This window comes from Vibrio sp. (assembly GCF_047973365.1).
Lineage (GTDB): Bacteria > Pseudomonadota > Gammaproteobacteria > Enterobacterales > Vibrionaceae > Vibrio.
Genome location: NZ_JBKEBW010000049.1, coordinates 1 through 54958 on the forward strand (window position 1 = coordinate 1; position 54958 = coordinate 54958).

At 41.0% G+C, this 54958-nt stretch carries 53 protein-coding genes; 35 read left to right on the forward strand and 18 right to left on the reverse strand.

Annotated features, from left to right (window positions below; translation table 11 throughout):
* Window positions 1-298: 298 nt before the first annotated feature.
* A complete protein-coding gene (locus tag ACK5MF_RS06720; protein WP_416920578.1) occupies window positions 299-1468 on the reverse strand; it encodes an iron-containing alcohol dehydrogenase in 1170 nt (389 codons plus the stop codon).
* Window positions 1469-2063: 595 nt separating this feature from the next.
* Here ACK5MF_RS06720 and ACK5MF_RS06725 point away from each other — a divergent pair.
* From ACK5MF_RS06725 to ACK5MF_RS06770, 10 genes are all read left to right on the forward strand, one after another.
* Window positions 2064-3479, forward strand: a complete 1416-nt coding sequence (locus tag ACK5MF_RS06725) for an undecaprenyl-phosphate glucose phosphotransferase (RefSeq protein WP_416920580.1) — start codon at window positions 2064-2066, stop codon at window positions 3477-3479.
* Window positions 3463-4758 (forward strand): capsular biosynthesis protein, encoded by a 1296-nt coding sequence (locus ACK5MF_RS06730; RefSeq protein WP_416920582.1) that lies wholly within the window; start codon window positions 3463-3465, stop codon window positions 4756-4758. Before ACK5MF_RS06725 ends, ACK5MF_RS06730 begins: the two co-directional genes overlap by 17 nt.
* Before the next feature lie 51 nt (window positions 4759-4809).
* Window positions 4810-5358 carry a polysaccharide biosynthesis/export family protein gene (locus ACK5MF_RS06735; RefSeq protein WP_416920677.1) on the forward strand — a complete coding sequence of 183 codons (549 nt, stop codon included), beginning with the start codon at window positions 4810-4812 and terminating at the stop codon, window positions 5356-5358.
* 34 nt (window positions 5359-5392) lie between these two features.
* A complete protein-coding gene (locus ACK5MF_RS06740) occupies window positions 5393-7543 on the forward strand; it encodes a GumC family protein (protein WP_416920584.1) in 2151 nt (716 codons plus the stop codon).
* Between the two features lie 4 nt (window positions 7544-7547).
* A complete protein-coding gene (locus tag ACK5MF_RS06745; RefSeq protein WP_416920586.1) occupies window positions 7548-8774 on the forward strand; it encodes a lipopolysaccharide biosynthesis protein in 1227 nt (408 codons plus the stop codon).
* Between the two features lie 128 nt (window positions 8775-8902).
* Complete coding sequence (locus ACK5MF_RS06750) at window positions 8903-10162, forward strand: capsular biosynthesis protein (RefSeq protein ID WP_416920588.1); 1260 nt, start codon at window positions 8903-8905, stop codon at window positions 10160-10162.
* Complete coding sequence (locus tag ACK5MF_RS06755) at window positions 10155-11153, forward strand: glycosyltransferase (protein ID WP_416920590.1); 999 nt, start codon at window positions 10155-10157, stop codon at window positions 11151-11153. Before ACK5MF_RS06750 ends, ACK5MF_RS06755 begins: the two co-directional genes overlap by 8 nt.
* Window positions 11150-12361, forward strand: coding sequence for a glycosyltransferase family 4 protein (locus ACK5MF_RS06760; RefSeq protein ID WP_416920592.1), 1212 nt, complete (start codon window positions 11150-11152; stop codon window positions 12359-12361). The genes ACK5MF_RS06755 and ACK5MF_RS06760 overlap by 4 nt, the downstream gene beginning before the upstream one ends.
* A gap of 1 nt (window position 12362) precedes the next feature.
* Window positions 12363-13472: a glycosyltransferase family 4 protein gene (locus ACK5MF_RS06765; protein ID WP_416920594.1), complete on the forward strand. Its 1110-nt coding sequence runs from the start codon at window positions 12363-12365 to the stop codon at window positions 13470-13472.
* A gap of 18 nt (window positions 13473-13490) precedes the next feature.
* Complete coding sequence (locus ACK5MF_RS06770; protein WP_416920596.1) at window positions 13491-13895, forward strand: hypothetical protein; 405 nt, start codon at window positions 13491-13493, stop codon at window positions 13893-13895.
* Between the two features lie 56 nt (window positions 13896-13951).
* Here the strand turns inward: ACK5MF_RS06770 and ACK5MF_RS06775 are convergent, their stop codons facing one another.
* The 3 genes from ACK5MF_RS06775 to ACK5MF_RS06785 form a co-directional block, all read right to left on the reverse strand.
* Window positions 13952-14212: a hypothetical protein gene (locus ACK5MF_RS06775; protein ID WP_416920598.1), complete on the reverse strand. Its 261-nt coding sequence runs from the start codon at window positions 14210-14212 to the stop codon at window positions 13952-13954.
* 417 nt (window positions 14213-14629) lie between these two features.
* The gene (locus ACK5MF_RS06780) at window positions 14630-15679 is read right to left on the reverse strand and encodes an STAS-like domain-containing protein (protein WP_416920600.1); all 1050 of its coding nucleotides are present in this window, start codon (window positions 15677-15679) and stop codon (window positions 14630-14632) included.
* Between the two features lie 408 nt (window positions 15680-16087).
* Window positions 16088-16405: a DUF496 family protein gene (locus tag ACK5MF_RS06785; protein WP_416920602.1), complete on the reverse strand. Its 318-nt coding sequence runs from the start codon at window positions 16403-16405 to the stop codon at window positions 16088-16090.
* 182 nt (window positions 16406-16587) lie between these two features.
* Here ACK5MF_RS06785 and ACK5MF_RS06790 point away from each other — a divergent pair, with 182 nt between their 5' ends.
* The 5 genes from ACK5MF_RS06790 (at window position 16588) to luxQ (ending at window position 21645) form a co-directional block, all read left to right on the forward strand.
* Window positions 16588-16791, forward strand: a complete 204-nt coding sequence (locus ACK5MF_RS06790; RefSeq protein ID WP_416920604.1) for a hypothetical protein — start codon at window positions 16588-16590, stop codon at window positions 16789-16791.
* Between the two features lie 66 nt (window positions 16792-16857).
* Window positions 16858-17511 carry a YceH family protein gene (locus tag ACK5MF_RS06795; protein WP_416920606.1) on the forward strand — a complete coding sequence of 218 codons (654 nt, stop codon included), beginning with the start codon at window positions 16858-16860 and terminating at the stop codon, window positions 17509-17511.
* Window positions 17508-17807: a GIY-YIG nuclease family protein gene (locus ACK5MF_RS06800; RefSeq protein ID WP_416920608.1), complete on the forward strand. Its 300-nt coding sequence runs from the start codon at window positions 17508-17510 to the stop codon at window positions 17805-17807. The genes ACK5MF_RS06795 and ACK5MF_RS06800 overlap by 4 nt, the downstream gene beginning before the upstream one ends.
* A gap of 184 nt (window positions 17808-17991) precedes the next feature.
* Entirely contained in the window at window positions 17992-19080 is a 1089-nt protein-coding gene (locus tag ACK5MF_RS06805) for an autoinducer 2-binding periplasmic protein LuxP (RefSeq protein ID WP_416920610.1), read from the forward strand.
* A gap of 12 nt (window positions 19081-19092) precedes the next feature.
* The gene (luxQ, locus tag ACK5MF_RS06810; protein WP_416920612.1) at window positions 19093-21645 is read left to right on the forward strand and encodes a quorum-sensing autoinducer 2 sensor kinase/phosphatase LuxQ; all 2553 of its coding nucleotides are present in this window, start codon (window positions 19093-19095) and stop codon (window positions 21643-21645) included.
* Between the two features lie 34 nt (window positions 21646-21679).
* Here luxQ and ACK5MF_RS06815 read toward each other — a convergent pair whose 3' ends face one another.
* Complete coding sequence (locus ACK5MF_RS06815) at window positions 21680-22348, reverse strand: PilZ domain-containing protein (protein ID WP_416920614.1); 669 nt, start codon at window positions 22346-22348, stop codon at window positions 21680-21682.
* 139 nt (window positions 22349-22487) lie between these two features.
* Window positions 22488-23012 carry a hypothetical protein gene (locus ACK5MF_RS06820; RefSeq protein ID WP_416920616.1) on the reverse strand — a complete coding sequence of 175 codons (525 nt, stop codon included), beginning with the start codon at window positions 23010-23012 and terminating at the stop codon, window positions 22488-22490.
* 214 nt (window positions 23013-23226) lie between these two features.
* Here ACK5MF_RS06820 and modA point away from each other — a divergent pair, with 214 nt between their 5' ends.
* The 3 genes from modA to modC are packed head-to-tail and all read left to right on the forward strand — an operon-like array spanning window position 23227 to window position 25791.
* On the forward strand, window positions 23227-24000 hold the full coding sequence (gene modA, locus ACK5MF_RS06825; protein ID WP_416920618.1) for a molybdate ABC transporter substrate-binding protein: 774 nt from the start codon (window positions 23227-23229) through the stop codon (window positions 23998-24000).
* A complete protein-coding gene (gene modB, locus ACK5MF_RS06830) occupies window positions 23981-24682 on the forward strand; it encodes a molybdate ABC transporter permease subunit (protein WP_416920620.1) in 702 nt (233 codons plus the stop codon). The genes modA and modB overlap by 20 nt, the downstream gene beginning before the upstream one ends.
* The gene (gene modC, locus ACK5MF_RS06835; protein WP_416920622.1) at window positions 24679-25791 is read left to right on the forward strand and encodes a molybdenum ABC transporter ATP-binding protein ModC; all 1113 of its coding nucleotides are present in this window, start codon (window positions 24679-24681) and stop codon (window positions 25789-25791) included. The genes modB and modC overlap by 4 nt, the downstream gene beginning before the upstream one ends.
* Before the next feature lie 38 nt (window positions 25792-25829).
* On the opposite strand, the gene ACK5MF_RS06840 is transcribed toward modC, so the two are convergent.
* The 3 genes from ACK5MF_RS06840 to yccS all read right to left on the reverse strand — a co-directional run bounded on the left by ACK5MF_RS06840 (window position 25830) and on the right by yccS (window position 28739).
* A complete protein-coding gene (locus tag ACK5MF_RS06840) occupies window positions 25830-26117 on the reverse strand; it encodes a hypothetical protein (RefSeq protein ID WP_416920624.1) in 288 nt (95 codons plus the stop codon).
* A gap of 76 nt (window positions 26118-26193) precedes the next feature.
* Window positions 26194-26355, reverse strand: coding sequence for a hypothetical protein (locus ACK5MF_RS06845; protein ID WP_416920625.1), 162 nt, complete (start codon window positions 26353-26355; stop codon window positions 26194-26196).
* 218 nt (window positions 26356-26573) lie between these two features.
* Window positions 26574-28739, reverse strand: coding sequence for a YccS family putative transporter (gene yccS / locus ACK5MF_RS06850; protein ID WP_416920627.1), 2166 nt, complete (start codon window positions 28737-28739; stop codon window positions 26574-26576).
* A gap of 183 nt (window positions 28740-28922) precedes the next feature.
* Between yccS and helD the strand changes: the two genes are divergently transcribed.
* Together helD and pncA are read left to right on the forward strand one after the other, a co-directional pair.
* Window positions 28923-31019, forward strand: coding sequence for a DNA helicase IV (gene helD / locus ACK5MF_RS06855; protein ID WP_416920629.1), 2097 nt, complete (start codon window positions 28923-28925; stop codon window positions 31017-31019).
* Between the two features lie 11 nt (window positions 31020-31030).
* Window positions 31031-31648: a bifunctional nicotinamidase/pyrazinamidase gene (gene pncA, locus ACK5MF_RS06860; RefSeq protein WP_416920631.1), complete on the forward strand. Its 618-nt coding sequence runs from the start codon at window positions 31031-31033 to the stop codon at window positions 31646-31648.
* Between the two features lie 85 nt (window positions 31649-31733).
* Here pncA and ACK5MF_RS06865 read toward each other — a convergent pair whose 3' ends face one another.
* The 3 genes from ACK5MF_RS06865 to ACK5MF_RS06875 all read right to left on the reverse strand — a co-directional run bounded on the left by ACK5MF_RS06865 (window position 31734) and on the right by ACK5MF_RS06875 (window position 34524).
* Window positions 31734-32189 (reverse strand): methylglyoxal synthase, encoded by a 456-nt coding sequence (locus ACK5MF_RS06865; RefSeq protein WP_416920633.1) that lies wholly within the window; start codon window positions 32187-32189, stop codon window positions 31734-31736.
* A 282-nt stretch (window positions 32190-32471) separates the two neighbouring features.
* A complete protein-coding gene (gene glgC / locus ACK5MF_RS06870) occupies window positions 32472-33722 on the reverse strand; it encodes a glucose-1-phosphate adenylyltransferase (protein WP_416920635.1) in 1251 nt (416 codons plus the stop codon).
* 232 nt (window positions 33723-33954) lie between these two features.
* On the reverse strand, window positions 33955-34524 hold the full coding sequence (locus tag ACK5MF_RS06875) for a hypothetical protein (protein ID WP_416920637.1): 570 nt from the start codon (window positions 34522-34524) through the stop codon (window positions 33955-33957).
* Window positions 34525-34689: 165 nt separating this feature from the next.
* On the opposite strand from ACK5MF_RS06875, the gene ACK5MF_RS06880 reads away from it, so the two are divergent.
* Together ACK5MF_RS06880 and ACK5MF_RS06885 are read left to right on the forward strand one after the other, a co-directional pair.
* A complete protein-coding gene (locus ACK5MF_RS06880; RefSeq protein WP_416920639.1) occupies window positions 34690-35358 on the forward strand; it encodes a hypothetical protein in 669 nt (222 codons plus the stop codon).
* A 60-nt stretch (window positions 35359-35418) separates the two neighbouring features.
* The gene (locus tag ACK5MF_RS06885; protein WP_416920641.1) at window positions 35419-35799 is read left to right on the forward strand and encodes an STAS/SEC14 domain-containing protein; all 381 of its coding nucleotides are present in this window, start codon (window positions 35419-35421) and stop codon (window positions 35797-35799) included.
* A 64-nt stretch (window positions 35800-35863) separates the two neighbouring features.
* On the opposite strand, the gene ACK5MF_RS06890 is transcribed toward ACK5MF_RS06885, so the two are convergent.
* Window positions 35864-36499 carry a hypothetical protein gene (locus tag ACK5MF_RS06890; protein ID WP_416920643.1) on the reverse strand — a complete coding sequence of 212 codons (636 nt, stop codon included), beginning with the start codon at window positions 36497-36499 and terminating at the stop codon, window positions 35864-35866.
* A 230-nt stretch (window positions 36500-36729) separates the two neighbouring features.
* On the opposite strand from ACK5MF_RS06890, the gene ACK5MF_RS06895 reads away from it, so the two are divergent.
* The 3 genes from ACK5MF_RS06895 to ACK5MF_RS06905 all read left to right on the forward strand — a co-directional run bounded on the left by ACK5MF_RS06895 (window position 36730) and on the right by ACK5MF_RS06905 (window position 38241).
* Window positions 36730-36978, forward strand: a complete 249-nt coding sequence (locus tag ACK5MF_RS06895; RefSeq protein ID WP_416920679.1) for a DUF2164 domain-containing protein — start codon at window positions 36730-36732, stop codon at window positions 36976-36978.
* 157 nt (window positions 36979-37135) lie between these two features.
* The gene (locus ACK5MF_RS06900) at window positions 37136-37672 is read left to right on the forward strand and encodes a cytochrome b (protein ID WP_416920645.1); all 537 of its coding nucleotides are present in this window, start codon (window positions 37136-37138) and stop codon (window positions 37670-37672) included.
* On the forward strand, window positions 37672-38241 hold the full coding sequence (locus ACK5MF_RS06905; RefSeq protein WP_416920647.1) for a YceI family protein: 570 nt from the start codon (window positions 37672-37674) through the stop codon (window positions 38239-38241). Before ACK5MF_RS06900 ends, ACK5MF_RS06905 begins: the two co-directional genes overlap by 1 nt.
* Window positions 38242-38365: 124 nt before the next feature.
* Here the strand turns inward: ACK5MF_RS06905 and ACK5MF_RS06910 are convergent, their stop codons facing one another.
* Entirely contained in the window at window positions 38366-39997 is a 1632-nt protein-coding gene (locus ACK5MF_RS06910) for an ATP-dependent endonuclease (RefSeq protein ID WP_416920649.1), read from the reverse strand.
* A gap of 284 nt (window positions 39998-40281) precedes the next feature.
* On the opposite strand from ACK5MF_RS06910, the gene ACK5MF_RS06915 reads away from it, so the two are divergent.
* On the forward strand, window positions 40282-42039 hold the full coding sequence (locus ACK5MF_RS06915) for a bifunctional metallophosphatase/5'-nucleotidase (RefSeq protein ID WP_416920651.1): 1758 nt from the start codon (window positions 40282-40284) through the stop codon (window positions 42037-42039).
* A 663-nt stretch (window positions 42040-42702) separates the two neighbouring features.
* Complete coding sequence (locus ACK5MF_RS06920) at window positions 42703-42894, forward strand: hypothetical protein (protein WP_416920653.1); 192 nt, start codon at window positions 42703-42705, stop codon at window positions 42892-42894.
* A 132-nt stretch (window positions 42895-43026) separates the two neighbouring features.
* Here ACK5MF_RS06920 and ACK5MF_RS06925 read toward each other — a convergent pair whose 3' ends face one another.
* Entirely contained in the window at window positions 43027-43593 is a 567-nt protein-coding gene (locus ACK5MF_RS06925) for a PhnA domain-containing protein (protein ID WP_416920655.1), read from the reverse strand.
* A gap of 257 nt (window positions 43594-43850) precedes the next feature.
* On the opposite strand from ACK5MF_RS06925, the gene ACK5MF_RS06930 reads away from it, so the two are divergent.
* From ACK5MF_RS06930 to ACK5MF_RS06945, 4 genes are all read left to right on the forward strand, one after another.
* The gene (locus tag ACK5MF_RS06930) at window positions 43851-44303 is read left to right on the forward strand and encodes a hotdog fold thioesterase (protein ID WP_416920656.1); all 453 of its coding nucleotides are present in this window, start codon (window positions 43851-43853) and stop codon (window positions 44301-44303) included.
* Complete coding sequence (locus ACK5MF_RS06935; protein WP_416920658.1) at window positions 44304-44537, forward strand: DUF3389 domain-containing protein; 234 nt, start codon at window positions 44304-44306, stop codon at window positions 44535-44537.
* Between the two features lie 80 nt (window positions 44538-44617).
* Window positions 44618-46327: an SgrR family transcriptional regulator gene (locus ACK5MF_RS06940; protein WP_416920660.1), complete on the forward strand. Its 1710-nt coding sequence runs from the start codon at window positions 44618-44620 to the stop codon at window positions 46325-46327.
* 457 nt (window positions 46328-46784) lie between these two features.
* The gene (locus tag ACK5MF_RS06945; RefSeq protein ID WP_416920662.1) at window positions 46785-47672 is read left to right on the forward strand and encodes a LysR family transcriptional regulator; all 888 of its coding nucleotides are present in this window, start codon (window positions 46785-46787) and stop codon (window positions 47670-47672) included.
* A gap of 52 nt (window positions 47673-47724) precedes the next feature.
* On the opposite strand, the gene ACK5MF_RS06950 is transcribed toward ACK5MF_RS06945, so the two are convergent.
* Window positions 47725-50409, reverse strand: coding sequence for a GNAT family N-acetyltransferase (locus ACK5MF_RS06950; protein ID WP_416920664.1), 2685 nt, complete (start codon window positions 50407-50409; stop codon window positions 47725-47727).
* 217 nt (window positions 50410-50626) lie between these two features.
* Here ACK5MF_RS06950 and ACK5MF_RS06955 point away from each other — a divergent pair, with 217 nt between their 5' ends.
* Both ACK5MF_RS06955 and ACK5MF_RS06960 read left to right on the forward strand, forming a co-directional pair.
* Entirely contained in the window at window positions 50627-51214 is a 588-nt protein-coding gene (locus ACK5MF_RS06955; RefSeq protein WP_416920666.1) for an SPOR domain-containing protein, read from the forward strand.
* 149 nt (window positions 51215-51363) lie between these two features.
* Window positions 51364-52368: a D-alanine--D-alanine ligase gene (locus ACK5MF_RS06960; protein ID WP_416920668.1), complete on the forward strand. Its 1005-nt coding sequence runs from the start codon at window positions 51364-51366 to the stop codon at window positions 52366-52368.
* Here ACK5MF_RS06960 and ACK5MF_RS06965 read toward each other — a convergent pair.
* The gene (locus ACK5MF_RS06965; RefSeq protein WP_416920670.1) at window positions 52352-53311 is read right to left on the reverse strand and encodes a tyrosine-type recombinase/integrase; all 960 of its coding nucleotides are present in this window, start codon (window positions 53309-53311) and stop codon (window positions 52352-52354) included. The genes ACK5MF_RS06960 and ACK5MF_RS06965 overlap by 17 nt on opposite strands.
* Before the next feature lie 101 nt (window positions 53312-53412).
* On the opposite strand from ACK5MF_RS06965, the gene ACK5MF_RS06970 reads away from it, so the two are divergent.
* Window positions 53413-53787, forward strand: coding sequence for a DUF3319 domain-containing protein (locus tag ACK5MF_RS06970; RefSeq protein ID WP_416920672.1), 375 nt, complete (start codon window positions 53413-53415; stop codon window positions 53785-53787).
* A 1-nt stretch (window position 53788) separates the two neighbouring features.
* Complete coding sequence (gene yciH, locus ACK5MF_RS06975) at window positions 53789-54100, forward strand: stress response translation initiation inhibitor YciH (RefSeq protein ID WP_416920673.1); 312 nt, start codon at window positions 53789-53791, stop codon at window positions 54098-54100.
* Between the two features lie 476 nt (window positions 54101-54576).
* Here the strand turns inward: yciH and ACK5MF_RS06980 are convergent.
* Window positions 54577-54958: Tn3 family transposase (locus ACK5MF_RS06980; RefSeq protein WP_416920675.1), on the reverse strand; the 382-nt coding region annotated here is incomplete at its 5' end.

Consider the following 54958-nt stretch of genomic DNA (forward strand, 5'->3'; position numbering starts at 1 on the left):
TCCCACCCTCAATCACAGTATTGGTCTGACTAAGTATTGGGCTTTGCGCTATTTTGGACGCTTACCCACCAGTACCGCCGAAACAGATTACGGTTAGTTGTGTACATCTAACTTCCTATGGCTTCCTTCAGACCCCACCGTTAGCCCGTGACGCCCTTGCCATTCGGATTGTCTTCCCCTTAGTCAGGGTGACTCCACTTTCTTTCAAGTGGACGGGTTTGCCAGCTTTGCTGGGCAAACAAAAAAACGCCAGCATTGCTAGCGTTTCTCGTCTATGAACCCTGAACAAAGAGGAGTGTTAGTAACACTCTTCAAGAATGCTCAGCACTTCTTCTGTCGTCAGTTTTTTGTAGCCATTACCCAGAATAACAGTAGATTCTGCAATTTTTGGCAGCATCTCTTTGGTTGCGCCAAATTCTTCAAGTGAGGTGACGATACCACATTCTTTAGTGAACGCTTCCAGTGCATCAATCCCTTCAAGCGCGATCTGCTCTTTGGTTTTGCCTTGTGCTGAGACACCCCAAACCTGAGTCGCGTAACGTACAAACTTATCCAAACCAAATTTGTAGATTAGGCGGTAGTAAGGCAGAGAAACAGCCGCTAGCCCCATACCGTGTGCACAGTCGGTATAAGCACCTAACTGGTGCTCAATCATATGAACTTGCCAGTCTTGAGTCTTAGAAAGACCGGTTACGGTGTTGAGTGCCAAGGTCGCGTTCCACATGATGTTACTGCGTGCTTCGTAATCTTGGGGATTTTTAAGCGCAACGCGTAGATTATCGATTGAAGACTTCAGTAAACTTTCAATGACGTAATCAGTCGTATTGGCACCTTGATCAGAAAAATACTGTTCCATCAAGTGTGACATGGTATCGAATACGCCACTTACCATTTGGTACTCTGATACAGTGAAGGTGTATTCTGGGTTTAAAATAGAAAACTTAGGATAAGCGATAGGTGGGAACACACGACCCGCTTTGGTTTTGCTCTCTTCGTGAGTGATAACAGAGCCACCATTCATTTCTGATCCGGTACCAACCATGGTCAGAATAGAGGCGACAGGTACCACTTGATTAGAAACGTCTTGCCATTCCAACCAGTATTTTTGGAATGGGTCTTGGTCCGTACAGTATGCTGCGACGGAGATACCTTTGGCGCAGTCAACCACTGAGCCACCACCGACTGCCAGAATGAGGTCAACGTTGTGCTCACGCACAAGCTCAGCACCTTCCATCATTTTGCTGTAAGTTGGGTTTGGCATCACGCCAGAAAGCTCAACCACTTTTTTACCTGCTGCAGTTAGGCTAGCGATGACTTTATCGTAAAGACCGTTTGATTTAATCGCATTACGACCATAGACCAACATTACAGTGTCACCATATTTTGCTAGTTCACTGTCCAGTTTAGCGAGTGAGTCTTTACCGAAGTGAATGGTAGTTGGGTTGTAGTAGGAAAAATCGAGTTGCATTGTCACACCCTTGTTGAGAGTTGCAGTTAGCGTTCTGAATAGCATTGATGCTAACCGTATTATACACCCGCATAAAATGCAGATGACGTTCAATATAGGAGATATTTTAGTAACACAATATGGAAAAGAGAATGCAAAATCTTCTTTCAGTATTGCCTATTCTTCCAAAATGGCATGTTTAAAAGAGATAGATGTCTAGCATACTGGTGGATCATTAGCACGATTTTGCAAGCAAACAGGTTGTTTCTTTTTGATGTCTCAAAAATGAGTCAAATTTAAATTATCATTTATCATTTATCAGTATCAAATATAAGAAAAAACCTACTTATGTCGGCGTGGTAATGTGAGTCTAAAATAGGGATAATCTCTGCAACCGATTGAATGCTCGGTAAAATATATCTATAGTGATATGCAACCTGTGGCAAATTTGTTTTTGCCATGCTTGTAGCGGCAATTTAGCCGCGTTTAATCATACTTCTTCTAGAATTACATAGAGTTGATGCTGTGACATTTATATCTTTAAAACAAAGAGATGACCACACGAGTTAGGTCTAGGATAGAACCATAGAATTTTGATCTTTAAGGCGGTAGGGATATGACACCAAGAAAAGTATTGAAGTTGGCGGACGATGGCTACGCAACACTGTTAAAAATGGTCGATTTCCTGCTTATCAACCTGATGTTGACGAGTATTATCGAATCTCTTGGTGATCATGAAACGGCGATTGATATTTTAGCTGCATTTATCTTTTCAGTTATTTTCCTGTTGGTTGGTGAGTACTGCAAACTCTATAGCTACCGTACTTTACGACGTATTCGAGCTTCGTTTTTTCGCTTGCTTGCAACCTTAACGATTTCAGTACTAGTGATGGAAGTTGTAAAGTACTTTTTCAAGAATGTTGATGGCGTCACTATCACCAATTTAAATCCTACCGTTTTCATTTCTTGGTATCTGCTTGCTTATGGTGTTTTGCTTGCAGCTCGTCTTATTCCTATTGCGTCTGTTCGAATCTTCCGTCAAAAAATGAACCAAAAACAGCGTATTGCTATCATCGGTATGACACCGGCAGGCATTGCGATTTCTCGTTCACTCCTGAACGAATACCACCTAAATGATATTGATGTTGCTTACTATGACGACCGCGGCGAACAGCGTTTTGGGTATCTCACTAAAATCCCTTATAACGGCAAGGTTGATGGTCTGTTGGAAAAGGCGCGCAAAGGAGAAATTGACGAGGTATATGTTGCCTTACCTATGGTGGCAAAAGATCGAATCCGTCATTACCTTGAGCAACTTTCTGACAGTACCGTAGATACTTATTTGGTTCCTGATTTATATACCTACAACATCAGTATTTCGAAAGTTAAATCAGTGAATGGTGTACAAACATTCAGTGTCTTTGGTTCTCCATTTGATGGCGTTGGTGCGGTAATTAAACGGGTAGAAGACATTATTATCGGTTCAATCATTACTCTGATGATCTCTCCCGTGTTACTGGCTGTCGCTATTGGCGTGAAGATGAGTTCTCCTGGCCCGGTACTTTTCAAACAAGATCGCTATGGCTTAGGTGGTAAAAAAATCAAAGTTTGGAAGTTCCGTTCGATGAAAGTGATGGAAAACAGTGAAGTAGTAACGCAAGCAACTAAAAATGACCCACGAGTTACCAAATTCGGTTCCTTCATTCGCAGAACATCTTTAGACGAGCTACCTCAATTTATTAATGTGCTGCAAGGTTCTATGTCTATTGTTGGCCCTCGCCCGCATGCGGTTGCTCATAATGAAGAGTATAGAAAGATAGTCGACAACTACATGATTCGACACAAAATCAAACCTGGAATTACCGGCTGGGCGCAGATCAATGGTTATCGTGGCGAGACGGAAACGGTCGATAAGATGGAAAAGCGTATCCAGTTCGATATTCAATACATGCAGAACTGGACATTATGGCTTGATTTCAAAATTATCTTTTTGACGATTTTCAAAGGTTTTGTGAGTGAAACTGCATACTAGGCTGCTGTGTGTTGCTGCTCTGTTGGTTCCTGTCGCCGTTCAGGCAGATCTGAAAGCAAAATCTCATATTGGTATTGCTGGTATTGATTTTCAAAGCAGTGTTGATACCGCGTATGGGGTTGGTGACAACGTAACTTATCAAATTGATGATGAGGATAAAATTGAATCAAATTATTGGACAGTTTCACCAGAGCTGAAAGCGATAGGTCAGCGAGGCGAAGATCAATATCTTCTTATGTATAAGGGAAGTTACAACCGCTATGACGATTCGCATGAAGATGATTCAGACAGTCATTTCATGATGTTTGATGGCTATTGGCGTTACGGCTTAAAGCATGGTTTGAAATGGAACATTCAGCAGGGGTATGGCGCAGAAGAAAGAGGGCTTGGTTTAACCGAAGGTTTTAATCAATCACAGATGGAACAATATGGCTTCGGTGATTCAGGCTTAAAGTATTCGCAGTTCAATACCAGTCTCCGCTACAGCTACGGCGCGCCGAAAGGGCGAGGAAAGCTGGATGTGATGCTGCAAACTAAGTCTTTTGATTATGAAGATAAAGCCCATATTCGAACAGCGGATCGCGCCTTCTATCAATATGTGCTGGAACAACAGTGGCAAGAAACGACAGGTTTAGTAGAGCTATTCGATCAATACAGTGATGACAGTCGATTTCGATACAGTTTGATCACTAACCGTCGTCACTATGAGGCGAACAAGAAAAAAAATAGCAACGAATACTATCTTTTGTTTGGTATTAAGAGTGTGAGAAGCGGTAAAACCACCCTTGAGGCAGATATCGCTGCTTTGTACAAAGCGTTTCCTGAAAACACCGCTTCAGAAAGTTTTTTAGGTGCAAACTGGAACGCTTCGATGGAGTGGAAGCCCTATAGACATGACATATGGACATTACACACTTCACAACGGGTGAAAGATCCAAGACAAGAGGGTGGCTACATTCTTGATGGCATATACGGCATGTCTTGGCAGCATTATTGGTGGGTAGATAGGTTTTCTACCACACTAAGTTATGAATATGAGACGGAAGATTATCGTATGGAGGACAGTAATCGATTTGATAAAACTCAAACAGCGAAATTTGCTGTGGGTTATGACTTCAGACCGTCGATACGTTTTGAAATGAACTATCAGTGGAAACAGTTCAGTTCAAATGAAGATATAGATGTACTTCACATCGGTGAATTTGATCAGTACTCGATTATAAGGCGATTAGGTTACGACCAATCTTATGTCGAGTTGCAGTTAAGGGTGCAAATATAGATGCGTACATGGTTGGTATTTTTTCTCACCTTCGTTATGTCATTACCGATAATGGCAGAGCAAGCGGTGCAAGATAATTCAAAAGTTCATGATGAGCAGCCGTCATCGACTCAGCAGACTAATTCCCAAGCACAGCAAAACTTGGATGATTACCTATTAGGCACAGGCGATAGAATCGAAATTATCGTTTACGGTGAGCCTGATATGTCGATGAAATTCAAAGTCAGCAAATCTGGTGTGGTGAACTTTCCGTATATCGGTGAAGTGGTGATTGCAGGACGCCCACCAAGTGCAATTGAAACTGAAATTGAAGATCGCTTGAGAGGGGATTATCTGTTGAACCCTTCAGTTACCATTAATATGGAAGCGTTTCGTCTGTTTTATATCTTTGGTGAAGTGACATCACCAAATGGTTATGAGTTCCAACCGAGATTAACAGTGGAGCAAGCCATTGCGATTGCTGGCGGTTTTACCGATCGCGCTGACCGAGACGACATCAGTATTCGTTCTGGGGCCACCAATGAAGTTATTGAAGACGTCGAGCTGACACACCCTGTCCAGCCTGGCGATACCGTAATTGTAGAGCAGAGTTTTTTCTAATATGGCAGTTGGTATGATAGAAAGTGGTCAAAAGATGGAAAGTAGTATTGATTTTGCGCCATTCCTAAAAACATTAAAGAAAAACTGGTGGAAAATACTGCTGTTCACTGTGGTGGTGACAGGTGGTTGTTTTCCGCTTATCTCTGGTATGACGTCGAAGTATGTTTCTACTGCCACGGTACTTTTAAAAGCGCAGGAAGATAACGCGACACCTATCGAAAATGTTGATGGTTACGATTCAACTCGCTCTCCTTATTACATTACTCAGTTCAATTTGATGCAGTCTCGTGTGGTGTTAGAGAAGGCTATCCGGGATTTAAAACTTAATGAAAATCCTCGATATAACGGTGGCGTGACTGTTAACGATAGCATAAGAGAATTACCAATGACCGAAGCTGATTTAATGAAAGCGACGGTGCAAAATATTCGTAAAAACCTCTCTATATCAGAAGTGCGCTTAACTCAGCTTGTTAATGTCTCTTATGAAGCTGATGATGCAGAAGAAGCTGCTCGTATTGCCGACGGCATTGCTCAAGCGTTCATTGATTATTCCGTAGATAAAAAAATTGAGAAAGTGAAAGCTGCTCAGCAATGGAATGAGCAGCAGATGGAAGATCTACGCCAACAAGTGGCGAAAAAGAAAAAGGAGATGGAGCTGTTTCTTAACAAAGAGGGCTTAATCACCTTTCAAGGCATTGATGGCTTTGAAACTCAGCAACTCAGTATCATGACTGAACGCTTAGCCAATGCGACTGAACGCCGTATGTTGGCGCAATCTCAATACGAGTTAGTGGTGCAAAGCATTGATGCTCCATTAGATGATCTAGCTGCTATTCCTGAAATCTCCAACCACCCGCAATTACAGGACTTACGTATTGCGATGATTCAAGCAAAGCGAACGCTGTTCGATCTGCAAAACCGTTATGGTCCCAAACACAACAAAATCCTCGAAGCCGAAGCGCAAATTAAAGCGATTGAATTGCAATTTCGCCGATTGTTAGTTGAGTTAAAACTAGGTCTGTACAAAGAGTATCAAGCGCAACTAGCGAAAGAAAACCGTTACAAAGCTCTGCTCAATGAGCAGAAAAATGGTTTCAAAGCAATGGTTGCCAAGCGTGATGCTTATGAGAGTATGCAGACCGATTTACAGAAAACGGAAGATCTCTATAAAGACATGTTCTTACGCAGTAAAGAGCAGGAGCTTTCTTCCAGTTATCGTGAACCCGATGCGATTCTGTATGACCCAGCAGCGGTAGCAAGAACGCCAGCGAAACCCAATAAAGTACTGTTGCTGGCTATGGTCTTTATTATGTCTTTTGCTGTGTCTACACTTTACGTCATTATCCGGGCGGCTATGGATCAGAAGATTTATAACCTGACCCATGTGTTGAAAAAATTAGGTTTGAAGCCATTGGCAGACTTGCCTGAAATGGATCAGACAGAAGACAGAAGTGAATTGGTGAATCTAATCAGAAGCAATCCATTTGCGATGGAGTCTTTCCACGGCATCAAGACGGCGATTCAGTTGGCATCACCAGTTGCATATACAATAGGTGTTGCATCAAGCACTAACAAAGAAGGGGCAACGCTCGTCTCGCAATTATTGGCAGACAGCTTAAGCCGCAGCCATAAAACATTACTGTTGGATCTCGATTTTCGCAGTAATACAGGTTTATCGTTATCATCATCACTAACGCCAGAATTTTTAGCAGAATCTGCCCCAGAAATGGAAGTAAATGAACTGCGAGGCGCGGCTCAGTGGAACCGTGCGCCTTCTGGAATGAGTGATAAAGAACTTATCATTACGCTTAATGACAAGCTGGATTTTCTTCCGCGCGGAACCCTTGAACAGTCACCATTAGTCTATTTTGCCAGCGATCAGTTCGTGCAAATGATGCAAGAGTTGCCTGATCTTTACCAGCGAGTCGTTGTGAATTTGCCTAGTTTGACAGATAACAAAGATACCCAATTAGCGGCGAAAACTATGGATGGCGTTATCGTGGTGATGCAAGCCGCGTTGCGTTCGGTTCCGGAAATTCGTCAAGATATTCAGAAATTGAATCAACCGGATATCACAACTATTGGTGCGGTATTGAACCGAGTTCAGGCTGACAATCTTCAAAGCGAAGAGAGCAAGCAGTTTATTGCTCAAGGTAGTTTTTCAGCACTTTTAGCTAAGGGCTAATGCCATGGGGTTAATCAAAAGTATTTCGACTATTGCCAGCTCTTCGATGCTTACCCAAGTGATTGGGGCATCGTCCATTTGGTTTGTATCAAACCGATATGGTATGGATGAGGTCGGGATCTATGCCATGGTATACAGCATTGTGTTGATTGGCGCACAGATCTGTACTTTTGCATCACAGCTTTTGATTCCTAAACAGCAAGATCAACATTTAGCGCAAAATGTTGTGTTCTGTATTATCCAAACAACGGTTCTGGCCGTTCCATTTACAGGGGTGACTGTTTGGTTGTTTGATAAGCCTTTTGCGCTCTATTATTTGCTTACGTTAGCTCATGCCTGGATTTTGGTTTCAGAGAACCTGTTACTACGTGATGAAAAGATGACGCTATTGGCATTTCAACGCCTATTAGCTTCTGCTTTGGTATTGGTGTGTGTGTTAATTACCCCCACAGCTGAGCTCCTCTATTGGAGTTGGGCAATGACACTGATTGCTATTGTCTTTTTATGGTTGCTCTATTCGATACCATTTCGTCGCATGGCTTGGAAACAATGGTCGTGGTCGGCTAATCGCGAGTTCTTTAAGCATAATAAGCAGCACATTATCAGTATCGGTAGCGCTGAAGTTCTGGCAATGGCAAACAGTAATTTGCCGACGGTGCTAATCAATTACTGGTTTTCTGCGGTTACGGCGGGTTATTTCGCCATCGTTAGTCGTTTCTGTCTATCGCCAGTGGTGATTATTGGCAATGCGGTCCGCAATTCCATTTTCTCTAAATGGTCGCTTGATTTTCGTAACCAACGTTTTAACTTTCCTGAGTTTATTAAAGTTCGCAAACTTCTTTTCGCCCTAGGGCTCATCGCAACCGCAGGTGTGTTTATCTTTTATCCGTTAGTGATGGAATTTGCTGCGGCGAGAAACTGGATTACCCATGAGTGGGTCGAGTCGATTCCGACGTCACGTTACATGTTGCCATACTTATTCCCAGCCCTTGCGATTTGTCCTCTAACGGTTATCGAGCTAGTATTTGGCTCTCCTAAGTATTTCTTACGTATTCAAATTGAACAACTGGCCGTTGTTATTGCTGCATTTGTTATTTTACCGTATTTCTACAACGACTATGCGTATTCTGTAATAACGTACTCTGTTCTTTCAGCCGTACGTTATGCATTCATTTATTTGAAAGTGAATCAAAGAGCCCGTTCGATGCGAGATGGAATGGAGGCAAAGTGAACCTCAGTCTAAATAGCGGACTTTATCTTCAAGTCGTCACATTAACTACTCTAATACTCTGTGGAACGGTTCAATATTTCACAGGGATAGGAGCTGTGCTTTGGTTGCCGTTTCTAATGATGTGCTTAATGGTTCTGTTTCTGATCATGCAGACCCGTTACAGCGTGTTTTACCTGGACCATCAAGAACGAGTCGTGTTGGTGCTGTTTATTAGCTTGTTTGCCCTAGCAATCGTTTCAACGCTATTGCAAAGTGGTATTAAGGTAACGATTGTCGGAATGAAAAACGAGTTAGCAATTTCTCTCCTCATGTTTTGCTTGCTGCTCGGATTTGTCCGCGAATCTCAAATATATCGAATTACCAAAACACTCTACTGGGTTTTCTATATTCAGTTTCCCGTTATCTTGTATCAAATTCTTATTGTGCTGCCTAAACGCGTTGCGTTTCGTGGTGAATATGAAAAATGGGATGCAGTAGTTGGCACATTTGGCGGTGATCCTATGAAAGGTGGGAATACCGCTGTGATGGGGCTTTTCTGTTTGCTGATTATGCTGCTCAAGCTTTCAGAATATAAACATGGTCTCGCATCGAAGTTGAATACCGGATTGCACATCATTGCAGCGTTTTTCCTCTGCGTATTAGGGGAAGTAAAATTCGTCATATTGATCTCACCATTTCTGCTTGTGTTTGTCTGGTTTTCTCCAAGCTATCTTACTGGAATGAAACGTCTGGATCTGAAAACTGCGCTGATGATCATCGGTGGTCTGTTTGGGCTGATCTCGCTAGCCATCATGATACTGGCTGCGTCTTACTCCTCTGCTTTTGCTGTAAACTCAGACAAAGGTGCGTTGGACATATTTATCGACTCTCTTTCCTATGTGTTTGACGCCAATTACATTATGGAAGACACGGGCGAGTTAGGCCGGATGACAACAATATTTTTCTGGGGAGAGCACAGTGACTTATGGGGATTACCCAGCCAGTTGTTTGGCTACGGACTGAATGCTACTAACCGAGGCAGCACAGTTGCTCCTGGATTTCTTAACATCATATTTAATGTGCTCTTGGATTCCACCTCACTGAGCATGCTGCTTTGGGAAATAGGTTTAGTAGGCACCTTATTATTTTTCGGAGCCATAGGCTACGCGCTTCATATTGTTATGCCAAAACCACACATTCCAAGAGAGCAGATAACGGCAGAAGATGTACGTCTGCTTTCTTTCCAACCAGCGTTTATTGCATTTGGTATGGCAGGCTTGTTGAGTCTTCCATACAGTCAAACTCTGATGATAGTACCTATGCTTCAGTTTCTGTTCTATTTTTCAATAGGTGCAGCATTAGTTATCCGGAAGTCAGTTTTAACCATAAGTGAGCCTTCCTATGGGTGAAGAAATCAAAATTAGTGTCATTATCAAAACGTATAATGAACAGGCTGGGATCGCCAAGACCATTACCAGTATCCGCGAGAATTTATCTGATTATTCGCATGAGATTATTGTCGCAGACAGTCTGTCTTCTGACGATACTCAGTCCATCGCGTTAGAATACGGTGCTATCGTTGCTACCTTAGTGAATGGTGATGATCGCTGTTGCGGTGTCGGACATCAATTAGGTTATCTGCACGCTAAAGGTGAGTTTCTGCTGCTGATGGATGGTGATATGGAGCTCGCGCCAGGTTTTATAGAGCAGGGTATCGCTTATCTGGATACACATAGAGATTGTGCTGGTGTTGCAGGTATGGTTGAGATGGATGATGCACAAAGCTACGAGTTTAAATCTCGCAAGCAGCGTTTGCATAAGATCTACCCTGTAGGAGATACTTCTCACTTAGGTGGCGGTGGTTTATATCGACGCTCAGCGATTGAACAAATAGGTTACTTAACTAACCGCAATCTTCATGCCTATGAAGAGGCGGAACTTGGCATGCGCTTAAAACATGCCGGGTATAAACTACACCGTTTGGCTATCCCATACTTTTCTCATACTTCTTATGACATGTCTTCCATCGAATTGATGAAATATCGTTGGAGAACTGGCTATTTGTTTGCCTCTGGCGAATTATTAAAAAGTGCTTGGGGAAAGCCACATTTTAAAGACGCATTAAAAGTGGTAAAAAACGAAGTCATCTTTACTCTTTATTTGCTGATTCTGGCTATCTCTATCCTCACATTCCATACCAAGGTTATTGCAGTCGTTTTGTTGCCATTAATCGCTTTTTTTACGCTAAAAGCGTTAAAAAACCGCTCGCTAAAAGATGCATTACAAAGTGTGATCAATTTAAGTGTGTTTTCTGCTGGACTTATTCGTGGTTTAAGTTGCCGTTTAAACGATCCTAACCAAGCACCAGATAACCGAGTCATTAAAGGAGAAGAACAATGAAAATATTGTTAGTAAATAAATTCTTCTTTATGAAAGGTGGCGCTGAAACGGTGTTCTTTCAAGAGCGGGAAATGTTAGAGCGTTCTGGTGCCACTATCATCGATTTCTCTATGAGCCATGAAAAAAACATTACGTCAGCCTACAGTGACTATTTCGTCTCAAACGTCGATTATCACGACGGCAAACAGAGCTTAATGGATAGCGTTAGAACCGCCATTAACTTTATCCATAACAGCGAGGCTTGCGAAAAGCTAAAAACCTTGATTACCAAAGAACGGCCTGAAATTGTCCATTTTCACAATATTTATCATCAGCTTACACCGTCGATAATCAAGGTCGCAAAGTCTTTGGGCTGCAAAACAGTACTGACCGTGCATGACACGAAAATCGCCTGTCCTAGCTACACTATGTATCGTGACGGTCATACCTGTGAAGCATGTTTGCAAGGTTCGGTATGGAACGCATTTAAATATCGTTGTCAGGAAGGTTCGCTCTTTAAGAGTGCGTTATTGTCTCTAGAAGCGACATATCAAGCTGTTGCCAAAAATTATCAAGCCGTAGACGTCATTGTTTCTCCAAGCGAATTTTTGGCAAACATTATTCGGCAAAAATTGCCATGTAACCGTATTGATGTTGTTGTCAATGGTATTGACGAGCATGTTGACAGAAATGGCGTGAGAGACGAGCGTTACTTTCTTTACTTAGGGCGTTTAAGTGTCGAGAAAGGTGTTGCGACTTTGGCCGAAGCATATCAACGTTCTGAGCAACTGATACCTTTGAAAGTGGTTGGTGATGGTCCTCTTTATAATGAGCTAGTTTCTAATTACGACAACATTGATTTTCTCGGTTTCCAAAGTGGTGATTCGTTGCATCAGTTGATAAAAGAGTGCAGTGCGGTGATTGTGCCTTCTGAGTGTTACGAAAACTGTTCAATGTCGGTTATTGAAGCCATGGCTTACGGCAAGCCGATTATTGGTGCAAATATTGGTGGCATCCCAGAGCAGGTTAGAGAAGGCGTTGAAGGACGTTTATTTGAATCAGGCAACCCAGATTCTCTAGCAAAAGTGATGGACGATTTTGCAAAACACCCAGAGCAGGTTACAGAATTCGGACATCGTGCCCGTCAGCGTTTAGAAAACAAATATTCGTTAGCGCGCCATGAAAATACGTTAATGAACTTGTACCAAGAACTACTAAGTGAGAACTAAAATGACAATGAAGATCACTGTGTTGGGTACCCGTGGAATTCCTGATGTGCTTGGCGGTGTAGAAACGCACTGTCAACATCTGTATCCAGAAATCGTTAGGCAATCTGGTGCCGAAGTATGTGTTATTGCTCGTTCACCTTATGTCTCTTATCAACAATCTGAATACCAAGGTGTCAAAACCAAGGCTATTTGGGCGCCAAAGAAGAAGTCTCTTGAAGCTATTCTGCATTCCACATTAGCGGCATTTTCAACCCTGACCGATGGTTCAGACGTGGTTCATGTACATGCTATCGGCCCGGGTTTGGTTGTTCCTTTACTGCGTCTGATGGGTAAAAAAGTCATCTTTACCCATCATGGACCAGACTACGATCGTCAGAAATGGGGGCGATTTGCTAAGAAAATTCTGCAATTGGGTGAAAGGTTTGCTTCAAAGTGGGCGAACGAAGTGATCGTGATATCGGATGTGATCAATAATATTATTAAAGACAAGTACCAGCGTTATGATGCAAATTTGATATACAACGGTGTGCTTGAAGTACAGCCTTTAGATAGCGCTGTTATTGAAAAACATTTGGCGAATCATGAACTCAAATCTAAGGGCTACCTAGTGGCTGTTGGGCGATTTGTTGAAGAAAAAGGCTTTCACGATCTCATTGATGCTTATGCGAAATCAGGGTTAACAATACCGCTAGTATTGGTTGGAGATACCGATCATGAAACGGTTTATAGCTCGGAACTTAAGGCTAAAGCGCGCAATACCAAGGGGGTTAAAATGACCGGTTTTGTTAAAGGTGATGAGCTGAAAGTTCTCTTCTCGCAAGCTCGGTTGTTTGTAATGCCTTCTTATCATGAAGGACTACCGATTGCTTTGTTGGAAGCTATGTCCTTTTCGTTGCCAACGATAGTGAGCGATATTGCTGCAAATGCAGAAGTGGGCTTAAATAAGCAAAGTTATTTTCCGGTTGGTGATGTGGATGTGTTAGCCAGTAAACTTAAGAGCCTTCCTGAGCAAACGGAAGTGGATTACTCCACTTACTTGGAAAAGTATGACTGGAAGAAGATTGCCGCTCAAACTCTTAACGTTTATAAAAAAGCGGTACGTTTAAAGTAGCTAGCGGGTAATCAATTAGTGTCGTCTCACAATCGTTCAGACAGAGTCATTAAGCATTTTTATCACACATTAGATAGTGATATTGCAAAATCGTTAAACGATGAACAAAAGCACGCAATAGAGCATGCTGTAAAATCAATGGGGTTAGCAGCAAGACATTCCATCGATATACGAGAAACCGTATCATGGTTTGGTAAGCGCTTTTATTTCGTTTTTCTATGTGGCAGAGACCACCGTCGGCAAGTACGTGAACGTTCAAAACTTGTTCATGTTATTCTCACGCTGTTGGTACTAGTCGGCTTGGTATCAATCTTCCTGTTGGCAATGCTCGCTTTGTACTTAATTAAGTCTGCACTGGGTATTGATATTTTTAAAGGATTTTCATTCGGAATATGGGATTGGTTTAAAGAGCTATTTATATAAATTAAGCCCAAGTGAAGTATAACACTTGGGCTTTTTTATTCAGATGTATGCAAAAGTTAAGCTAGGTTTTGAATGCCTTCCGCTTCAGTTGCTTTTTTTTCTCGGTACATTGCCACTAAGTAATATACATTGACAACCGCGATGAAGGTGTTTGCAGCAACGACTGGTAAAGCACCAATAATTAAACCGTAACTTGCAAACAGCGCACAACCGATAAAGTTTAAAACACGAAGTTTTACGATGTCTTTCATAGTTAGAGAAATAGCAACCATGATTGACGCTGCGTAACCCATGATTTCAATAGTTTGCATATCCATTATATAGACCCTCTTTAAATGCCGGACTTGGTATCACCGGTACCAATCTTCTCGTCGTGAGATAAATGAGGGAGCTCCGTGCCTCGAATGGTCTAAGTTGATTAACGGACGCCAATATACCAAGAGTCAAAGTGTGATGAAAGCCTCAATATTGAGGAAATAGAAGGTTAGCGATTACGCAAACGTTTTACGTCCAAGCAGAAGTATAAAATTATTGTGTGTTCTGCAAAATTGAGAGCAAATGTATTTGCTAGGTAGAAGGCTCGAAGAATTTAAGTTGTGGGATGTGCAATTTGATACGCAAAAAATTAAGGTAGGGTTATATTTGAGCACAGCCCTTGGGGAACTGTACTCACGGTTATTTTAGATTGGGATTTTTAGAGAAGTGTCGAGCGCGATCGTTCGTTTTTGATCGTTTTATATTTCTGATTCAGCACGTTTTATCATATTCTCTACATCCACAGCAGCGTTTCTATAGCGAATGTGAATATCAGGATTCATATTTCTGTAGACTCTAAATATCTGATCTGCAAAGGCTTGACCAATCATTTTTACGTCTTCGAAATCGAATATGACATGTTTGAAATTTTCTATTCGAGCCAGTAGTCTCTTTGCTTGACTTCGAGACACTAACTGCTCTTGTCCAAATTGTGCTAATTTCACTGGGATCACCGTTTTATTAAAAGCGTAGTCATCATCTTCGCTAGCTGTATATTCAGTAAATACTTCTAGCTCCGTTCTGCTTGAATCTATAGAAATTCTCATACCAACCCAAGTTCCTAATAATTCTTCAACAAAATCGTGTTTCTCTTTTTCATTCAAATAATCATATGATTGATTATGGTGATGATCGAACCGTAGTCCTTTGGATTCAATGACAAAATCATCAAACATTCTCGAAGTAAAGAATATACCCTGACCAGAATGATTTTCAGGATCTGTTGTTAGTTTTCCTTTCGATAATTCCAAAATAGCTTGTCTTTCGTCAATTAAATGACAAAGTCTAGCGATTCTCTTAAAGATTCCTTCACCATCATCCATTACCATCAATGTTACCGAATTAGTATCTCGATGCATATTAACTATACATTCTCGACCTTCAGAATGATCTATTACATTGTTTACCATTTCGGTAAACCCATAAAACAATATGCCTTCAACATTACTAGGTAAATCGTCGGTTACCCAAGAGAAATACTTTCTATAAACTAAATCTTCTGCAACGTTACCGTCTAATTTAATGGATTGAACTTCATCGCGAATAGGGCCAATAGAATAAACACGGCTACGAGTTGTGCCACTTGATATAAGTTTTCTTTCATCAACTAGTGCTTTGATATGCCTATTCACAGCTTGACGAGTCATGCCAAATGATTCACCAATATGAGTCGCTGGATTCGTGTTACCATTTTTTACTTGTTGAAGAATCTGATTGCGAATGAATTCAGTTTTTTTATTGGTGCTCATCTGTTGTACCTAATTGTTATCTACTGCACTGACTGAATAGTAAACCTTTTAATCATTTTATCAAGACATTTGGAAACTTAATTTGTTGATTTTGGAAACTACATTGCAATTATTAGAAACAAAAGAATATTAAACCTCGATATTGCAAACAGTGAGTTACGCCCATTTTGCTCCAGATTACTTGCAAGATGCGGTCAGGTTTAACCTTCTTAATAAACTTATATAACTGTGTCTATTTCAGCAAAACCACCCAAAGAAAAAGATCCACATTTTGACTACTTTTACTGTAAATATTGATATTGCTGTATAAATAAACAGGTATTGTATGTGTTTATTTTACTATGTTTTCTCGTTTTACGGGTAATAAAAAACCCGCCAAATGACGGGTCTTAAACAAAGCGTGGCACCTTATTTCTTTGCTTGGTGTGCTTGTTTGTCTTGTTCTGTTAACTCGCGGATACGGCGGCTGATGTCGCGACGCTCTTTAGAGATCTCAGCGCTTTTGATGATATGGTCATCAACACGATCTTCGTAATCCGCTTTCATGTTTTTAACGATAGTCATGATTTCTTCTTGAGTCATCTCTGGTTTGATGTAATCAACCAAGTTTTCAAGCAGATCAACACGCTTACGGTTATCACGCACTTTCTTTTCGTTATCGATAAGTTCGCGCTTTAGTTTGTTTTTACGACGAGCTAAGCTCACAATTTCAAATACGCTGTTCATAGGTCCCTTTTCCTATTCGAATGCAACTAGCAGTGATTAAAGCACATCGTTGCTACGCATAACAGACTTAAGATCAAACCTTACAACAACTTGTCCAATTATTCATCAGTTGAAGCTGTACTTGATTGTACTTCACATCCCAAGCGCTATATGATGTGTTCAGTTAAACTCTAAGTATCGAAATGAACATGCAGCCCTCTGAAATTGTTGTTTCTCATCTCAACACAACGCAAGTTGAAGACAAGCATAACGTCAAACTTCGTCAAGCTTACCTTCGAGAACGAAAGGTTATGGAGCATATTGATATCGAACTCAATCGTTCAAAAATTATTATTATGGACGAGAATGGCAAGATTTTGAAATTTGCCATGGTTTTGGAACATTAAACGGTTTTATTAGGCGCTGTCATTTCATAGCTGTCATTTCATAACAAAAGGAAAAGGAAAATAAAAATGAACTTAGAACTGAGTCCTTTAGAAGCACGAGTTATCGGCTGTTTGATTGAAAAAGAAGTGACAACCCCAGACTACTATCCTCTCACCTTGAATAGTTTAACCGCAGCCGTGAACCAAAAGAGTAACCGTGAACCCGTGTTGTCGCTTAGCGATGCCGAAGTTCAAGATGTGGTTTCCGAGCTAATTTCTCGTCGGCTAGTAAGCGATGAAAGTGGATTCAACAGCCGTGCAAGCAAATTCCAACACAGATTTTGTAATACCGAATTTGGTGATTTAAAGCTCAACCAACAAGAGCTGGCAATTATTTGTTGCTTGTTTCTACGGGGACCGCAAACTCCAGGTGAACTGAGAACTCGCACCAACCGTTTATGCTCGTTTAATGATGTTAAGGAAACAGAGGCGGTATTAGAAAAATTAGCCTCCAGAGAACCCGGTGCTTTAGTGATAAAGCTACCTCGTGAGCCGGGTAAACGAGAGTCTCGCTACCAACATCTCTTTTCGGGTGAGATCGATTTAGACGCCTACGCCGTTGAGTCTTTGTCCGCAAGTAGCCCATCCAACAGCAAAATTGATGCACTAGAGGCTGAAGTTGCAGAGTTGCGTCAAGAAGTCGCTGAGCTAAGAGTACTGATTGAAAAACTCATGTCATGACAACCCTAAGTAATCGAGAAAAATTGTGGTGGGTGTACTTTGTACGCACTCCACAAAACGCCCTTTATTGCGGAATTACCACCGATGTCGATCGCCGTTTTAAACAACACTGTTCGGGAACTGGCGCAAAAGCACTCAGAGGTAAAGCGCCGTTAGAGTTAGTTTGGTTCCGCCAGACTGGCAAGAGTAAAAGTGATGCTCTTCGTTTTGAGTATCGGATAAAACGTCTGAGTAAGAGTGAGAAAGAGCAGCTTATTGCCCAACCATCTCTTTGGAATATCCTGGTTGCTGAGTAACATAATGTTATTTCATGTCATGCAAGTGTCTTGACGAAAATGTGCTATCAATTATGTCCCATATGCATAATAATCCTTAAGGACACGTTAAACTTGGCACGAGTATGTTTTTAAAACTATTCCTATCGATCTAAGTGAATAATAAATTAAAAGCGTATAAGACGAATGCGAACAGGCGAATAGAATGAAAAGAGCCTTATTATTTTCTTTGGTTTTTACTGCAACACCTGTATTGGCAGCGCAAGTTCTTGATGGCTACTGGCATTACAAAGAATTTTTAACCATCAATCCTACTGAAAATGAGTTGACAGATTCTTTGACGGAAGCCGTGAGAGGTCGTGCTGTACCCATCTCAGTGACTCAAGATAAGCCCGTGACCATATCTGTTGTCTATCCCGGCCAACAGCTCTCTGATTACTGGGTACGTAATATCAAAGCTTTTGAAAAGCGAATGGAAGAGTTGGGTATCCAGTATCAGTTAAATCAGGTATTTACCCGACCGAATATTGATATGCGGCAGCAAAGCTTGTCTTTGATGGAAGCAATCAAGAATAACACTGGATATTTAATCTTTACATTAGATACCACGCGTCATAAGAAGTTTATCGAACATGTATTAAATTCGTCGGATACCAAACTTATCCTGCAGAACATCACAACACCTGTACAAAGTTGGGAAGGTCGTCAGCCTATGATGTATCTGGGTTTCGATCACGAGCTGGGAGCTCATCACATCGCGGATTATTACAAGCATACCATTCCTAAACATAGTAAGTATTCTGTGCTGTATTTTTCTGAGGGCTATATCAGTGATGCTCGTGGGAACAGCTTTATTCAGGTTATGGAAGAGGACAATGCCTATAAGCTCTCATCTTCTTTCTATACTAAAACGACGGAACAGAGTGGCTACGAAGCAACACTGAACATCGTTAATAAAGATCCTAACATTAAATTTATCTATGCCTGTTCTACGGATGTCGCATTGGGTGCAGCCAAGGCACTTAAAGAGCTAAATCGCCAAGATATTAAACTCAATGGTTGGGGGGGCGGTTCAGCAGAGCTTGAGGCCTTAGCTAAAGGGGAGCTAGACGTAACCGTGATGCGAATGAATGATGATACTGGTATCGCGATGGCCGAGGCAATTAAATGGGATATCGAAAAGAAACCGGTGCCGCTTGTTTATTCCGGTGATCTGGTCGTTGTCACCAGCGAGGATTCACAACAGTCAATCGAAAAACTAAAACAGCGTGCTTTCCGTTATTCAGATAAGTAAGGTAAACAAGTCGTGGTAAGAAGTATCAGACCAATAAAGCAGAAGAAAAAAATTGCGTCCTATATCAGTCATGCAATTGTCGTTGCTCTCGGTACTTTGATCATTATGGTGTTATTTCAGAGTTATCAAATCAGTAGTCGTTTGATAGCCCAGGAAATGCTGAGAACTTCAAAGCAGACCTCGAGCTTAATTCAAAGCCTGTTTGATTTTCGCCTTGCTACCCTTCAAATCCACCAGGACAGTAGTGCGAAAAACGCTACTCTTGTTAAGGCGATTCATAGTGGTAAAGAAGAGGAGCTAGACCAATATTTCCTAACCGTTGACCAGTTAGAACTTTCTAACACTCCCGATATCCGTTTCATCACTAGCCAGAAAGACATGCTTTGGAATGACGGAAACGCACAGTTTTATGGGATTGAAACAAAAGAGTTGGGCAAAATTGTGCGTCGAGTTTCTGTTAGTCGAAACTGGCATTTAATCAAAAGCCCTTCCTTGCTTGGTCCCACCTATTTATTGGTAAGACGTTCATCGATTGTTGATCCTGCTACTGGCGAAGTTTTAGGTTTTCTTTATGTATCGATAATGCTTAATGACAATTACGCGCTTATAGAAACCGTTAAAGATAACAGTAATGCAAAAAATTTAGTGCTAGCTGTGGACGAGGATATCTTGTCTTCTACTCTCAACGGCAACGAACTATATAACGCACAACAGATAATTCGTAGCGAAGCAGGCGAAGCGTTAGACGATAAAAACATAGTGAGTAAAACTATGTTAGAAGTGGAAGGTGTACCCACTTATTTGTCTGTATTTTCAGTACAGAGTAACCAAAATGCACTTAAACTTAGAGACGGCTATTACTTCTGGATCGCGTTTGCGCTGACGGCTTTGCTTGGCGTTGCGATTATTACTCGCTGGTGGTTACATAAAAGGATTAAATGCGAAATTGATCAACTGATGTCATACACTCATAAAGTCGCGGTACAAGGGAAGGAGTATTTTTTCCCCGGTTCGCATATTTATGAATTTGATCATTTCGGACGTACTCTTGAAAATACTTTCCAGCGTCTTGCTGAACAAGAGAAACAGTTCGAGGATCTGTTTAACTTCTCTCTCTCACCAATTATTCTTTGGTCTACGGATGGCTATATCATTCGTATGAACCCTGCGGCGCAGAAGGAATTTATTGGGTCTAAAGGCGAAAGTAAAAAGCTTTTCAGGGTGTTAGAAAAGCTGCTTGTGCCAGATATTCAAATGGCGGCCAATGGTGATACAGCTAAAGAGCTGATGACGGAAATTGATAAGAAAGTATTTCGTTGGAGTATTTCACCGATAGTCATTGAAAACAAAATTGAATCGATTATCACCCAAGGGCAAGACGTTACTAGCTTTGCTGAAGCGGAAAAACAAAGTCGTATAGCACGTAAAGAAGCAGAAGAGTCGGCAAGAGTTCGTGCAGACTTCTTAGCTAAAATGAGCCATGAATTGCGTACACCACTTAATGGCATATTAGGTGTGTCGCAACTGCTTAAAAGATCCATCACTAGCCCTGAGCAAGTTGATCAGATCAATGTTTTGTGTAGCAGTGGGGAGCATTTACTTGCTGTACTGAACGATATTCTCGATTTTTCAAAAATTGAACAAGGGCAATTTCGTATACCTTCGTCGGAGTTTAGGCTTATAAACGTAGTTTCGGCTATTGAACAAATATACAAACCCATGTGCCTAGAGAAGAACTTAGCATTTAACATCGTGTCTGATATCGAAGATGGGGTTGTGGTAAATAGCAATCAGGTGCGATTGAATCAGATTCTGTACAACATCATCAACAATGCTTTGAAGTTTACATGTGAAGGCAGCATCACGATTCATTTATCATTGCAATATGGCGATCCAGATCAACTGTATGTAACGGTGAAGGATACCGGTATTGGTATCAAAGAGTCTGATCTGAAGATTATTTTTGAACCATTTATGCAAGCTGAACCAACGACAACGAGAGAATATGGCGGCAGCGGGCTTGGGCTTACTATCGTACATAGTTTGGTTGCCATGCTCGGCGGTACTATTCAGGTTGCGTCTGAATTTGGTAAAGGTACTGAATTCAAAATATTTTTGCCTGTGGAAGTTGTTTCTCGTGGAAATACGACAACCTTAAACCAAGAGGAAAACAAACGTTTTTCACTGTTTGATAAGGCATTGAAAGTGTTGCTGGTTGAGGATAACCATACCAATGCGTTCATTGCTAAAGCATTCTGTGAGAAATATGGCATGAAAGTCGAGTGGGCAAAAGACGGCATGCAGGCCATAGAGAAAGTGAAATCTGAAGGTTACGACATCATCTTAATGGACAACCAATTGCCATTTTTGGATGGTGTTGATGCGACTAAGGTGCTTAAACAAGAAATGCAGCTAACGACACCGATTTTTGCCTGTACTGCTGATGGTATGGAATCGACTCAACAAGCATTTATTGCAGCGGGTGCTGAATATGTAATAGTTAAGCCGATTAAAGAAGAGAGTTTGTATCAAGCTTTGCTCTATTACAAGCAGACCTATTGCTAAGGCTCTCCTATTGTTAGAGCTCTGCTGATACAACTCATATGGAACCCGCGTTAAATGCATGTTCCAGCACTTCTTTACGCATTTTCTCTGACATATTTATAGTCTCGCTAAACTTAATCCCAATAATATGTCCTTTAGATTCTTTGCTAATTTTAACGATTTGGCAGCTAAGATTATCAGGTAAGGCGTTCATCAAATCACAGCGTATATCAACTTTAGTTCCTACAGCTAATTCATTTTCACCAGTAACGAAAATGCCGCATCCAGAAACCGATAAGTCGACCATAACTCCCGATGTTTCACCATTCAATGTACTAATAATGGAGGGTAGTGATACAGTGTAACGTTCATGTTCACGTATGGTTTTGGTTGCAAAATGTTTAGGTGGGCGTAAAAACACCAAGCTAAATGGTCTTCTAATTGACTGATACGTTGAAGTTTTAAAAGCAATAATATGACCAACGTCTTTGTTGCAGATACCACGTACAACGACCTGCACATTAGTGAGTTTGCGCATGACTAATAGTTCTAATGCCTTGGTTGGTAAATCGATGATTAGATATTGCTCAACTTTATGGCCAATGAGTGAAGTCGTAAAATCATAAGTGTCGTTTGGACCAAACTGAACACTGACAGACAGTTTCATTCCTATCTGGAGGTATTTTTCGAGCTCTGCGGTGCTATTGGAACTGGATGTCGACATATTTAGTTCAACCTTGCCGTGTCAATTATCGTTATTTAGTACCCAATGGGCTTGAGTATATTACAAAAATTCTCGAATTTTTGTTGAATCTAAATTAAATATGACGACATCATTTAAAGAAATGAGAACTGACGCTTGTTCAGTAATTGAAGCGAACACCCATAGCGATTTGTGGCCCCCAAATTCCTGCATTTCGTGCTTCTGCGCTTAAAGAAAGCTGCTCTGTTGAGTGAAAGCGTAGACCGCCAATAAAAACGCTGCTTTCATCTGCACGCCCTACTTTAAGGTGCGCTTCCAGTTGATTTGTTAACCAAACTCTACCACCAACGTTAAGTTCGTAGATCAATTCAGAGTCATCGTTTTCTTCTTTGCTATAGTTCACATGGTGGAGCAACATTTGTCCGTATATATCAATGAACTGGTTAACTGGGCCATTGAAGCCAATACCGCCAGCGATATCCCAATCATTCTCAAAACGGGAATCAGCGCGTAACACAAAATGTGAGTTGTTGGTGAAGTTGGTACTAAATTCACCGCCAAAAGATTCAGGACTGATTGCCGTTCTAACCTCGAAAAAGTTGTAGTTAAAATTGTTTGCCATAGCTGTATGTGGTGTCGCCAAACACAAGCTAATCAAACTTAGAAAACCTGCCTGTTTAAACATAAGAATGTTCGTCCTGAGTGAAATAAAAGATAAAGATACATTAATCGTAAGCAATTTACAGACCATTTTAGCCTAAATCCGACACGTTATATAAAAAAATTCTGGATAAGACTTCCTTATGATATTTATTTGGACTATTTGTTATCAAGTATTTGATACGATTGCTTTTGGGTGTAGTATGGCTCAAAAGAAAGTGCATTCAAGGTTAAATAAAATGAAAAAACTCATATCGTTATTGGCAACACTCCTTTGTAGTCATTCAACTTTCGCTAAAGATACCGTTACAATCTACGCTGCATCGTCGATGACCAACGCTGTTGGTGACTTAGTTGAGACATACAAAAAGCAGCATGATGTTAATGTTGTCACTGTGTTTGGTGGTTCTTCTTCGCTTGCTCGTCAGATTGAGAGTGGGGCTCCTGCTGATATCTTTCTTTCAGCAAATGAAAAGTGGGTGAGCTACCTAATTGATAAAAAAATAGTTGAGGCGAGTAAAGTATCATTAATCGCTGGCAACCAGTTAGTTCTCATTAAACCTACAGGTGCTGATATAAAACCGTTCGATTTAACTCAAAAAGACCAATGGAAGACGATTTTGTCACAATCAAGAATGGCAGTCGGGAACACAGATGCCGTACCAGTGGGTATCTATGCTAAAGAGGCGCTGACTAACTTAGATGTCTGGAGTAGTGTTGAAGCTCGATTGGCGCAAACCAACAACGTTCGTAATGCACTAGCACTGGTAGAGCGCGGAGAATCAGCATTAGGAATCGTGTATAAAACAGATGCATTGTTGACAGACCAAGTCACCATTGTCACTACGTTTGATCCATCACTACATGGCACAATTCACTATCCTCTTGTACAGCTTAACGACAAATTAAGCAGTCAACAGTTGATGGATTTTGTGCAGTCTAATGAGGCAAAAGTGATACTCAATAAATACGGATTCCGTACCGACATGGGAAATGAAAAATTTGCTCAGTGAATATGAACTGACCGCTTTATTGCTAAGTTTAAAAGTAGCCGCATACGCCGTTATGTGGCTACTACCTATTAGCATTTTGCTTGGTTGGCTATTAGCGCGTAAAGAGTTTATTGGTAAGAGCACGCTAGATAGTATTATTCATTTACCATTGGTGCTCCCTCCCGTGGTGATAGGCTACTTATTATTAATATCAATGGGTAGGCGCGGCATTATTGGAAGCTGGTTATATGACTGGTTCGGTCTATCATTCAGTTTTAGTTGGCGAGGAGCTGTTTTAGCTTGTACGGTTGTTTCATTACCTTTAATGGTCCGTGCTATTCGTTTAAGCATCGAAAGTATTGACGTTAAACTGGAACAAGCGGCCAAAACACTCGGAGCATCGCCGATAAAGGTATTCTTTACCATCACTCTACCTTTAACTCTTCCGGGAGTGATTACTGGAGTGATGCTTGCGTTTGCTAGAAGCTTAGGTGAATTCGGTGCAACCATCAGCTTTGTTTCAAATATTCCAGCTGAAACTCAGACCATACCACTCGCCATGTTTACTTTTTTAGAAACCCCTGGTGAAGAGATGGCGGCTGCACGTCTTTGTGTTATTTCGATTGTCATCGCACTCTTGTCTTTACTTACGTCGGAGTGGGTGAGCCGCAAGGTTAGACGGCGTTTAGGAGTTGTTCAGTGAGTCAAGGCATAGTGGTTAACTTTAAAAAACAACTTGAAAACGTTGCTTTGAATGTGGATTTTGTTGCTCCTAGCCACGGTATTACCGCGATTTTTGGACGTTCTGGTGCGGGGAAAACTTCGGTCATCAATGCTGTGAGTGGTTTATTAAATCCTGAGAGCGGTCTAATTGCAGTCAACGGTCGATGCTTGTTCGATAGTAGGAAGGGTATCAATACCGCTGTTGAAAAACGTAAACTGGGTTATGTGTTTCAGGAGGCTCGCCTTTTCCCACACTACACGGTTTGTGGCAACTTAAATTATGGCGTAAAAGAGAAAGACACGGATTACTTCAATTCGATTGTCGAGCTATTGTCGTTGAAATCTTTACTATCACGCTATCCAAGTGCACTCTCTGGCGGAGAAAAACAGCGGGTAGCGATAGGGCGAGCGTTGCTGTCTAAACCCGACTTATTGCTAATGGATGAACCGTTAGCGTCTCTGGATCTCCCTAGAAAACGCGAAGTGATGCCTTTTCTGGAGATGTTATCAAAGAAAGTCAAAATCCCCATTCTATACGTATCCCACAGTTTGAATGAAATTCTTCGATTGGCGGACCATTTGGTCGTCGTAGATCAAGGCAGAGTGGTCGATGCGGGAAGAATTGAAGATGTGTGGTCATCTCAAGTCATGAGACCGTGGCAATCATTCAGTGAGCAAAGTACGCTGTTTTCGGCAACAGTTTCACAGCACAATATGGATTATGGGCTGACTCAATTGAGATTTGTCGAAGGACTTACATTTTGGGTACAACAGATAGAAGCAGCAGAAGGATCGGTCGTTCGTCTACAGATCAGAGCTAATGATGTTTCAATTACTTTAGAAAAGAATGAAAAAACATCTATCCGAAATATTTTGCCGGCACGCATTGTGAGTATTGATTATCAGCAACATGGTGAGAACAGGAAAAGTGTTTCTATAAAGCTTGCTTTGGTCGATGGTTGTTATCTATGGGCAACGATAACTCAATGGGCATTGGATGATCTTAAACTTATTGAAGGCATGCATGTATACGCTCAGATTAAGGGGGTCAGCGTATCACAGCGAGATATCGCTATCGCGAATGTATAAAAAGATGGCTTGAAAGGATAGTTAAGAACAATGAAAAGTTAGATATGAACATCCAACAGACTGCCGATCATATCTTGCTCACGTTGCATAACATTAACTCCGACACGGTTGTATTGAGAAGCTTGATTGAGTTTCAACATTGGTTCGATATCGCTTTTCGGCTGCCGTGCTTTTTTATTTTCGACAGCGTTAAATTTAAGCGCATCATCATTCCTAAAATCATGTTTATAAGAAGCGGACTTTTGAATGTCTCGCGCCGCTTCATCAGCCATCTTGTATGACTGCTGAACAATAGGATAACCAGACTGTAGAGATGAAATTGACATAGGCGATTCCTTTCCAGTATTAAAAGCTTATGTCTTGTTTATTTATTATGCAAGTAGTGCACGTTTAAAAGAACAACTACGAGAATAACTGAGAAATCAACTCTAACTCTTCAGAAGTCAATAAGGCTGTTTGCGTGCTTTCTAGAGATTGTGAAATCTCGCCTTGAAGCGAACGTAATTGCTGGGGTGTCAACTGCTGAAGCTGTGATTTATATTGATCAAATTGAACGCTGTTCATTCTAATATCCTGCAATAACCTATTTTCACTTTTAACGGTTGTCTTGTGGATCATGATTACAAGAACCTTACTTTGTAAGATAAAACCTATGTTAATGTTAATATTCGTGTAGGTGCTTATGTCCGAGCTTTGTCAGGTTATATGTTGAACAATGTAAAGATTACATAATATGAATGCATTTTATTGGTGATGGTAATGTATCAAAAAGGTTGCTATCTCTATTTGCTTGGCGGAACACGTACCGCGAATTTTGCCGCTAATGAATGAAGCTCCGGTAGCATTCGGTAGATAAGATGAAGTTGCTGTAGAACCAAACGAGCAGAGCTGCTGTCTTCTTCACGCCATTCACTCAGTCTTTCTTTTAGCCCTGAATCATCAATGTTGATTGCTTCTGTCTCGGTACAGTGATTAAACAGTTGCTGATACAGTGCGTCTAAGTGTTGATGAATAACTCTGTGCGATTGCAAAACTAGTTGATGAACGGTTTCATCATCAATTCGTGTACGGTGTGCTCCCAAGGCGGAAGTGTAACTTAATAGAGCGTGATTTAAGGTTAGAAATCGGAAGCTCTCATCCGTTGCCGCTCGATATTTCCCGGGCTCTGCAAGCATGTTACTCACTGCTGCCGCTAAAGCAGCATCTTGGTTATGTGCTTGGCGTCTGGCTATGCGGTAACTCAGGTTGTCTTTTTTACCAATTCGGTATTGCCCGATGATCTGTCCTAAATACTGCTTGTTGGCGTCTATGGCATCTGCCATTACTTTATGTAATCTTTTTGATTGCCAATCAGGAAGAATGTAATACACGGCAAATACTGCAAGGGCACAACCGGTCAAAGTATCCGCAAGACGAGGGAATACCACAGCGTAACCTTCACCTAGTTGATTGAAACAGAACAGAACAAATACGGTAATAAAGCCTGTCGCATAGCCATAGTTGTTAATGCGAAAAGCAAAGAACATGACTCCGGAAAAGACGATCAACACAAGTTGGCTTTCGAGGGTGGGGAATAAGGTCAATAGAGGAACGCCAATCAAAAGACCTGCAATCGTTCCTATAATTCGTGCTTTAAGCTTCTGGCGAGTGGCGGCGAAATTTGGCTGACATACAAATAAGGTTGTTAATAGAATCCAGTAGCCACGCTCGATGCCTAATCCCTGAATAATTCCATAGCCTGCAGTTAACGCCAGTGACATGCGAACAGCGTGGCGAAATAACAATGAATCGGTATTTAGATTCGATTTAATTCTCAGCCAGGCGGTTTGCAAAGTATGAGCTTCAGTATCCTGAAGAATATCGTCCTCGGGCTTGGTGGTGTCAGGATTGCTTACATTACACAACTGTTTTTCTACCGTCGCTAAGTTGTTGAACAGATAACCAAGTTGCGCAAGGGATATTTTCCATTCTTTGTTATGTTGTTCTTGAAGGTAGTTAAGCGACAATTGCAATTCATCAAGAGCAATGATTGAGTCACTGTCATGGTTGTATGGCAACCCTAATTGAATAGACTGAGCGACCTGTTGACAAGCTTGTGCTTGTTTCTGCAATAAATGCTTAAAGCGAAATAACACATCAGACCGTTCAAATTGCCCTGCCAGCTCCTGATAACGATAGTGAGTAGAGCTGACACGTTCATGGATATCTTGTGCAAGAAAATAGATATTCAAAAATCGATCGCTGGCGCTGTCTACGTGCCCTCGTTTTGAGCGCGTTAGAAAGATCGCTTTACACTGATTGAGTGCTGACACCGTTATTGAGTTCAAATTGGCTTCGGTTATACGATGCGGTTGAGGTAGCAAATTTGAAACGGGATGAAAAAGCTCTGCTTTCGCATCGAGATAGTTTGCTAGCTGAATAAATACATTAGCTAGATTTTGTTGTACTGGCTGCAGTGGCCACAACACGTGCCATATCATAGATAACAAGTAGTACCACGCAGTGCCCGTCAGCAAAAGTAATGGTTGGAACCAGATGTTAGTACTTTGATGAGCCCCAAGCATGGTGTAGATAGCGATAAGCAAAGAACCGAAGGCAATACTTGCATATCGGCTGCCTATTGCACCAAGCATGATAAAGCCAAATGTAGATGCGAAAAGACCAACAGCAAAAAGGGCGGGGGTTTTAAACAGTGCTTCGATAGATAAGGCAGCCAAAGCGAAACAGAAAAATGTTAAGGTGATTGCTTTTAAACGACCAGTAAAACTGTCGTCACGTTCAGCAATAGCTGCGGCAATAACACCGAGGAGCAATGGTGTTACCCAAGAACTCAGATTGTAATACCATGTGGGAACGACAACACCAAGCAATGCAATAAAAATCAGCACACTATAATTGATGGTTTTATTAGCCCAAAGAATGCGAAGTCGTTTTAACAAATACACCATGATCCGTCACTGTTAAAAATAAAAATTGAGTGTATCAGACTGAGTTGATAACGTTTTGATCAAATTAAATAAATATTGCCATGCGAGCACAAAGTAAACATCAAACATTATTGACATTATTTTAGCTTCACGCAAAGTGGTTAGGGTATGATGGTTGGCAACAAATTCAAAGAGCAAATATCAATGCAGCTGAAAGCAAATAAGACTGCACAGTTTTTTATTTCTGGTGAATACAATCAAGTTGAGCTTGGTGAAGAGTGCGTAATTCTTTCTTCTCTGGTGAGTGAAGAACACATTCCATTTAATGTTTGGAATGGAAAAATAAAAATTGAACACGGAGCCATCTGGGGATCGCTTCAATTTTTTGCACACGAAGAATACGGTAAACAACGGAGTTGGTTGGTGCAAGGTCTGCCTTGGCCTGAATGCCGTAAGTTTGCGCATAAGGTTGTTGCGATTTATCAAGGTTGGCATAATCAGCAGTGTGCTCAGTTGAGCCAATATCTACCACGTTGGCAGCAAGAACTGACTCACTTGATTCGTTTACCGTCATTCTTACCACACTCTCTCACTGATAGCTGGGTTAATCGTGTTTATGATGACCTCACGGCTATGGGAATGTCTCTCGAAGAGGCGCATAAACATCTGCCCGATCACATCGCAAGCTTATCTCCGTGGATTCTGAATACTTCAGAACAACTGACTGAGCGGAATAAGCGATGGATTGAAAACGAAAGACTGAACTGGGAAGTGCTATTTAATCAAGTAGAATCCTCACCACTTAATTTGTCTCAGCAGTATGCGGTTTTGCTCAATGACGATCACAATTTAGTACTGGCTGGAGCTGGTTCTGGCAAAACGAGTGTATTGACCGCAAGAGTCGCCTATTTATTACAAAGTCATTTAGCACAAGCCGAAGATATCTTACTGGTCGCCTTTGGCAAAGATGCTGCCAATGAAATGGAGCAGAGATTAAAAAACAAAATTGGTCTTTCAGCAGAAAAAATCCGTGTGAATACCTTTCATCAGCTTGGATTAAGCATTTTAAATCATGTGGACGCTAGTAAAGTGGATGATAGTGGTAAAGCGGATAGTGGTAAGGTGGTTATTTCACCGATTGCTTTAGATGACAAGCTTAAGAGAGCTTGGTGTATTGATTGGCTTAAACGCCACTGGATGACTCCGACCAATTTTAAACGTTGGCAAAAACATCTAACTCAATGGCCAGTTGCTTATCTAGCCGGTGATGATGAACTGGGTAGCCATGTAGAGAACCCTAAATTGATAGCGTGGCTGGAAAGACAACTGGATCAGTTAGCATTATTAGGTATTTCGAAAAAATCGCTTCAGCAACGGTTGGTTGAGCACCCTGATTTTCCTCGCTTAAATAGCGAGCTTTCATTGTGCTGGCCATGCTATCAATCTTGGCAAGAGATGCTTAAAGAAAATAACCATATTGACTTTAATATCATGATCAGCAGAGCGACAGAATATGTGACTAAGGGTAAGTTTTCTTCTCCTTGGAAGTTCATAATGGTTGATGAGTATCAGGATATTTCGCCGCAACGTTTGGATCTTATTCAAGCCTTATGCGAGCAAATTCCAAATCAATGCAACTTGTTTGCTGTGGGAGATGATTGGCAATCAATTTATCAGTTTGCCGGCTCTGACGTTGATCTCACCACTGGGTTTGAGTCTCGTATGCCTTATTCAACAGTGCATCATTTAGACACTACATATAGGTTTAACGATAAACTCGGCGAAGTTGCCAATCGATTTATTCAGCAAAACCCGCAACAACGTGAAAAAACGCTCAACAGCGTAAAAATTCAAAATAGTAAATCTGTAGTACTTTCTCCGAGCACAAGTGTTGAGAAGATTTTGGATGGTTTAAACCGTAAAGCTACGGGTATCAAAACGGTATTGTTGTTAGGTCGAAACCACTACCATAAACCCGAGTTACTGCGTGATTGGCAAAATCGTTTCTTGTCATTAAAAATGGAATTTATGACCTGTCATGCAAGTAAAGGCAAGGAAGCGGATTTTGTTATTGTGCTTGCCGTTGATGAAGGACAGTTTCCTGCAAAAGTGAAAGCGTTACATCTTGATGGTGCTTTAACGACTTCGCAAGACGACTTTGTGTTTGCGGAAGAAAGACGTTTATTTTATGTAGCGATGACTCGTGCACGAGAAAAGGTCTGGATTACTTATACAGGAAGTGGCTCAGCATTTGTGCAGGAGTTGTTGAATGGCGATTATCCAGTGACTAAGAAAAGTTAAAAGGATTTCATATGACCCAAGCATTGTTATTAGTGGATGTGCAAAATGATTTTTCTCCTACAGGGGCTCTTCCAGTAAGGGATGGTGACAAAATTGTACCGGTAATTAATCAACTGATTCCGTATTTCGAGCATATCATTGCAACCAAAGATTGGCACCCTGCCGGTCATTCAAGCTTTGCATCGTCAAATCAACAGACCATTGGCGAGGTGATTGTGTTAGACGGGATACCGCAAATAATGTGGCCAGATCACTGTGTTCAACAAACCAAAGGTGCTGAGTTTATCCCCGGGCTCAACATTGAAGCCATTACCCAAGTCATTTATAAGGGCACGAATCCTAAAATCGATAGCTATAGTGGATTTTTCGATAATCAAAGGCTTCAGGCTACTGGTCTAGCCGACTACCTCACTTCTCAAGGAATTGAAGAGTTGGTCATTGTTGGGTTAGCTACTGACTACTGCGTAAAGTTTACGGCAATTGATTCAGTATCTCTTGGTTTTAAAACATCGGTAGTTCAAGACGCTTGTCGAGGCGTTGAGATGGCTGAAGGTGATGTTGAAAGTGCTTGGAAACAGATGAAACAGGCTGGGTGTAAGCTCATTCAATCGAAGGAAATAGTCGGTTAGTTGGTGTATTCACTTCGAAATAAAAATCCCCTGAAATGAGGCCGCCTTTATGGGGGAGTTCAAAACAGGGGATTTTTATTGATATTTATAGACGTTCAGCGAGGTAGGACTGGTAATCAGGAATCTCAATATCTACTGGCTTATCAATAAATTCTGAGCTGAATAAGAATTTCGCCGTTGCACGATTTGTCGCAACAGGAATATTCCATACACCAGCAATGCGTAGCAGTGCTTTTACATCCGGGTCGTGAGGAACGGCATTAAGCGGATCCCAGAAGAAGACAAGTACATCTATTTTGCCTTCTGAAATTAGAGCCCCTAACTGCTGGTCGCCGCCCATTGGGCCACTGATTAAACTTTTAATTGGGAGACCGGTTTCTTTATTTAACATGTTACCCGTTGTACCAGTAGCGTATAAGAAGTGACCTTGTAGCTTTTCTTTGTTCTCTTTTACCCAACGTAGAAGCTCTGGTTTACAGTTGTCGTGCGCAACTAAGGCTACGTGCTTTGAAGCAGCCATTGTGCGTGTTGTTACTTTCATTTATTTATTCCCAACAATGAGTTCTATTGATTAAATAACGAAAAGATCCCTGATATTCAATCTCTTTTATTCAAAATGTAGTTCTGTATTCGATTGAGAACCTTAAAACATGATATGTGTTTAAATTGGTTAATTTATGACAGCTTTTGCAAGGATTGAAAAGAGGCTCGTTGTTTAAAAAAAGCCATTATACAGAACAAAAGCGGATTGCTATGTGCAACAGGGTTGTATGTGTGACATAGATAACCCGCTTTTGGTGCTGCATAATGAATTGTTCTGTGACTAAAATTTATAACCCTCAGGAACAACAACAATACCATTTTCAGAAATCTTGAAGCGTTTGGCATCTTCAACCGAATCTAGACCTATCTGTGTGTTGGCTGGGATTTTAACATGCTTATCAATAATGCAGCCAACTAACTGGCAACCTTCTCCGACTTCTACATCGTCAAACAAAATACTATCAACAATCGTCGCACTATCGTTGATAACGACACTGCCGGAGATAATTGAGTGATGAACAGAGCCACCGGAATTGATCACGCCATTGGAAATGATCGAATTAATAAAAATGCCTTCATTACCAGTGGCAGAAGAGACAGTTCTCGCCGGTGGTAACTGAGGTTCATAAGTTCGGATTGCCCAGTTCTTTTGATAGAGATTCATAGGGGGGACAGGCTCAAGCAGATCCATATTGGCATCGAAGAATGAGTCGATAGTGCCCACATCTCTCCAATAGCAATCACGATCAACTCTGCCTTTCTCATTACAGAACTCATAGGCGTAAACACTGCGCGTTTCTATCAGCTTAGGAATAATGTCTTTACCGAAATCATGTGATGAGGTTTCTACTTCAGAATCTTCATGCAGAGCTTGCTGCAGAACATCCATGGAGAAAATATAGATGCCCATTGAAACAAGGCTTGAATTAGGACTATTCGGCATAGAGGGTGGATCATTTGGTTTTTCAATAAAAGAAGTAATTCGGTTCTCATCGTCCACGCCCATGACACCAAAAGCAGAAGCTTGTGCTCTCGGAACTTCCATGCAAGCAATAGTTAGTTTGGCACCTTTGGATTTGTGCTCCTCAAGCATAGCTGCGTAATCCATGCGGTAGATGTGATCCCCGGAAAGCACCACAACGTGTTTCGCATCACTGCGTGAAAGTAGCCACATATTATGGAATAGGGCATCCGCAGTACCTTCATACCATTTACCGCCTTTTCGCATTTGCGGTGGGACTACCGTAATGAACTCGCCAAGTTCAGGGTTGAAAATGGACCAGCCATTTCGCAGATGTTTTTGTAGAGAATGTGACTTGTACTGAGTTAATACCAATATTCGACGCAATCCGGAGTGTAGGCAATTGGTTAAAGTAAAATCAATAATGCGATATTTTCCGCCGAATGGAACAGCGGGCTTGGCTCGATCGTCTGTGAGGGGGGACAATCGTGAACCCATACCGCCGGCTAATACTACCGCTAAGGTGTCTTGCATCTTATTTCTCCCTAAATATGTGCAATTCGTATCCACTTTTTAGAGATTAGTACAAGTTTCGAGCCAAAGTTGAAATCTACATCATATCTAGAAGCTTTTATATCAGATACAACTAATGCATCAAAGTGGTGCAAAATATTATCAATATTAGCAATAATTTGGTGCAACGAGATGCCTATAAAATATTTCGCTCTAATGATAAACAATCATAAGTTAGACTCAGATAAATTGGTCTGGTTTACAATGTAAATCCTAAGTACTACAAGTGTTACGGCAGAGTCGGTTCGTTGATACTTTGTAGTGTTATTATTTCTCTGTCATAGTATCTGTTCATTGTGGTGAGTTGTTGTTTTAAATTAGATAAATCGAGCAAGAGACTGTCATCGAAACTTCTATAATGCAAAGCAGCAACGCTATTGGTAATCAACTTATCATTTGTACAATCTTGCCCAATTTTATCCCAAACGGCTTGTTGCGTTTGTACTTGGCTAGGGATCGTCTCTAGGTATTGAATCAGATCATTGACTTGTTGACGTGATTCCAACGCAAAGAGAAGCTGCTTTTCTATTTTCTGTTGGAAGTTATTACTATTTTTCTGCCATAGATACGTTAGCTCTTGCCTGGAAAACTCAATATGAAGAAAAATGGATTGTTGGAAACTACCAAGCCATTCGTTATATCTAGACGCTAGCAAATTGTATTTACGTTCTAAGGATTGCTGAGAAACAAGTGCTCTGTTCCAATCTCGCTCATTACATTGGCTAGCGTTGCTGTACCAAGGTAAAGTTATCAAGAATATGGTCGTTATATAAAATAATTGCGTTTTAAAACGTTTCATTGTCGAAGGTTTATTTTCTCTCTTTAGTGATCATCATAATGGCGGTGATAGTCATAATGGCGTTAGATTAGGCAGAAACAATCGCCACGGCTGCTATTATTATAGTTAAACAAAACAGACTATTGAGAATCCTCTTGGCTTAAACCATAAGGTAAAATGTAAAACATGAAAAAATTGCTGATGGTTGTGTTTTTGTTACTCGGTTTAGCTGGTGCCGGTGTTGGCTACTATTTGTTTTATTATAAACCGCAGCAAGAATTGGCGAATAAAGAATCAAACGTTGAAGAGCAAACCGATAAGACGGAGCAAGAAAAGCCGCCAACTCAAACTATTGCAGACCTAAAACCAGAGAATATGGAATTTTACATTGATGTAGAAAAACTGGGTATTCGCGAAGCGGCAAGTATGGATGCATTTGTAGATCGCTATTTATACAAAGGGGACAAAATTCGTCTATTAGAAAAAAAGAACGGGTGGGGAAGAGTCTCTGCGTATTTCGTTTACGAACAAGGCGGACCGGAAGTCGCTGAGTGGATTCCATTAGAAGGGCTAGTAGAGCAAGCGCCCGTGATATCACCAGAAGAGCGAAAAAAAACCATACAGAACTACATTGCTGGGTCTGATGACCTAGTACAATATGAAGAAATGTTTTTAATGACTACCGATAAACTGTTAAATGATGGCAGTTGTACCCCTGTGGATTTCGAAGAACTTGGTGGTTGGGTTCGATCGACAAAATATTCTGACAGAGATGTATATTTCATATACTGCGGTGGAATGAAATTGGCAGACAAAATCTATTTGGATGTACGCACCGGAGAGGTTTTCTACTGACAGCTATGGCACCAAACTTAGTGTTTTATCTGTTTTCCTAGCTTCGGATTAGGAGCAATTATGATTAATCAAAGACATGGCTTATCTATCGGATTAGATAGAGTTGATAATGAGTTTTTCGTTGCTATCAAAGCAGTTGGCAGACTAACTCATGAAGACTATCAGATGATCACGCCAATGATCGATGCTGCATTGGTCAAAGTGAACCAGCCTAATGTAAAAGTTCTGTTCGATGCTACGGAACTGAAAGGCTGGGAGCTACGCGCAGCGTGGGATGATTTTCAACTAGGGCTAAAACATGGTTCCGACTTCGACAAAATTGCATTGTTTGGCAATAGAGATTGGCAAGAAATGTCGGCGAAAATCGGTAATTGGTTTATTTCCGGAGAAATTAAATATTTCGAAAGCTATAGTGATGCTGTAACTTGGTTGAAAGATTAGTCGCGGGTGTTATCTATGTCTATTGAGAAACTAAGTCTATTGAGAAACTAAGCCTACTGAAGGATTATGCCCATTGCAGAACCGCGTAGAGTTGAATGTATTTTCTAACCAATTGTTGATTTTTCGAATGCTTTAGAGGATGGCCAAACTTGATGTAACAAGGGCTTATTTGGTAGCACGCTTCCAGAGCTTGAGTTAACAGTGAGTCGCTCTCGTAAAGGGTAATACCTTGTGCGCTGTACTCGTCAATCTCGTCAGGTAATTGCCCCGTCCACCAATGAAGCAATTCGCGACTTTTCTGGCTTTTGCTTATCCAGTGGTCGGTGAGAAGAATTAATAAGTCATTTGGCTGAATAGCAAAAGCGTATTCTTGCTTCCATTGATAAATGTCCCTCATCAACTTGTCACGACAAGTCTTACCCGCACTGACTAAGTGATGAGTCAATATCCAAACCGTGCCCATTTCGCTTGTTACCCTAAAGTGGTGTGGTATATCTCCATGAAAAGTCGATTCGATAGCATCGTAATCACAGGCATGTCCGTATTCCGTTAATGTACGAGACAACCGGCGCGCAAAAGCTAAGCCTAAATGGTGTTCACTCATTCCTTTGTTATGAATGGTGGGATAGTGCTTTTCACACAACCTCAAGCAATCGGTTTGAAATTCATTGACGCTTTGTGTGACTAAGTCCAATAACAATTACTTATTCTCCATAATGTAAGCCCTGCTAGATTATCACAGTTACATTTTCTCACTAGTGATAAATAGTCGTTTTACTTCACCAATTTTTGAAATTTATATTTCTCTATACCAAAACATAAAGCACTGCAGTTGCAAATAGAAAGGGGATAATAAGTCAGTCGAAGTATCAGTAAAAACTCGAACCTAGTTGGTTATAATAGACCCTGAATTTTATGGGGGAAATAATGATGAGTGACATCGAATTTACGCAACAGCAAAAAGAAGGTTTAACAGCAGCACTGCAAAAATACTGTGCGGATGAACTCGATATTGAGCTGGAACAGTTTGATGCGTGGTTTTTGTTAGAATTTGTTACAAATAAGATAGGGCCAGTTTATTACAATAAAGGGCTTTCTGATGCTCAATCTGTTGTCGAAAGAAAGATAATGGATATTGCCGATGAGCTTTATCAGATTGAAAAACAAAGTGAATTTTAGAATGGCAATAACTTCTTTATCTACGTAACTTGTTCAAATTATTTGAATAAGTACTTCAATCAAGCTGTATAGCGACAAGGTAAATATTGGTAAATACTCTGTTAACACCGTGTATCCAGTGTAATGGTATCAAAATATAGTTATGAGAGAAGCTGATATGAGTTCCCAAGTCACACACTACAATGTTGTATCTCGATTAATTCACTGGGGATCGGCAATTATCATTATTGGAATGTTTGCTGTCGGTCTTTGGATGACGGATTTGTCTTATTACAGTACTTGGTATCAAACTGCGCCACACTGGCATAAATCAGTCGGTCTGATTCTTGCGGGAATCACAATCTTTCGTTTGTTTTGGAAGCTAGTGACAGCGTCACCATTAATGGAAGGTTCGGCACTTGAACGTTTTATGGCCAAGATTGCACATCTTTTTATTTACTTCGACCTATTGGTCTTGTTTGTTTCTGGCTATTTAATCTCGACAGAAGATGGCCGTGGCATTGATGTTTTCAATTGGTTTACTGTTCCAGGAGCTGGAGCTCTTTTTGAGGGGCAAGCTGATTTAGCCGGTCTTGTACACTTTTACGCTGCATGGGCTTTGATTTTAGTTGCCGTGGTACACGCACTAGCAGCATTTAAACACCACTTTATTAACAAAGATCATACGCTACGCAAAATGATAGGAGTATCGTAATGAGGAAAACGTTATTGGCTGTTGGATTGGCCGCAAGCATAGTTGCATCTTTTGGTGCAAGCGCAGCAGATTACGTGATTGATTCGAAAGGCGCACATGCTTCCATAAACTTTAAAGTGAGTCACTTAGGTTATAGCTTTATTAAAGGACGCTTTAATAAATTCGATGGTGAGTTCTCTTTTGATTCGAACAGTATTAACACATCATTCGTCCTAGTCAATGTGGATACAACCAGCCTTGATTCAAACCAAGCTGAACGAGACAAACACATCCGTAGCGCAGACTTTATTGATGCTGGAAAATTCAGTACAGCCACATTTAAGAGTACAAAAGTTGTTGATAAAGGTAATGGTAAGTTAGATGTTATTGGTGATCTAACGTTACATGGCCACACTAAAAGCATTACCATTGATGCTGAGTTTATCGGCGCTGGTAAGGATCCATGGGGTGGACAACGAGCTGGTTTCACGGGTAGCACTCGTCTCGAACTCAAGGAGTTTGATATTGCGGTGATGGGACCCGCAAGCTATGTCGATATGGAATTGCACATCGAAGGGGTTCAAAAGTAGCAGATTTATTTCTCAAAAGGGCATACTTCATTTGTATGCCTTTTGGTTATCGAGCAAAGCGCAAGTTTACGAGTTTACCGCTCAAGATAAGCTTTTGTTAAGCTCTCAATTGTCCAGATTAGTATCATGTATTGCCATTTGCCATAGTAATCACCCGTTTGAGTGTCCAACGCAAAAGAACTGGGATACATTCCACACCACCAGCTTCACAATGTGAAACAATCGCTAAAGCTAAATCCGGTTTCGCATGCTTTTTGAGGACTCTTGTCACTACTTTTTTCGCAGGAATCGGTTGATCATGTGGGATCTTAACCATGTCTTTAAAGAAAAACTCAAAGCCATGTGAATAAAGGAAGTGTTCGATATCTTTATCTGGCAATTCGGTTAATCGGTGTCTTTGTTGGTCATGTTCAAGCATATTAATGACTGTAGCCGAGTATTTTTTACCGGCTGAGTCACCATCTGTAACTACATGCCAATCAATACCAAAAGATTTAGCCACTTTAATCAGAGATTTGAGACCGGACTGAGCAAATTCTATAATTTGCACTCCTTCTGCAGCTAAGTTATAACCACATTGTCTTGCTAACTCACTAAATAGCCAGACTTCTGTCTCACCTTCCACCAACAACCAGCAACGGGCGAATAGGGCACCAGTCCGGTGGAAACGGATGTGAAATCCTATCCTTCTTAGTTCATCTTGACCAAAGCCTTTTACCGGCATTGAAGTTGCGATAGTCCTATCTGATTTTCGTACTAAACGACGAATAGAATGCATGGGTACGGCACCTAACAGCTCACCACTGTTAGTCGTCAGTATTTTCTGCATTGGCAGCAGTTCAAGAAGGCTCCATGCTCGTGCGAGATGTGTCGGGTGTAATCGTCCTTCTGGGTCTTCAACAATGAGAATTGGTCTAGCGCATCGGCGTATATCTGCGGGGCCTTTAGCTTGCAAATAGGCGTTCAATAATCCAAGGAAAAGTAGTCTTGTTTGTCTGTCTTTAGTCTCACCAACTATCTGTTTTAAACTCTTATCATTAGTAGGGGTAGCATAAACTAAGCTATCTCGTTCTAAACGTGGGTTTTTACGGCTCTGACTTTTGAAAGAGAAGTAGTGATCAACCAAAGCGTTCATCGCGTTTAGACTACTACGCATCTCTCCTTTATTGACATGACCGGGAATAGCCATTAATCGACGACAAGTATTGTCTATTCGCTTTTCTACTCGCTCGTTTTCATTACTGGTTTTGCCAAATGGTCTTACAAAGCGGCGGGAGTCACGTAAACGAATAACTGGATGCAAACTCATTAACTCGCGAGCCAGTTTTTCACTGTGATGCACTGCAATAGGATTGCCCTGCAAATCGAGAAAAGTATATGTGGTGGTGATGTCATATTTAACTCGTGAAGCACTGACGCGATAAATAATATGATGAGTGCCATCTTTATCTTCACACCAAATGGGTTTCAGTTTTCTATAACGGCCAGCTCTATGTTCATTCTTGTCTGTTGTAGCAAAGCTTAAAACGATCTGTAGATTCTGCGTCTGAGGGTGAGATATTGAATAGTCAACATGGAAGTCTTGTAACTCAAATTGATAAGGTTCCGAAGAGGTAGGTAGCATAACCGACAGTGCGTCGAGCAACGAGGATTTCCCCCAGGTATTTTCGCCAATTAAAGTCGTCAGTTCATCAAAGGAAAGAGATAAACGACGAATACCACGAAATCCAGAAATTTCGATACGTTCTAAAAGCATCGGCTAACTCCTCATGCCTCTTATATTAGCGAGGTCATTATCATTTTTCTTTAAGCATAATGTAAAACCGCAATATAAGCAGATGGTTATCTCACATAAACTTTATTTCTTCCTACTTGACGCTGCAGCGCTTTATGTTTGGGTATAAATTAATGTAATAAAGCAAGCGGTCTGATTGATCTCAAACTTTCTAACTTTCTTTGCATTACCGTTTCATTACGATCACGATTCTGTCATGCTCTATACGCTAGGATTAGAGTGAAAGATAAGAGAAAAGACAAAACATGAAAAGTATAAAAGAGACCATGAAAGTAACATCCATCACTCTGGCACATATCAACGACACCCATTCTTACTTTGAACCAACGTCACTACAGTTAACTCTCGATATCAATGGTAAGCGGTTAACACCTTTTGTTAGTGCCGGTGGCTTTGCTCGTATTGCAACTCGTGTACAGCAGTTGCGGGACGATGCTTTCCGCATGGGCAAAGGGTTCATTTTCTTGCATGCAGGAGATTGTTTCCAAGGCACACTGTATTTTTCCTTATTTAAAGGTAAAGCAAACGCCGATATGCTCAACGCTATTGGCTTGGACGCAATGGCTCTAGGTAATCATGAACTCGATATGGGAAATGAGCCCGTCGCTGTTTTTACGAAACGCACCAATTTTCCTCTGTTGTGCGGTAACTGGGACCTTTCGCAAGAGCGAGAGAACAAAATACATCGTTTATCAGATAACGATTCCATAAAATCATTTAACCCAACACTTGGCTGCGCTAATTGGATTACCAAACGAGTTGATGGTAGTGAAGATGATAGTGAAATAGCCATATTTGGTTTGTCGTTAGACAAAATGGTTGATATAGCAAATCCTGACAGTGATACGCCGTTTATCAATGCACTAGAAACAGCTAAGCGCACGGTGGAACAGATCCACTATTCTGGAATTAACAAAATTATCCTTCTTAGCCATTTAGGCTATGAAGCAGATAAAGAGCTTGCTCGGCAAGTTGATGGCATTGGCGTCATTGTTGGCGGCCATAGCCATGTACTTCAAGGTGACTTCAGTGCTCTGGGATTAGAGACCCAAGAAGAATACGGTCAGCGCATTAATAATACTTATGTTGTTCAGTCAGGATTGTATGCGTTAGCGCTTGGTCATTGCCAAATAGATTTTGATCAAGAAGGCAAGGTCGTTAAGTTTGCAGGTAGAAATGAACTTCTGCTAGGACGCCGTCTATTTTTAGATGCGAGTATGAGCGAAGCTGGTAGTGATTACACCCATATGCAAGCATGTGAACACATTAACAATCATCCCAATGTCGTGGTGTGTAAAAAGGATCCGGAAGTGCAAGGGATCTTACTGAATAAATACATACCACGAGTAAGAGAGTTGCAATCGCAAATGATCGCCGAAGTTCAAGATTCGTTAAGACATGTACGAATTCCTGATGAACAGGGTCCCAGTCAACTGGCGCCGCTGGTTGCTCAGTCATTTGTGCATGCAATGCGTGAACGAGGGCATGAAGTACAATTTGCTATCCACAATGCTGGCGGGGTAAGAACCTCAATTCAACCCGGCAAGCTATCAGTTGCCGATATTGCAGGAAAATTATTGCCGTTTGCCGTCCCAATTGGTGTTTATTCAGTAAACGGAAAAACTATTGCGCTGACTTTAGAAGGTGCGATAAACAATGCAATCAATAATGGTATTGAAGGTACTGGCTCAGGCAGCTACCCATATACACACAACTTAAGTTTCAGTTATCAAGCAGATAAACCGCTTGGTCAGCGTATTACAGATCTCAAAATTCGAATCGGCAATGAATGGCAACTGGTTGAATCAGAAGAATTTTATTGTGGTACATCATCAGCTTACACAATGAAAGGCAAAGAAGGTTATGACGCTATTACGGCTATGCATGGTGAAGGCTATGTCAGTAATGTATCGATGGCCGATGCATTCATTAGCTTGTTAATGGATCAACCAGACCTTCTTAATAGTCGTCCGTTAGAACAGCGACACAGTCATCTGTTATAAAATGGCATAATGCTTGCTCAATATGTTTCGGTCTTTATTTCTCAACACAAGAGAGGGAAAGGGGGGAACATGTGGTTTCAAGACTGGCTTGATACAGCAGTTGTGGTTGGTTGGATTGGTGCGTGGTCTGCATTAGTGTACTTATTACCACTTGCTGGTTTTTAAACATTATCTATTTTTAAACATTATCTGTCGTTAAGACAAGTGAAAGAAGGGGCTATTACGAGCTCCTTTTTTGCGATCCTCTTAATGGCTATTTATCTCTATTCTCTTTTACACAACTATTTTCTTTTACACGATAGGCTTTCGGTGTAGGTCTTAGCATTACTGGTATTCATGTAAAAACAACATAATCCAATTTTTACATCGTCTCGTTCCTCTTAGAACTGAGAGGAATCTAACAAATTATTGAATATAATATTTGTTAATAATCTGTGTATTTCCTTTTTGATAATCGAAAATATGACTAAATATTCATTTTCATGTCATTTTGTTGGCTTTTTAATCATTGATTATGATTTGATATTTCATGATTTGTTAATAAATCATTTCATTAGTTTTATTAATCTGAAAATTCAAATTTTGTCATTTCTTAACCGAAAAAACATTGCCTATCATTACGGCAGATTTAGAAAGTTACCGGATTTTTTAAGAGAGGCTATCATGGCACAAGCAATGTATATGGGGCGTGTAACAGCGACCACCTCTATGGATAAAAAGACCTATGCGGTTAACTTCAAAGGATTGATAACTCATTTGATTGATATTTTGTTTGTAGATAACAAACCAACAACTAACTACTGCAGTGCTGACTTATCTAGTCATATGCAACGTGACATTGGTTTGAATCGTTAATCAGATGTATAGAACTAAAAAGCCGAAGACTCTTTAGAGTCTTCGGCTTTTTTTTGACCTCTGCAAAGAGGAAGTAGCTTGTGAAATTGCTGCATTAAGTAACGTCAGCGATTTCACAAGCAATTTTAATCATTATTTCTTACGACAGTATTCAGCAATGATGTACATTGACTGACCGTTAGCCTTACCAGAAATAAGTTTAGGGTCATCTGCTAAGCTAATACCGCGAACGACAGTACCTTGTTTAATCACTTGAGACGAGCCTTTAATTGGCAGGTCTTTAATGATAGTTACGTCGTCACCTTTTTTTAGCTCTACGCCGTTTACATCACGTGGTTTCTCTGCGTCATCATCCATTCCGATTGCAGCCCAGTTTGCGATTTCTTCTTCCATATACATCATATCTAGAAGATCGTGCGCCCAACCTTCGCTAGCGCTAAGACGCTTAAGTTGACGCCACGCAAGAACTTGCACTGGTGGAACTTGGCTCCACATGCTGTCATTCAGACAACGCCAGTGGTTTGCATCTGCTGTTTCCGGGTCTTCAATTTGGCTTTTGCATGTGTCACACAACATCGCCGAGTGATCTACGGTAACTTGAGTATGTGGTGCAACCACAAATGGAGTTAAAGAAGTTTCAGCGGAGCAAAGCTCGCATTTAGATCCGCAGCGTTCAAGTAAAGTTGCTTCAGTAGACATATTACCCACCTTTGTAAATTTCGTAAGCGCGTATTATCCACGTTATGCTCAGGAATTAAAGGGTTATTCATTCAAACCGCCAATATCAGTCACTTATAACGCATGGTTTTACGTTTATCTTACAAACAACTTAAGAGCAAGGAAGCTTTTATTTTGCTAATCATCGTTCGTTCCCAGTCATTCATAATATGGTTATAGTATCATTGTAAATCTGTACCACGATAATTATAAATCTTCAAACCTATTAGGACGTTACGATGGAAATATGGAAAAAGCCTATAAGCTTAGACATCCTTAATGCAAGCAACAAGAATACCTTGATGGAGCATTTGAACATTGTGTATAGCGCATTCAGTGAAAACACAATCACCGCCACAATGCCCGTGTGTCATTTTACACATCAACCTTTAGGTATGTTGCACGGTGGAGCTTCGGTTGTTTTGGCTGAAACACTCGGTTCGGTAGCGGCTAATTTTGCCGTGGATGATGAAAGCTATTGCGTAGGATTGGATATCAACGCGAACCATATCCGCTCAATGCGTTCTGGCATTGTAATTGGAACAGCAAGTCCGCTGCATATTGGTGTTTCAACTCAAGTATGGCAGATCAATATGACCGATGAACGTAATCGTTTGGTGTGTACGAGCCGCTTAACAATTGCGGTTAAGAAAAAGCGTAATGAACGCCAGCAATTAAAGATTGAACAATAAATGGTTATTGAATTCAAATACGGCAAAATCATCGCCACGCAACATGAAGTGATGATTCGACTGGATGGAGAGCATCGAGCAATGATGCAAGCTACCGCTGATGCGGTACAGCTAATGGGCAACGGTGCAAATGTGGTGGTGGTCAATTGCAGTGAAGCAAAATGGTCTATCAAACTGGATAACGAACAACAACTAGAGCAGCTAGCTGATAGAATCGGTTGTTCTATTCAATAAAATCTTAATCAACTCACTTGCATCGATAATTAAAAATGGGGAAACTCACGGTAGTTAAAATCATGTGAGATTTCCTCTTTATGAGCAGCCCCCGCTTAAGAGTCCAGTTCGAAACCTTGTTCGAACATTTTAATGGTCAAGACGCTGATGCCCAACTTGAAGATGTTGTCGATATTCTATTTTGTACGCGCCGAAATGCTCGAATTGTGCTCAACAAAATGGAAGAGGAGGGTTGGATTGAATGGCATCCGGCGGCTGGACGAGGAAAACTGTCTAAACTCATATTTAAACGGAGTCGGGCTGATGTTAGCGAAAACCTCGCTAGACGTTATCTCGATGAAGGGAAGATTGGTCAAGCGCTTTCAGTCCTTGACCATGATGCGAACAAATTAACACAAGTTATCCAGAGCTACCTTGGCGTACAGCATCAAGAAGGGCTGCAAGTTGTCCGGCTTCCATATTATCGCCCACTTTCAATGCTTAACCCATTGAAGCCCATGCGCCGTTCTGAGCAACATATTGCACGCCAAATCTATAGCGGTTTAACTCGCTTTGATGAAGAAGAGCAACTTAAACCTGATCTTGCCCATGCTTGGCAATCGATCAATCCTCAACACTGGCGTTTTTATTTACGACCAGGTGTACGCTTCCATAATGGTAATCTGTTGACAACCGCGGCCGTGGTTGAAAGCCTATGGAATCTTCGTTTTGTTAACTTATTCTCTCATATCGAAAAAGTGGAATCACCGTCAGACTGCATAGTGGACATTTTGTTACAAAAGCCAGATACCAGGTTACCTCAATTATTAGCAGAATGCTGCGCAAAGGTTTTATTGCCGGAATCTGAACGCAGTGAAACATTTGATTTAATGCCAATAGGTACGGGACCGTATAAGGTGGTCCTGAACGATGAAAAACGATTAGTTCTGCAAGCATTCGATAGTTATTTTGGATTCAGATCACTGTTAGATCGAGTTGAAGTGTGGGTAATTGATGAAGCTCATTCTTCAATGGTATTTCCAAGCCTTTCTAACCCAGTGAAAAACAAACGAGGTTCTTCTACTGAAGATGTTGATCTGGATCCGGGCTGTACCTATTTACTGCTCAATCGCCGCCATGGGATAGCCGCAGATGAAACGTGGGCAGAATATCTATGTCACAAGCTAAGTGCGATGAATCTGTTTAAGTTGATGCCCGAGCAAAATATTGTCGAATTAGGTGTATTACCTGCCCATGGATTAAAACCGGGCTGGTATCACCAGGTTGCTGTAAGTCACAGTGTCACACCAAATGAACCGAAACGACTGACTGTCGCTTATCATGGTCAACATCCCACCTTTCCTATGATTGCAAAAGCAATTGAACAATTGCTTAAAGAGGATGGGATTGGCGTTGATTTTATTAAATATGAACTTACGGTAGAAAACGCCAGCGAAGTAGATATCTGGATAAAACCCATGGGCATAGCCAGTCACAGAGATGATGCCTTGGCGGGTTGGTTGCTCAATGATTCGGATATCGAACATTTGAGTCGTCCTAATGATTTTCGTTTATGGTCTGATTTAATCGACCAATGGCGCGCGCAATCGGAAACAAACTTTCCGGGTAAAGAAATAGGTAAATCTCTAGTGGAGTCACGACAAGTTATCCCCATGTTTCACTGCTGGCTAGGGATCAGCAAAGATCAGTGCGGTTCGTTACAGAATGCAAAATGTAATGCTCTAGGCTGGTTTGATTTTAGCCAAGTGTGGGTGAAGCCTGAATTTGATTTGGCTTACAACAACAAATAACTGATATTTTTTAGTAGCAAATGTTGACTCGACAGTTTTTGTGCTAATCAGTTTATTAATTTAATAAAAGTGTTAGAATTGCGCCGTAAAAATATTTAGGCCAAATCATTTTCAATTTCTTGGAGTTGTCATGGAACTAGCGCTTATCATTACTTTTATCGTTGTGGCTTTGGTCATGGTGAAAAAAGAAATGACAGAAAACAAATAATTTATCGCATTTACGACACTTTATATTCCTTTTTGAATGCAATAAATCACTAATATGAAGTCAGCAGATGCTGGCTTCATTTGTTTTAATTATGCTAATGTTTTAATGACGCTAAAACTACTTATGAAGTATGAATTCAAAAGAAATATCGCTAATATCGTTGAATCATTCATTTCTTAAATTGATAACAGACTTGTTGGTATATCGGCAGGTCGATTAGCTGATTACTTTTAGAATAAGGATATTGTTTTGCATAGCCCAATAACTCTTGAAGCACTGCATATTCTCGATGCCATTGATAGACGAGGCAGCTTCGCATCTGCTGCGAATGAACTGAACAGGGCGCCTAGCTCCTTGAGTTATCAGATCCAAAAGTTAGAGCAAGACTTAGATATCATGATCTTTGACCGTTCTGGTCACAAAGCGAACTTTACTGAAGCAGGGAAGCTCATTCTTGAGCGTGGTAGAGCGATTCTTTCTGCAACAGAAAAGTTGGTCAATGATGCCACTTTGCTGGCAAATGGCTGGGAGCTTGATATAACGGTCGCTTTTGATGGGATCATCCCAGTTGCTTGCTTTTTCCCAATGGTTGAAGAACTAGGTAACGTGAGCAAAACACGAATAAGGCTACAAGAAGAAATATTGGCGGGTTGCTGGGAGTCACTGGCTACTGACCGTTCTGATTTATTAGTTTGTCCGAAAGTAGATACATTGCCACAGGATGTGAAGGCTGAAGTATTAGGTACCATGTCAATGGTGTGGGTTGCTGCGACTAACCATTATGTCCATAAAAGAAGTGGTGAGTTTAATGAAGAAGCTCGACAAAAATATCGCGTTATCACTATTGCAGATACTGCTCGTGATCAACCCGCAATGAGCGTGAATATTCTCCAGAAACAACCTCGGCTAACTGTTACCAATTTTAGCGCAAAATGCCAAGCGCTAGTAGAAGGGCTAGGTATTGGATCGCTGCCAAAACATGTTGCAGAGCCATTAATACAAGAAGGGAAGCTCAAGATAATCAGTGGTACTCAGGAATGGGATATGGAACTGATTATGGCCTGGCGACGTAACAAAATTGGTGAGGCAAAATCTTGGTGTATTCAATATCTTAAGAAAAACTGGAAACTAGTTTGAGATCAAAAATAGACATAACGATCGTAAAGATCGTTATGTCTATTTGAGAATATTAAGGATTGAGTGGTAACACCATGTCCGCAGTGCCATCCTCAAAGTGCACATCTACCTCAAATCCAAGCCTTTGAGCCAATGTAAGCATGCCTCGATTAGTTGGCATTGTCATTCCTGACATCTGTTTAGTGCCTTTGGCTCTACAGTAATCAATAATTCTGCTCATCAGAACTTTGCCTAGTCCTTTCCCTTTAACATCAGTACGAATGAGTATCGCGAACTCAGCGTCTGTATTTTCAGCGTTGATCAGCGCGCGAGAGACGCCTATGATTTCTTCTTTATCGCTATCGCTAGTTACGGCCACAAAGGCCATTTCTCTGTCGTAGTCGATTTGTGTCAAGTTTGCCAACGCTTCATGATTAAACTCACCGACGTCAGAGAAGAATCGCTTATATAAGTCTTCTTTACTGACTTTCTTAATGAACTCGGCATGATGAGGTTCATCTTCAGGCAAAATTGGACGGACTGTTATTTTCTCCCCATCTTTCGCTGTGCACTGCTCGACTAATTCCGTTGGATAAGGACGTATAGCAAGACGACTTTGCGCATCACCGTCGAATCTCTTTAGAGTTAAATCAGCATCAAGTACGGTAAATTGGTCGCCATTAACGAGTACTGGATGAATATCTAGTTCGTGTACCTGAGGACATTCGACAACCATTTGAGAAATACGAACTAAAAACTCTGACAACCCATTAATATCAATGGGAACGGGTAGCTTTTGCAGACGAATCTTACCGCTGCGAATCGCTCTAACAATCAGATAACGAGCTAAGGTTGTATTTAGAGGTGGAAGTGCAGCTGCTGCATCCGAAGCTTCGTTCCATTCGGATCCACCTTGTCCTAACAGTATTACAGGGCCGAACGTGTTGTCATGTTTTACTTTAATCCGCAGTTCTTCTCCTCCAGCGAGCTTTGCCATACCCTGAACAAGTAACCCGTGAATATTGGCTGAAGGATAGTGTAGTTGTGCTCGGTCAAAAATGGCTTCTGCAGCGCTGGATACTTCATGTGAATTTCTAAGGTTCAGCATTACACCTTGAACATCTGATTTGTGTGCAATATCTGGTGATCTTAGTTTCACAGCTACTGGATAACCTATTGTTTCTGCAATATGTACCGCTTCACTTGCGTCCGTAGCAATCCAGGTTGGCAACAAATTAAAGTTAAAACATTTCAAAAAACTGCCTATTTGGTGGGTATCCAAATGCTGCTGATCGTTTTCGGCTAAATGCTCATCGATCCAAAGCTTCGCAGCATTGATCTCTGAGACATGAACGGCTTCCGCTGTAGTAGGCGTCTCCATAAGTTGTTTTTGGTTTCGTCGATATTCCACCAGATGCATGAAAGCTACCACTGCGCTTTCAGGGGTTCTGTAAGTGGGAATTCCAGCTTGATTAAATAGTTGCCTTGCAGGCCTTGCTGTGAGTTCACCTGACCAATTTGTTAGGATATTAAAGCGTCTAGATCGGGGGTGAGATTTAACAAGATCTATAATGGCTTGTGCTGTTTGTTCTGATTGTGCTATTGCTGATGGACTATGCATGATCAAAATAGCATCTGCATCATCACTGTCTAATACCGCTTTTAATGCGTTGATATAGCGGTTGTGATCCGCATCGCCAACGATATCAATTGGATTTCCATGTGACCAACTTTGTGGCAAGCATTGATTGAGTGTTTCGAAGACCGAATCTTCTAGCTCCGCTAATCGGCCTCCGTGATCAAGCAGGGTATCTGTTGCCATGATCGCGGGACCACCACCATTGGTAATAATGGCAAGCCGTTCACCACGAAGAGGGACGGAATGAGTAAGGGTTTCAACAGCCGCGAACAGCTCGTGAGTATTGTTTACACGTAGCATCCCTGTACGACGAATAGCAGAATCGTAGATAATATCGAGAGTGTCATCGCCACCAGTATGCATTTGTGCCGCTTTTTTACCCGCTTTAGTACGACCGCCTTTTAAAACGAGTATTCGCCGATTTCGCGATGCAGCACGTGCCGCCGACATAAAACGTCTGGCGTCACTGATGGTATCTACATACAACAAAATAGCATCGGTGTGTTTATCGGTACTAAGGCAATCAAGCAAATCAGCAAAATTTATGTCGGTCGCGTTACCTAAAGATACAAAAGCAGAAAACCCTATCTGTTTGTCATTCGCCCAATCCAAAATAGTGGTACATACAGCAGCAGATTGAGAGATAAAAGCAATATTTCCTTTTGTTGCAGTTACTGGTGAGAACGATCCGTTGAAATTTGCCCACGGCAATATCAATCCTAAACTGTTTGGACCTAAAATACGCATCCCATGTTGCCTTGCAATTGCATTGCATTGCGCTTGGATTTCTATGCCTTGAGCGTCCAAAGTGTACATATCCGATGACAAGACGATGGCGTTAGCTACGCCAAGTTCGGCAAGTTGTCTGATAATTGCAACGTTTCTGCTTGCATGAGTGCAAAGAATTGCGATGTCGGGAATTAAAGGGAGTGAGGCAATAGTTTTGTAAGCTAAAACACCGCATACTGAAGGGTAATAAGGTGTGACGGGCATAATCGCGCCGTCAAATCCGCCTTGAAGTAGGTTTTTCATGACAATATTGCCGGAGCGAAAAGGCCGAATAGAGGCACCAATTACAGCGACTGATTGGGGTTTAAGTAACTGACTTAAGTTGTTCATGATGACCACGCCATAAATTGACTGTGTTTATATCCTAACCAATTAATGACAATTCTGTTTGCGTATTTAGTGTCACTGTGATCATCGCAGCAGGTTCCAAACGCTACTTTGTGTCCTAAATCACACGTTATCGTTATATATTGGCGAGCTATGCTTGATTCTAAGCGCCGCTATCGGCATGATTTAAATTAATTACTATCAGAGCGTTAATAACCCCATGAAAAAAATTTCAATTATAGGCTTGTCAGCATTATTGGCTGCATGTTCTTCTGGTTCTTATACCACCGATGTCACCTCAGAAAGTCACCGTGAAGATTACAACGTAGCAACAGTACAACAGCCAGTTGTTTCTGATTCTGGTATGGCTTCTGGCATTACTGAGCAGAATGTAGAAACGCAATCGATTCAGACCGCGCCTCAAATAGTAGAAAAGCCCGTCGAAAAGAGAGTAGTTAAAATCAGTCCCAAGCCTGCGACTGTAGCAATAACGCCGCCAACCGCCAAGCAAGTTGCTATGAATCCCCGTTATGGTTATACAATTCAGGTCGTAGCGGTTGGTAGCCAAAACAAAGTTGACCAATTTGCCAACAAGTTACCAAAAGATGGTCAACCAATATGGGAAAATTATAAAGTAGTGAACGGAACGAAATGGTATACAATTCTTTTCGGAGACTACGCAACCCGCCAGGAAGCAACAAAAGCAATTGCAGAGTTACCTGCTGAGTTCATTGTCTTAAAACCGTTTGCAAAAAGTATAGACTCGATTAAGAACTCTGAATTCCCTACGCTTAATAAGCTAAATTAAACTGTTTCGTAGTGAGCAAAAGGGGCTTAACTGCCTCTTTTGACCGTTATATGAGCAGTTAAACAGAGAATTGTTTATGAACGGTGTAAGTTCGCGATGAATTGACTATGATAGACAGGTAATTTATTCAAAGATGTCACGGATATACAATGACAAAGACAACAATTCTTCTTCTATGTGGCGGTGGCTCATCAGAACATGCAGTATCTCTTGTTTCTGCGAACTACATACAGCAACAATTAGCATTAACCCCTGAGTTCGAAGTCATTCGGGTCGAGATGAAAAAAGATGGCTGGTTCTCAGATAGTCATGAACTGGTATATCTTGATACTAATGCTGCTACGTTAAACTGTGATAGCTTTGTAAAAAAAGTGGATTTTGTCATTCCATGTATTCATGGCTATCCAGGCGAGACTGGTGATATTCAGTCAATGCTTGAACTGGCCGGAATTCCATATCTGGGTTGTGCACCGGAAGCTAGCAGCAACAGTTTTAACAAAATTACATCTAAATTGTGGTACGACGCTTTAGGCATCCCTAATACACCTTACTTGTTTTTAACCGAAAACAATCAAAAGTCATACGATCTTGCAAAAGATGCCTTCCATAAATGGGGTAAGATTTTTATCAAGGCGGCACGTCAAGGCTCATCCGTTGGGTGTTACAAGGTCACGAAAGCTGAAGATATCATCGGAGCTGTCAATGCTGCTTTTGGATTTTCTGAGCAGGTGCTTGTAGAAAAAGCGGTTAAGCCACGAGAATTGGAAGTAGCAGCATACGAAATTGATGGTCAACTGCATATTTCTAAACCAGGCGAAATCACTGCACCAGAAGATGCATTCTATACATACGAAGAAAAATACAGCGCAGATAGCCACTCAACAACAGAAGTTGAAGCACAAAATCTAACCGAAGAACAATTGCAAATCATCCATCAAAGCGCAGTTAAAGTATTTAAACATATGAAGTTGAGACATTTATCGCGCATAGATTTTTTCTTAACTTCTGAAGGGGATGTTTATTTGAATGAAGTAAATACATTCCCTGGCATGACACCGATTTCTATGTTCCCCAAAATGCTTGAGCATAACGGTCATCGATTTTCAGAGTTTTTGAGTCAATGCGTGAATAATTCGCTTACTCCCAAGGTTTAAATGAGAAAAACGTGAGTTTTTCTTTCTCTGCTGTGCTTTTACTACCAATGTATTGATAGGGCATAGCAGGGCTGGTCCATCTGCCAAATATCTGAATCTCTTTTACGTTATAGCCTTGCCGTGATAATTCTTGTACTGCACCAACACGTGCAGATTGCCCGGAAAATTTAAGTTCTGGTTGACCGAGTAAGTTTCCTGCATTACGCAAAATTCTAAATATCGACGAATCATCGAGAATATTTTTTGCCACATTGCCATGTTTGTCTATAGAACGAAAAACATAAGGGCTATCTCTATCGACAATCCTAAGCCACTTACCTAAACAATATGTTGCATCTGGAGATAACTGATATTTATTCTGATCTAACGAAAGTATTAGGGAATCATTATTAGTTTCTATCTGTTCAAACGTTAACTGCTTCAATTCAGAGCGTTTTAGAGCACATTCAAACATTACGTGATAAATTGCTAAATCTCGTATTTCTTTCGTTGATTTGTTGTTTGAGTATTTTGCATAAAGCTTTTTCAAATGGATGTTAGTAAACCCCGTCGCCTGTTCTTCATCACCTTTTTTATTGATACGTAATGACATCAGCGATTGTCTTATTTGATAATTAATTGTTGGATCTTTTTTAGAAAAGAGACGATGAATCAAACCAATAGTTACACTGTAGCGTCTAATTGAACTGTATTTACGAACTTTAGATTCGGATTCAAAAAATAGGCGGGTTGCAGTTACTGAGGCAGGCAATGCAGTAACAGCTTTACTTTGGCAAAACTTAACAAAGAGGTTCCAATCATTCTTTAAAGCCAGTAATGAATTATGAGCATAAGAATACTGTGTTAACTCATCCATTTGCTCTAGACTTACCGGCTCATTAAACTGCTTAACCTTATGTTTTAGAATGTCCAAATCTGTGATGTAAGTTAGCTTTTTTTGCATATTAAAGCACTATAACCGGCTCAGTTATTGAATAATATACTTGATAACCATGTAGATACAATTATTATTTAGTTAATACATTAATATGAGCAGATTGAAGTATGGCAAATGCAAGTTATCGGGGTTTCACATTACAAACGACTAAAAATTCAACTGATATTTGGCAGGTACGAATTAAGAGCCATGTTTTATCTGGTAGTTTAGCTGCCGTAAAAAAAAGTATCGATTGGTGGTGCGACACGGCATCATTGATTGACCCTGGTGAATTCGAGTCAGTTAGCAATACCAAGGTAACCACTGGCTCGAAAGAAGAGAACTTCAATGGCTTCACGTTAAAAAATGACACAGGAGAAGCCAATGCTTGGTACTGTTTTTTTAACGGTAAGTTGATCAAAGGTTCTAAACTTGCTTTGCAGAAACATATAGAAGCACATTTAATTGCAAGACAAAAAGCAGCAGCCCAACAGAGAAAGTAGTATGACTCTAGTATATTCGACCGATATAGGCCGTATTAAGCAAGAACCACAGAAAGCAGAAAGACCTAAAGGCGACGGAATTGTCCGCATTCATCGTGAAACTAAAGGTAGAAAAGGCAAAGGCGTTAGCATTGTTAAAGGGTTGGATCTTGATGATGCTCCACTTAAGCTTCTAGCTGCAGAATTAAAGAAAGTTTGTGGCTGTGGTGGCTCAATAAAGGATGGCGATATAGAAATTCAAGGTGATATGCGTGACAAAATCAAAGATCATCTTGAAAAAAAAGGAATGAAAGTAAAACTCGCCGGAAGTTAGTTTTCAGGCGACAAATCTAGTAGAGAACACTTTAGGACGTCACGAATTCTTTACTAGATGACATTTGCTAGTCAGAGCATCCGTTTCGTAAAAATCATCAGCAAATCCAGAAGTGGTGGCAGGATAATTTTCATTCAGAAGACTATTTACACAAACCGATTATTTAACATAATAAACCTAATGCGCATTTCGTTTGTGGGCGCAAAGTTGTAATGTCCAATTTGGGAAAATTAGAAATGTCCTCCCTCATATGCTTAATGAATTCTTTACCCTTAACGTGACGGCGTCACCCTAAAGGTTGTAAATTCCCTGCTAGTGATTTACTCCGCTCATTAAGATTTTCATCTAACCGTAGCATTTATCTTTTTTTCAATTGCAACTGCAAATATTCCAGTTGCTCGCACTTCATCCAATTGCCAGAAATGATTTGATCATCATGTAAAGGGGTCTGAAGCCCAATGGAACGAAAACGTACGCTAAGCAAAATCATCTTGATCTGACGGCTGTTTAAGTGGACGCAGTTCACCGTTTAACACCTGTTCGGCCAATGTAAATGAGTAATGCCCCAACATATTTACATGCTTATGACTGAGTGGTGATAGCCTTGCAATGTCTTTATCTTTTAGCGTTTCACCTTGCCGTTCTACGTGCTCTAATGCAGCCTGCATATAGATGGTATTCCACAGTACAACGGCATTAGTGACTAAACCAAGAGATCCCAATTGATCTTCTTGCCCTTCTCGGTAACGTTTGCGGATTTCTCCGCGTTGACCGTGGCAAATCGCTCTGGCAACGGCATGACGACTTTCGCCTCGGTTTAATTGAGTTAGAATTCTGCGTCGATAGTCTTCGTCATCA

Bases quoted from the DNA above. Each gene is read 5' to 3' on its own strand.
- ACK5MF_RS06775 (WP_416920598.1), bottom strand. From the start codon at position 14,212: ATGGATATGCAAACTATTGAAATCATGGGTTACGCAGCGTCAATCATG.
- ACK5MF_RS06955 (WP_416920666.1), top strand. From the start codon at position 50,627: ATGAAAAAAATTTCAATTATAGGCTTGTCAGCATTATTGGCTGCATGT.
- ACK5MF_RS06815 (WP_416920614.1), bottom strand. From the start codon at position 22,348: ATGTCGACATCCAGTTCCAATAGCACCGCAGAGCTCGAAAAATACCTC.
- ACK5MF_RS06735 (WP_416920677.1), top strand. From the start codon at position 4,810: ATGGCAGAGCAAGCGGTGCAAGATAATTCAAAAGTTCATGATGAGCAG.
- ACK5MF_RS06885 (WP_416920641.1), top strand. From the start codon at position 35,419: ATGATTAATCAAAGACATGGCTTATCTATCGGATTAGATAGAGTTGAT.
- ACK5MF_RS06740 (WP_416920584.1), top strand. From the start codon at position 5,393: ATGGAAAGTAGTATTGATTTTGCGCCATTCCTAAAAACATTAAAGAAA.
- ACK5MF_RS06790 (WP_416920604.1), top strand. From the start codon at position 16,588: ATGAACATGCAGCCCTCTGAAATTGTTGTTTCTCATCTCAACACAACG.
- ACK5MF_RS06960 (WP_416920668.1), top strand. From the start codon at position 51,364: ATGACAAAGACAACAATTCTTCTTCTATGTGGCGGTGGCTCATCAGAA.
- ACK5MF_RS06905 (WP_416920647.1), top strand. From the start codon at position 37,672: ATGAGGAAAACGTTATTGGCTGTTGGATTGGCCGCAAGCATAGTTGCA.
- ACK5MF_RS06965 (WP_416920670.1), bottom strand. From the start codon at position 53,311: ATGCAAAAAAAGCTAACTTACATCACAGATTTGGACATTCTAAAACAT.
- modA (WP_416920618.1), top strand. From the start codon at position 23,227: ATGAAAAAACTCATATCGTTATTGGCAACACTCCTTTGTAGTCATTCA.
- ACK5MF_RS06970 (WP_416920672.1), top strand. From the start codon at position 53,413: ATGGCAAATGCAAGTTATCGGGGTTTCACATTACAAACGACTAAAAAT.
- ACK5MF_RS06875 (WP_416920637.1), bottom strand. From the start codon at position 34,524: ATGAAACGTTTTAAAACGCAATTATTTTATATAACGACCATATTCTTG.
- ACK5MF_RS06765 (WP_416920594.1), top strand. From the start codon at position 12,363: ATGACAATGAAGATCACTGTGTTGGGTACCCGTGGAATTCCTGATGTG.
- ACK5MF_RS06930 (WP_416920656.1), top strand. From the start codon at position 43,851: ATGGAAATATGGAAAAAGCCTATAAGCTTAGACATCCTTAATGCAAGC.
- ACK5MF_RS06745 (WP_416920586.1), top strand. From the start codon at position 7,548: ATGGGGTTAATCAAAAGTATTTCGACTATTGCCAGCTCTTCGATGCTT.
- helD (WP_416920629.1), top strand. From the start codon at position 28,923: ATGCAGCTGAAAGCAAATAAGACTGCACAGTTTTTTATTTCTGGTGAA.
- modB (WP_416920620.1), top strand. From the start codon at position 23,981: ATGAAAAATTTGCTCAGTGAATATGAACTGACCGCTTTATTGCTAAGT.
- ACK5MF_RS06880 (WP_416920639.1), top strand. From the start codon at position 34,690: ATGAAAAAATTGCTGATGGTTGTGTTTTTGTTACTCGGTTTAGCTGGT.
- ACK5MF_RS06805 (WP_416920610.1), top strand. From the start codon at position 17,992: ATGAAAAGAGCCTTATTATTTTCTTTGGTTTTTACTGCAACACCTGTA.
- pncA (WP_416920631.1), top strand. From the start codon at position 31,031: ATGACCCAAGCATTGTTATTAGTGGATGTGCAAAATGATTTTTCTCCT.
- ACK5MF_RS06915 (WP_416920651.1), top strand. From the start codon at position 40,282: ATGAAAAGTATAAAAGAGACCATGAAAGTAACATCCATCACTCTGGCA.
- ACK5MF_RS06795 (WP_416920606.1), top strand. From the start codon at position 16,858: ATGAACTTAGAACTGAGTCCTTTAGAAGCACGAGTTATCGGCTGTTTG.
- ACK5MF_RS06820 (WP_416920616.1), bottom strand. From the start codon at position 23,012: ATGTTTAAACAGGCAGGTTTTCTAAGTTTGATTAGCTTGTGTTTGGCG.
- ACK5MF_RS06920 (WP_416920653.1), top strand. From the start codon at position 42,703: ATGGCACAAGCAATGTATATGGGGCGTGTAACAGCGACCACCTCTATG.
- ACK5MF_RS06780 (WP_416920600.1), bottom strand. From the start codon at position 15,679: ATGAGCACCAATAAAAAAACTGAATTCATTCGCAATCAGATTCTTCAA.
- ACK5MF_RS06845 (WP_416920625.1), bottom strand. From the start codon at position 26,355: ATGAACAGCGTTCAATTTGATCAATATAAATCACAGCTTCAGCAGTTG.
- ACK5MF_RS06925 (WP_416920655.1), bottom strand. From the start codon at position 43,593: ATGTCTACTGAAGCAACTTTACTTGAACGCTGCGGATCTAAATGCGAG.
- ACK5MF_RS06760 (WP_416920592.1), top strand. From the start codon at position 11,150: ATGAAAATATTGTTAGTAAATAAATTCTTCTTTATGAAAGGTGGCGCT.
- ACK5MF_RS06910 (WP_416920649.1), bottom strand. From the start codon at position 39,997: ATGCTTTTAGAACGTATCGAAATTTCTGGATTTCGTGGTATTCGTCGT.
- ACK5MF_RS06895 (WP_416920679.1), top strand. From the start codon at position 36,730: ATGAGTGACATCGAATTTACGCAACAGCAAAAAGAAGGTTTAACAGCA.
- ACK5MF_RS06900 (WP_416920645.1), top strand. From the start codon at position 37,136: ATGAGTTCCCAAGTCACACACTACAATGTTGTATCTCGATTAATTCAC.
- ACK5MF_RS06840 (WP_416920624.1), bottom strand. From the start codon at position 26,117: ATGTCAATTTCATCTCTACAGTCTGGTTATCCTATTGTTCAGCAGTCA.
- ACK5MF_RS06750 (WP_416920588.1), top strand. From the start codon at position 8,903: ATGGTTCTGTTTCTGATCATGCAGACCCGTTACAGCGTGTTTTACCTG.
- ACK5MF_RS06935 (WP_416920658.1), top strand. From the start codon at position 44,304: ATGGTTATTGAATTCAAATACGGCAAAATCATCGCCACGCAACATGAA.
- ACK5MF_RS06785 (WP_416920602.1), bottom strand. From the start codon at position 16,405: ATGAACAGCGTATTTGAAATTGTGAGCTTAGCTCGTCGTAAAAACAAA.
- ACK5MF_RS06755 (WP_416920590.1), top strand. From the start codon at position 10,155: ATGGGTGAAGAAATCAAAATTAGTGTCATTATCAAAACGTATAATGAA.
- yccS (WP_416920627.1), bottom strand. From the start codon at position 28,739: ATGGTGTATTTGTTAAAACGACTTCGCATTCTTTGGGCTAATAAAACC.
- ACK5MF_RS06940 (WP_416920660.1), top strand. From the start codon at position 44,618: ATGAGCAGCCCCCGCTTAAGAGTCCAGTTCGAAACCTTGTTCGAACAT.
- yciH (WP_416920673.1), top strand. From the start codon at position 53,789: ATGACTCTAGTATATTCGACCGATATAGGCCGTATTAAGCAAGAACCA.
- ACK5MF_RS06800 (WP_416920608.1), top strand. From the start codon at position 17,508: ATGACAACCCTAAGTAATCGAGAAAAATTGTGGTGGGTGTACTTTGTA.
- ACK5MF_RS06865 (WP_416920633.1), bottom strand. From the start codon at position 32,189: ATGAAAGTAACAACACGCACAATGGCTGCTTCAAAGCACGTAGCCTTA.
- ACK5MF_RS06725 (WP_416920580.1), top strand. From the start codon at position 2,064: ATGACACCAAGAAAAGTATTGAAGTTGGCGGACGATGGCTACGCAACA.
- ACK5MF_RS06720 (WP_416920578.1), bottom strand. From the start codon at position 1,468: ATGCAACTCGATTTTTCCTACTACAACCCAACTACCATTCACTTCGGT.
- ACK5MF_RS06950 (WP_416920664.1), bottom strand. From the start codon at position 50,409: ATGAACAACTTAAGTCAGTTACTTAAACCCCAATCAGTCGCTGTAATT.